The sequence below is a fragment of the Bacillus sp. UNC69MF genome (assembly GCF_000746035.1).
Lineage (GTDB): Bacteria > Bacillota > Bacilli > Bacillales > Bacillaceae > Bacillus > Bacillus velezensis.
In genome coordinates this window covers 59,492-117,162 of sequence record NZ_KN050800.1, presented here as the reverse complement: position 1 = coordinate 117,162, position 57,671 = coordinate 59,492, and the positions used below count along the sequence as shown (strand labels likewise).

Sequence of the window (57,671 nt, the reverse complement as noted above, 5' to 3'; positions counted from 1 at the left end):
ACCAGATTTCCGTTGTGCCGAGCTTCGGCGCTTCTGTCACAGGATCATGCCATCGCTTGTTATTCAGCGTCAAAACGGGCCGGCCGTATTTGTCTTGCGTATTTGTAAGTTTAAGCGTCCTGATATTGTGTATTCTCTTTGATGTCACATTAGGCATTGTTGAAAGATATTTAGGCTTCCGGCTTGTGTCTGCTCCCTTCAGCGGTTTTGTGACGCGGAATTGCATCACATTGGCGTCTGTATCCGGATCGGCGTCGCCCCCGCAGCCGGTGCCGTTCGTTAAAATGATATGTTCTCCGTCAAAGGCGGAGAAATCGATGAGCACATCATACCGCTCTGCCGGGGCTAAGCTGATAGATTGTGTTTTGACAGAGCGGGGAAGCAACCCGCCGTCAGAACCGATTTGGATAAACTTCCCGCCGTTATTGAGCGAGAGAGAAAATGTTCTCGTATTGGAGGCATTAAGGATGCGGAAACGATATGTCCGCGGTTCAACTTCCATATACGGCCACGCTTTACCATTGACGAGAATGGTATTTCCGCAAAAAAACGGGACGATGGAAGGGTCGGGCAGCGTTTCGGAAGGGGTAGCAGGCCCGCTCGGATAAGACAAGGAACCGTCGTCATTTAACGTGCGGTCCAAAATCATAAGCGGTACGTCGTACTCTCCGGAGGGAAGCTTCAGCTGCTTTTCTTTTCGCTCGCGGATGATATACATCCCGGCAAGCCCGGCGTACACATTGAGCCTCGTAATCGCCATGGCGTGATCGTGATACCATAACAGAGCCCCGCGCTGTTTGTTTGGATAATGGTATACCTCTCTCTCAAAATAAGGACCCGTTTCCTTAAAATCCTTTGTGAACCATGCTTCCGGGTAGCCGTCGCTGTCCGGCGGCGTTGCTCCTCCGTGTAAATGGACGACGGTTTTGACATCGGGTTCCTGATGGCCGCTTTCTGAATGGTGAATGGTATGATCCACTGGCAGAAAATGCTTATCCGGAAGGTCATTCATCCATTTAATATAGACGTTTTCATCTTGGTTCACGTCGATCGTCGGGCCGGGAAATAAACCGTTATACCCCCACAGCCGGGTCGGCGGGAGATCGCGGTGCAGCTTGTGAAAGCATTCCTTCATGGTGACTTCATAATACGTGCTGCCGTCTGATTTCTTCTGCGGCTGGAGTGTTTCGATAATCGGCAGTTCATCTGCAAATTTTTCTAGAGCCATTTTTCATCCTGTCCTTATCATTTATTGAAATCCTGTACTACAGTTAATGCTTCCTGGAACAGGTTGGTTAAAAAAACACCCGCCCTTTTTTGAGGGGGGTGTTTGCGGTTATTGCGCAATCCGGCTTTCGGAAGCGCTCTCTTTCGGTTTTTGTTTTTTGCGGAATACATATGAGGTAAGTACCAGCAGAGTAATAAATCCTGTCAGCAGAAATTCAGACCGCATTGAACTGATAAACAGCATAGATAACAAGATGGCGCAAATGGCGATGATCGTCAGGTAGGTTAAGTACGGATAAAACCACATTTTGATTTTAAGAGATTCAGGGTTTGTCCGTTCGATTTTCTTTCTCATTCTCAGATGTGAGACGGCGATGACGAGATAGACGAGCAGTGCGATCGCCCCTGATGAATTGACCAGGAACAAAAATACGGAGTCGGGAGAAAAGTAGTTCATAACAACGGCAATATAGGAGAAAAAGGTGCCGGCGATAATGGCTTGAACCGGTACGCCTCTTTTACTCAGTTTCATAAAACGCCGCGGCGCTTCATTTCGCTCTGCCAGTGAATACAGCATCCGTGACGTCGTATAAAGCCCGGAGTTCAGGCAGGACAGAACGGCTGTCAGGACGATGAAATTCATGATTTGAGCGGCAGCGGGAACCCCGATATGGCTCAAAACGGCAACGAAGGGGCTTTCCAAAATATTGGCTGAATCCCACGGCAGCAGTGTGACCACAACCGCAATGGAACCGACGTAAAAAATAATGATCCGCCAAACGACTGAGCGGGTCGCCTTTGTGACGGATTCGACCGGATTTGACGTTTCTCCCGCTGCGATTGCGACGATTTCAGATCCCATGAAAGAAAAAATGACAACGACGATGCCGAGCAGAACGGAACTTGGACCTTTAGGGAAAAATCCGCCGCTGCCCGCCAGATTTTCCAGCCCGACCGGTTTGCTGCCGGGGACGATTCCGAAAATGAACGCAAATCCCGCGATTAAGAAGACAACGATCGTCGCTACCTTCACTAAGGAAAGCCAGTATTCAAATTCGCCGAACGATTTAACTGAATAAATATTCGTCAGTGTTAACAGCACGGTCAGAAGCAGACTCGTCAGCCATAACGGAATGCCCGGGAACCAGTACTGTATGATTCCGGCGCCTGCAATGGCTTCAATGGCAATGACGATGACCCAGAAAAACCAATACAGCCATCCGATCGTAAAACCGGCCCAAGGACCGATGGCGTCATGCGCGTACTGTGAAAACGAACCGCTTGTCGGGTTGACGGAGGACATTTCCCCCAGCATTCTCATAATAAAAATCACTAATAATCCTGCTAAAGCGTAGGAGACAATCGCTCCGGGTCCGGTGGAATGAATGACGGATCCGCTTCCGACAAATAATCCGGCGCCGATCACGCCGGCAATTGAAATCATAGTCATATGCCGGGTTTTTAATCCCTTTGATAAAGAGTTAGGCTGATTCATTCTTTGCCTCCTTTTGGTTTGTTTATGCTGAATATTCCGACAAGTATTATTCTATCATAAATGCCACAGGCAGTTGAAAATGATGTAAGAAAATATGACATTTTTTCTCGTCCGTACAGCAGAAAGTGCCGGAAGGAAAAGAAGTAATTTCCTGTTATTTCTGTATTTTAATGGTTTTGAAAATAATTCCATGAACGTGGGTTGGCGAGAATCCTTGATACGATTGGGATGAGAGGGGTTTTGTGAATGAAAATAAGTTTCCTGAGTGCATAAATGTTCTATGCTTACTATTTTTCTGTGGAAAGTGAATCATGTTTCTATAGACCCACTGTGTCCTCGCTTTGTATGATAATGAAGGAAAAATTGAACGGGAAGGAGGATTTTCAGTGGAGAGATATCATGAATTGAAAAAAGGCGAAACCGGAGCGATTGTCAGTATTGGCGCATATGCGGCATTGTCGGCTGTGAAGCTTGTGATCGGTTATTTGTTTCACTCAGAAGCGCTTCAGGCCGACGGTTTAAATAATACGACTGATATCGCGGCATCTGCGGCTGTTTTCATCGGTTTGCGCATCTCTCAGAAACCTCCTGACGAAGATCATCCTTACGGCCATTTTCGGGCGGAGACCGTCGCGTCCCTCATCGCTTCCATTATTATGATGCTTGTCGGAATGCAAGTGCTGTTCAGCGCCGCGCAATCTATTTTTTCCGTTAAAGAGCAAACACCGGATATGATAGCCGCCTGGACGGCCGTGGGGAGCGCGGTCGTGATGCTGATGGTCTACCGCTATACGAAAGGGCTTGCGAAAAAGGTAAACAGCCAGGCGCTTTCAGCTGCGGCCGCTGATAATAAATCAGATGCGCTCGTCAGTATCGGCACGTTTATCGGAATTTTTGCTTCACAGTTCCATTTGGCTTGGGTGGATACGGTTACCGCGTTTATCATCGGGCTGATCATCTGCAAAACCGCGTGGGATATTTTTAAGGAATCCTCTCATTCGCTGACTGACGGTTTTGATGTCAAACATATTTCTGATTATAAAAAGACGATTGAACAGATTGCGGGCGTCAGCCGTTTAAAAGATATTAAAGCGAGATATCTGGGCAGCTCCGTTCATATTGATGTCGTCATTGAAGTGCCGTCAGATCTGAACATTAAAGAGAGTCATGAGATCGCAAATGAGGTAGAACGCAAGATGAAAGATGAACATGCCATTGACCATTCACACGTTCATATGGAGCCTCTCCAGCTGAAATAAAGCTTCCTTTCTAAAGGGAGCTTTTTCCTTTTTCAGACTGGAAACAATTCGCTGGAAACGTTTTTTTATACTGTTTATATTTTGTGGTAAAGTTAGGTTACGATAATTGAAATTTGAGAGATGACTAGGAGGAGAAGAATGGCTTATAAAGAAGAGCTGCATCCGCTGCTGGAGAAAGCCGTTGAGCATATTGAAAACATCATCATAGGAAAACGGGATATCGCCATACTCAGTCTGGCCGCCATTCTCGCAAAAGGGCATGTGCTGCTGGAAGACGTGCCGGGAGTCGGAAAAACGATGATGGTCCGCGCTTTGGCCAAGCTGATCGGAGCTGACTTTAAGAGGATTCAGTTCACGCCGGATCTTCTGCCGTCAGATGTGACGGGTGTCTCTATTTATAATACGAAAACGATGGAATTTGAATACCGCCCTGGACCGATCATGGGGAATATCGTGCTGGCTGATGAAATTAACAGAACCTCTCCGAAAACGCAGTCTTCCCTGCTTGAGGCAATGGAGGAAGGGAATGTCACGATTGACGGGAAGACAATGCGGCTGGCTGAGCCGTTTTTCGTCATGGCCACACAAAACCCGGTTGAATATGAAGGAACGTATCCGCTTCCCGAAGCCCAGCTTGACCGGTTTTTATTTAAGCTGCGCATGGGCTATCCGACTGCCGAGGAAGAGCTTCAAGTTCTGTCTTTGCAGGAAGGGCGCAATCCGCTTGAAACAATCGAGCCCGTCATTTCTAAAGAACAGTTTATCAGCCTTCAGCAAAAATTGGAGCAGGTGCGGGTGGATGATGGAATTAAAGCGTATATCGTCGGCATTACTCAGCATACCCGCCGGCATCCGTCCGTACATCTGGGCGTAAGTCCGCGCGGTTCAATCTCATTAATGAAAGCCGCGCAGGCGTACGCGCTGCTTCATGACCGCGATTACGTCATTCCTGATGACGTCCAGTATTTGGCTCCATATACGCTGCCGCACAGAATGATCTTGACCGCCGAGGCGAAATTTAACGATGTGACCCCGGAAGCGGTTATAGAAGACATCATGCAAACGGAAAAAGTCCCCGTTCAAAGGATGTCGGTCCGCTAATGAGAAAGAAGATGCATTGGCTTCTATATGGCTGGAAGCTGCTTATGTTGGCCGTACTGACGGCGGCTGTCTTTTCTTATGCCATGTTTCAGGGCGGATTTGTGAGCTGGTTTTTATTTTATGCGTTTTTGCCGTTTACCGTTTACGCCGGGCTGGTCGCTGTGTACCCGCTGCGGGCGTTTCAGGTGACGCGTGACGTGTCCTCTGCCCAGTTAACCTCAGGCGACAGGCTGTCTGTCACCATCAGGCTGACGAGGCGCCTGCCGTTTCCGCTGACATATATGGTCATTGAAGATGTGATGCCGGAAACGCTTGGCGAGAGGCGCAGTGCGAAACAGCTCGTGTTTCCGTGGTTTCAAAGGAAGCTGACGTTACAATATGAGCTGCCGCAGGTGCCGCGCGGAGAGCATCATTTACATACGATAAGAGTGCGGACGGGAGATGTTCTCGGGCTTTTGGACAAGACGGCGTCGTTTTCCGTTACGGATACGGTTCTGGTTTTCCCGGCGTACGGGTCTGTTCACTATAAGCCACAGGCCGCATCCGGAGAAGAGGGTGCGGCTGCCGGCGCTCTGTTTCAGGTACACCGCTCCGCAATGGCTGCGAGCGTCAGAAATTATCAGCCGGGCGACCGGTTTTCCGCACTTGACTGGAAAACATCGGCGCGGCGAAATGAGCTGATGACGAAGGAATTTGACCCGCTGCAGAGTGTGAATATGATTCTCCTTTTGGACTGCAGGCCGTCCCCATCGTTTGAAGCCGCGGTATCAGCTTCGGCATCCCTGCTTTACACGGCGCTTGTGAAGGGCTCTCCCGCAGGGTTTATTTCATTGGGGAGCGACCGGACCGTTTTTCCCGTTCGGGAGGGAGACCGGCATTTCAGAAAGATGCTGCGTTACCTGGCATCAGCTTCAGAATCGGAAGAAGCCGATGCAGGCGGGCGTTTAGGAAAAGAGCTGGCGGATCCGCGTGTCCGCAAAGCTTCCATTGCCGTCGTGACGGGCAGTCTTACAGAAGACCTTCTCAAACAGGCTGAGCCCGGCCGTGCTGACATGACGGTGTTTTTGGCGAAAGAAACGAATACCGCGCTTTCTGAGAAAGAACGGAAACTCGCTCTCATCTTCGCTCAAAAAAATATTAAGGTGCAAATGATCAGGGACAAACGGGTGTCCCATGTTGTTTAGAAAGAGAGGTGGCGCGCCATGCCGCATGACGAGAACCAGGGAAGCAGGCTGAGTCTGCTGCTGTTTTATTTTCTCGCTTTTTTATTGTTATGGGAATGGCTCAGGCCGCTGCACAATTTTACAGATACAAAACATACCGGTTTTTTCATCGTTTTTATCGGTTTGGCATTTCTGCTGTCATTCTTCCGGATGAGGTGGTACGTCACCGTGCCGTCCTGCATTCTGTTTACGTTGATCAGTATTCACATCCTGTTTTATAAAGGTTCGGTTTTTCAGCCGGAATGGCTCGTTTCTTTTTTGCGGGACGTGATGCAAAATGCCCGCCACATCGGGACCGGAAGATGGAATGATATGAATCCGTCATTCCGCACATTGCTGTTTTTTGTGCTTTTATGGCTGCTCGTGTATTTGCTGCATTACTGGGTGATCTATCAGCGGAAAATATTATTCTTTTTTATCATGACGGTGGCGTATATCACCGTGCTTGATACGTTTACTCCTTATGATGCCGCGTACGCCGTCATCCGGATCGTCTTTATCGGCTTTTTGATGATGGGGCTTTTGTATATGGAGCGCATCCGGCTTACGGAACACATAGCGTTTAAAAAAAGATTGATACTCAAATGGTTTCTGCCGCTGATGCTGTTTATCTGCGCTTCCGTCGTGTTCGGTCTGGCGGCTCCGAAATCAGACCCGAACTGGCCGGACCCCGTGCCGTTTCTTAAAAAAATAACAAACCACAAAGAAGTGCCCGCCGCCGAAAGCAAAATCGGCTACGGCAATCATGATGAAACATTGGGCGGCCCTTTTCAGCAGGATGATACGCCGGTTTTCACATGGAAGGGAAAAGAACGGGCGTACTTCCGGGTGGAAACGAAGGATACATACACGGGGAAAGGCTGGGTGGAGACCGATCAGGGCATGTCCTATAAACTGAACGGCGGCAACGTGGAAGATATATGGTTTGACCGGAGTGTGCAGACGAGACGGTATACGGCACAGGTGTCCATTGATGAGAATTATCTCTATAATCACGTCATGTATCCGATCGGCGTCTCCAATATTAAACCGAAGCACTCGATTCAGCTTGAAATGAACGGAAACACCGAGCAAATTACGCCGGTCAGTGAACAAGTGGGCAACATCCGCAATATGGGACGGTACACGGTGACTTTTCAGGCGCCCGTCTTTAAGCTGAATGATCTCAGAAAAGTGAAAGTGAAACGATACCGTGAGCAGAATCAATTCAATGACCGGTATTTACAGGTCCCCGACAGCCTTCCGAAAAGAGTGAGACAGCTTGCGGACAGACTGACGCGGGATCATCATAATATGTTCGATAAAGCGAAGGCGATCGAGGATTATCTCGGATCTTCCGCATTTTCGTATAATACACAGGATGTCGCGGTTCCGGAGCACAATCAGGATTATGTCGATCAATTTCTGTTTGAAACGAAAACAGGATATTGTGATAACTTTTCATCGGCAATGGCCGTGCTGCTCCGCTCTGCGGGAATTCCCGCCCGTTGGGTGAAGGGCTATACATCCGGCGAATATAAAGGGGCAGGCGACCATAACGGCCACATTTATGAAGTCACAAACAACAACGCCCATTCGTGGGTAGAAGTGTATTTTCCCGATCAGGGCTGGGTGACGTTTGAGCCGACGAAAGGCTTCACCAATCCGACGGAGTTTACGTCAGAGCAAAATCATACCGCGGCAAAAGACAGCGGAGGCTCAGCGGGAAATTCGGATGAACCGTCTGATAAGCAGCGTCAGGAAACAAAGCCGGAAAAAGAGGAAAAGCCGAAAAAGCGGGATCACAGCGCGGCACCGCAGCCTGTGATCCGCAACAAAACCGCGGCACAGCTATGGCCGTATGCAGCCATCGTCATCGTGATTTCAGCCGCGGCGGCACTCGCCTGGCTGCTCCGGGCGCGCTGGATTCCGCACGTTACAGCAGCCAGATTGAAGCGGCGAACGGATGAAGACGTCTTTTTCGACGCATATGCCGCGCTGCTCCGCCAGCTGAAACGAAAAGGATTCAGCAGGGGAGACGGAGAAACACTGCGCGATTTTGCTGCGAGGATTGACGAGGCGCACCATACAAACGACATGTCCGAGCTGACGCTACGCTATGAGCGGGCCTTATACCGCAGGGATAATGCCGCAAAGCTTTGGGATGAATCGGGACAGTTGTGGGAAAATATAATTAAAACAAGATAGTCTTGACCGCATATCGTCCTGTTGTTAGAATAAATGAATGTTAAATGGGAGCCCGGGAGCGTTAAAAAGCCGGGCTTCCGTACAAGTCTTGCGCGACAGAGGGCTGAACGTTTGTCCTCCGTTTTTTCTGTGTCAAAAACTTAGAGGAGATTAGGTGACAACCATGACGAAGTTAGTGAATGAAATGATTCTTGTTCTTGATTTCGGCAGTCAGTATAACCAGCTGATTACCCGCCGGATCCGTGAATTTGGCGTATATAGCGAGCTGCACCCCCATACGTTGACAGCTGAGGAAATCAAAGAAATGAATCCAAAAGGAATTATCCTTTCAGGCGGACCGAACAGTGTATATGATGAAGGATCTTTCCGCTGTGATGAAAAAATCTTTGAACTCGATATTCCTGTATTGGGCATCTGCTACGGCATGCAGCTGATGACTCATTACCTCGGAGGGAAAGTCGAGGCGGCAAGCCAGCGCGAATACGGAAAAGCGAACATTCAGATTCAAGGAACTCCTGACTTGTTCAAAGATCTTCCGGAAGAACAGGTTGTGTGGATGAGCCACGGCGATTTGGTTGTAGAAGTTCCTGAAGGCTTCACTGTTGACGCAACAAGCCATCACTGCCCGAATTCAGCGATGAGCAAAGCGGACAAGAATTGGTACGGCGTTCAGTTCCACCCGGAAGTGCGCCACTCTGAATACGGCAATGATCTTCTGAAAAACTTTGTATTCGGCGTTTGCGATTGTGAAGGCAAATGGTCAATGGAAAACTTTATCGAAATCGAAATGCAAAAAATCCGTGAAACAGTCGGAGACAAGCAGGTTCTATGCGCGCTAAGCGGCGGTGTTGATTCCTCTGTTGTGGCTGCTTTAATTCATAAAGCGATCGGCGACCAGCTGACTTGTATTTTCGTCGATCACGGCCTGCTTCGTAAAGGCGAAGCGGAAGGCGTCATGAAAACGTTCAGCGAAGGCTTTAATATGAATGTCATTAAAGTTGATGCGAAAGACAGATTCTTAAACAAGCTGAAAGGTGTTTCTGATCCTGAGCAAAAACGCAAAATCATCGGTAACGAATTCATTTACGTGTTTGATGATGAAGCGGACAAGCTGAAAGGCATCGATTACCTTGCGCAAGGAACGCTTTACACGGATATTATCGAGAGCGGTACTGCAACGGCGCAAACGATCAAATCGCATCACAATGTCGGCGGACTTCCTGAAGATATGCAGTTTGAACTGATCGAGCCGCTGAACACCCTTTTCAAAGACGAAGTGCGCGCGCTCGGCACAGAGCTCGGCCTTCCGGATGATATCGTATGGCGTCAGCCGTTCCCGGGCCCTGGACTTGGCATCCGCGTACTCGGCGAAGTAACGGAAGAAAAACTTGAGATCGTTCGTGAATCAGACGCGATTCTGCGTGAAGAAGTGGCGAACCACGGCCTTGAGCGCGACATCTGGCAGTACTTCACGGTTCTTCCTGACATCCGCAGCGTCGGCGTCATGGGAGATGCGAGAACGTATGATTACACAATCGGTATCCGTGCCGTAACATCAATTGACGGCATGACATCTGACTGGGCGCGTATCCCTTGGGATGTGCTCGAAGTGATTTCGACACGGATCGTCAATGAAGTAAAACACATCAACCGCGTCGTGTATGACATTACGAGCAAGCCGCCTGCAACGATTGAGTGGGAATAAATGAAGATAAAAAAACGTCTCTTTTAAAAAAGAGGCGTTTTTTTTTCATCTTTTTGAAACCGTTTTGCCCTGATTCATATCTAACAGCATAGGAGGTGGATAAGGTGAAGGAAGAACGATTGATCAAAAAGGCGAAAAAAGGTGATGCCGCAGCCTTTGAAAAACTGATCACAGCTCATCAGGAGACTTTATATAAAACAGCTTATCTCTATTTGCATCACAAGGAAGATACACTGGACGCTGTTCAGGAAACGGCTTACAAGGCTTTTCTTCATATCGCGCAGCTGAAGGAGCCGAAATATTTTAAAACGTGGCTGATCCGGATTTTGCTTCATACGATTTTTGCGATGAGGAAAAAGCACGGAGACGCCATCCCGTTTGAGCCGCAACATGATACACGCGCGGAGAATAAGAACATTGAAGAATACATAGATCTTCGGAATGCCCTGGAAACGCTTGACGAACATATACAGCTGACCATTCAGCTTTATTATTTTCAAGATTTCTCGATTGCTATGATCGCTGAACAGACCGGTATGGCGGAAGGCACTGTAAAAACGCATCTCCACAGGGCGAGAAAAGCATTGAAGCAGGAGCTGGAAAAGGAGGATAAACATATATGGAAAAGCATCAAATGAAGCAATTGTATCAGGACATTGACGTGCCGAAAGCTGAATTGAAAAACGTGATACACAGCGCCGCTGTCCGTGCCGGAAAAGAAGGCGCCGTCAGACGGAGATGGGGAAGAAAAGTGATAAACGGACTCGCGGTTGCTGCTGCTTTGTTTATTCTGTATCTGTCCTCAGGTTTATTCATGCCCTCCGTTAATACGGCTATGGGAAACATTCCTGTTGCCGGACAAATTTACAGTCTGTTTCAGGATAAGGCAGGTTCTGCGCTGTTTAAAAGCAATTTGGTGACAAAACTGAATGAGAAAGCGGAATCACGCGGAATCACGGTGACAGTGAAAAGTGTGTATTACGACAGCGGACAGCTCGTTTACAATTTTACCGTTGACAATTTGAAATCTGATGAGGAGGATATTCCTTTTGAAGTAGATTATAAAGACAGCCGGAATATATTATCTTTGGATTATGACAGTCAGGGCATGAAAAAAGTGAAAGACGGGCAGTACGGGGGGCAGCTTCGCTTTTTTGCGGACGGCCCAAAGATGAAAGACGGTGATAAGCTTCCGCTTGTCATTACACAAATCAAGGATATTCCCGGAAACTGGCGCTTTACACTCCCGATTAAAAAACAAAAGTCCGTTTCTCTTGAAGGAACGAAAGCTGTGAATGTAAACGGGTTATACCGCTTTTTCGATATCCGGGCGGAAAACGGAACGACGGGATCGGCTCTCCTGTATTCAGTCGACTTTCAAGATGCAGCTAAAAATGATGTCATCTCGATTGACGAAGCAACGGATGATGCCGGAAACCATTATGAAATGACGATGTCGAATATTGAACTTGGCAGCAGAAAGAACCTTCCCGGCGGCGGGAAAAGAATACGCGGCCAAACTCAATTCAGCAAACCGATAGACCCGAAAGCGAAAACACTTTTCATAACGGGCGATATAAAATCAGAATCAGAGCCGGGAGAAATCGTGCCTCTGAAAACAAAACTGCCCGTCAGTTATGAAACGAAACATCATGTCGGCATCACCATCAAAAAGATCAAACAGCAAGGCAGACGGGTAATTGTCGATTATCAATTCAGCGGAATTGATGTAAGCAAAACGGATAAAGATCAGCTGATGAATGTCGGTGAATCAATCGGTCTCGGCAATACGAAAAAAATGAAAACCTGGCCATCGCTTAATGAGTATGAAAAAGGCTATTATCTGAAAGGGAATAAGGCGAAAGTCACGAACCTTAAAACGGGTGAAATGGAATCTGTTTTTGAATTAGATGATTCATCAGATAAAGACTATTCATTGCGCGATTTTTCATTCGATTCATATGCTTTGTACGTCAATCAAACGGTTATGAACTTGCTGGCGGATGACAGCGGAATCACATTCGCGGTGCCGGTCCGGCCTGCGGACGGAAAATGATGTCTGGAAGGCGGGTTTTGCCGTCTTCCATTTTTGGTCAATTAACGAATAAACCAAATTTTTTTAACGGGATTGTTCGTTTTTTTTATTGAGTTTTCAAAATTGAATTGATACAATAGACTCAGAAATCAAATATGCAGATATCGTATAATGGCGGGGATATGGCCCGCAAGTTTCTACCAAGCTACCGTAAATGGCTTGACTACGGATCAATCTCAATCGTTTGATATAAATAATCCATTCTTATTTATTCAGACTGAACGTATGTAGTCAAGCGTCCCAAATGTATTTGGGGCGTTTTTTATTTGGCGGATAACGGGCAGAATAAATGGGAGAGAATGAAGGAGGCAATTGGCTTGAAGCAATTTTTTCAGTTTGATGAGCTGGGGACAAGCTATCGTAATGAAATCATCGGCGGTTTAACGACCTTTTTGTCAATGGCGTACATTCTGTTCGTCAATCCGCTGACATTGTCTTTAAACGGTGTGAAAGGATTTCCCGAAGCATTAAAAATTGATCAGGGCGCGGTGTTCACCGCTACAGCGCTGGCGTCTGCGGCCGGCTGTATTTTAATGGGGCTCATTGCAAAGTATCCGATCGCGATTGCGCCGGGTATGGGATTAAATGCGTTTTTTGCGTTCTCTGTCGTCCTCGGCATGGGGATTTCATGGCAGGCTGCGCTTTCCGGCGTCTTGATTTCCGGAATTATTTTCGTGGCGCTTTCGCTGACGGGACTGCGGGAAAAAATCATTAATGCGATTCCGCCTGAGCTGAAATTGGCGGTCGGCGCGGGTATCGGTTTGTTTATCACATTTGTCGGTTTGCAGGGTTCGGGCATTATTGAAGCGAACTCATCGACTTTGGTGTCTATCGGCAATATTCACAGCGGCCCTGTGCTGCTGACGGTTTTCGGTGTTATTGTGACGGTCATTCTGATGGTGCTTCGCGTAAACGGCGGCGTATTTATCGGAATGCTTCTGACGGCGGTTGCCGGCATGGTCTGCGGACTGATTCCGGTTCCGACGCACATTGTCGGCAGCGTGCCGAGTCTTGCGCCGACTTTCGGACAGGCGTGGATGCATCTTCCGGATATCTTCTCCGTCCAAATGCTGATTGTCATTTTAACGTTCCTGTTCGTCGGGTTTTTCGATACGGCCGGAACGCTGGTGGCTGTAGCGACACAGGCCGGGCTGATGAAGGAAAACAAACTTCCGCGTGCGGGAAGAGCGCTTCTGGCGGATTCAACATCAATCGTTATCGGAGCCGTACTCGGTACGTCTACAACGACTTCTTATGTTGAATCCAGCTCAGGCGTTGCGGCGGGGGCGCGTTCCGGCTTCGCGGCTGTTGTGACGGGCATTCTCTTTTTGCTGGCGATGTTTTTCTCGCCGCTTCTGTCAGTCGTCACCACGAATGTGACGGCTCCGGCTTTAATTATTGTCGGCGCGCTGATGGTGGCGCCGCTCGGTAAGATCGCCTGGGATAAATTCGAGGTGGCTGTGCCGGCATTCTTAACGATGATTATGATGCCGCTGACGTACAGCATTGCGACGGGGATTGCGATCGGTTTTATATTCTACCCGATTACAATGATCTGCAAAGGAAAAGGAAAAAGCGTTCACCCGATTATGTACGGGCTGTTCGTCATCTTTATCCTGTATTTCATCTTCTTGAAATAACGGAAAAACCGGCTGAGTTAAGCCGGTTTTTTGTTTTTGTCCTATTCCGTAAAACCAATACATACTATAAAACGTCATGTGGGTGTCCGGGTGAAGAAAACCGCTTGACTGTTTAAGGACGCTTCGGTACCTTATATAAGTGTTTTATTTTCTTGTTTAACAAATTCCGCCGTATTTTTTTGATAGGAGTTGCTGACATGACGGAAGAAAGAAAAGAAACGTTGGAAGAAGAAAAACAGCATCAGGGGACTGATGAAGAACCGCTGTCGAGAATGTCCAGAAATGCGGGACGTTATCAAAAGCAAAAGAAAAAAGATAAGGAACGGCGCCCGGCTCCGGCTTTTACGGAAAAACTCGCTTCTGCATGGGCCGCGGTCAAACGTTATTGCCGTTTCGCGCTGCGCATTTTGACATCACCGGTGAAGGTCGTTGGGGAAGACGGCTTTTCCCGCTTTAAATATGCTCTTATTTCAATGCTTGTATTCAGTATCTTTTTCTCAATCGGAAATTGGTTTCAGCTGAGGGCAAGCCAGCAAAGGCCTCTCGGATACGGGGAGCGGCATCATACGTTTTTTGACGGCTTTACCGTCGTTCTCGTGTATACGCTCGTCTTTTTTGCCGCTGCGGCCGGCGCGGTCTGGCTTGTATCACGCTATATGATGAAACAGAAAATCACGATGCGGGATGCGGCCGCGGGGGTCGGATCGCTTTTGGTTCCGGCTGTCGCCAGCTCTATCGTGTGGATGATTTTCGCGATATTGAATCTGCCGGTCATCACCGTGGTGTTTACGGCGCTGACCTTGTTTCTGGCCGCCTCGGCGATGGTGCAGTTTGTGCAGATTCTATACAAATCGGCTGAAAAGCCTGCGGCTGACGTGATGTACTGTATTTCCGCGGCGGTTATCATCATGCTCGTTTTTACGGCTGTGACATGGCCGCTTATTTCAGAGTACTTTACTGCTTCGCTGATCCCTTTATAAGTCGAAATTTGTCTTTCACAATGTTTACAAATTTTTCTAATGAAGCGTATTGTTTTGAGGACCCGGCCGAGATATGATGAGAGCAACAGCAATTCGAAAGCGGCACTACTCTTTATGATTCGGAAAGGGATGATGAAGATGGCCCCGTTGTTGCGAGAAGCCATTAATCGGAAAAAACAGCACCTGAGGACAAAACTGATCCGCTCAGGGTTTTATCAAGACCATGTTCAGGAACTGTCCGGGTACACGCTGAGTGAACTTGAGAAGGAATATGAAGCCGTCAAACGATTGAAAAAAGCCGAGCTTCACTGATAAGAGCTTGAAAGTCTGCCTTGCGGGGCGGGCTTTTTTTTCTTTTGAAAATGATGAAAAGAGGGTAAACTATCCTTAATTGAAGGATTGATGCTTTTCAAAGTATCAGAGGAGGGGAATCAGTGATGCAGACGATTTTATCCAACAGTATAGGTATGGTTCTCATTATTCTCATCATTAACATTATATATGTCTCTTTCTTTACGATCAGGATGATTCTGACATTAAAGGGACAGCGCTATTTCGCCGCAGGCATCAGTACGATTGAAATCCTTGTGTATGTGACCGGCCTGAGTCTCGTGCTCGGCAATCTGAATCAAATTCAAAACGTCATTGCCTATGCGCTCGGCTACGGCATCGGTGTTATAGTGGGAATGAAAATTGAGGAAAAACTGGCGCTCGGCTATATTACAGTCAACGTCATTACGAAGGAGCTTGATCTGGACCTGCCGAAACAGCTCCGGGAAAAAGGATACGGGGTTACAAGCTGGGTTGCGGGCGGACTTGAAGGAGACCGGACCGCCATGCAGATTCTGACGCCGCGCAAATATGAGCTTCAGCTTTATGATACGATTAAAACGCTTGATGAAAAAGCGTTTATCATCGCCTTTGAGCCGAAAACGATCCACGGCGGATTCTGGGTGAAAGCAGTGAAGAAGAGGAGAATTAAGGAATGACAAAGCCAAAAAAGAAACGGTTTGAAGTAACGGAAGATGAAACGATTGACACCATTCTCACTTTAATGAAGGAAGAGGGTTATATGCCCGTCCGGCGGATGGAAGAGCCGATCTTTACAGAAAAGAAAGAAAATGGATCAATTCAAGTCGTTCCTTGCGGGAAAAAAATCGTATTTGAAGGGAAATTGATCTAAACACGAACATTAAAAGAAAGAATTTTTATATCGTTCGATAATGTCGTTGACATTATCCAAGTCCGTTGTTAAGATAAACATGAAATCAAAACACGACCTCATATAATCTTGGGAATATGGCCCATAAGTTTCTACCCGGCTGCCGTAAACGGCCGGACTATGCAGGAAAGTGATAAACAGCTGACATGGATATCGCAGAAGCGAACGACTGACGATACGCGCGCCATGCCCGGTTTGTATTGCTTCCTCATAGTTGCAATATAAGCCGGGCTTTTTTTTCTGAAAAACAAAGCATGAGAAGGTGGGAACAGAATGCAGCCGCTAGCAGGAATCATCATGGGAAGCACCTCCGATTGGGAGACAATGAAACATGCATGCGACATACTTGACGAACTTCACATTCCTTATGAAAAACAGGTGGTATCCGCGCACCGGACGCCTGATTTGATGTTTGAATATGCAGAAAGCGCCAGAGACAGGGGCTTAAAAGTCATTATTGCCGGAGCCGGAGGAGCGGCGCATCTGCCGGGAATGACGGCGGCCAAAACGACGCTGCCGGTGATCGGCGTACCGGTTCAGACAAAATCGCTTAACGGGCTTGATTCTCTTCTGTCTATCGTACAGATGCCCGGCGGCGTGCCGGTCGCGACGACTGCGATCGGGAAAGCGGGCGCAGTGAACGCGGGTCTGTTAGCCGCGCAAATTTTGTCGGCATTTGACGATGACATTGCGGATAAACTAGAGGCGAGAAGAAATGCGACAAAACAAACGGTGCTGGAAAGCAGTGATCAGCTTGTCTGATAAAAAAACGATTTACCCCGGCGCCGTCATCGGCATTATCGGAGGCGGACAGCTCGGAAAAATGATGGCTGTCGCCGCAAAACAAATGGGCTATAAAGTCGCTGTCGTCGATCCCGTGAAAGACTCACCATGCGGACAGATCGCCGATATTGAGATTACCGCCCAGTACAATGACCGTGAAGCGATTCAAAAATTGGCCGGAGTCAGTGACATCATTACCTACGAATTTGAAAATATCGATTACGAGGCGCTCAACTGGCTCAAAGAACATGCATATCTTCCCCAGGGAAGCGAGCTGCTGCTCATCACCCAAAACAGGGAAACGGAAAAAAAGGCGATCCAGTCAGCAGGCTGTCAAGTCGCGCCTTATCGGATCGTAAACAGCGGACGGGAGCTTGAGGAAGCCGTTCAGGCACTGGGGCTCCCGGCGGTGCTGAAAACATGCCGCGGCGGATATGACGGCAAAGGCCAATTTGTCATTAAGGAAGAAGGACAGACAGATGAAGCGGCTGCGCTGTTAGAAAACGGCACGTGCATACTTGAAAGCTGGGTATCGTTCCGGATGGAGCTTTCCGTTATCGTGACGAGATCGGTGCACGGTGAGATTTCAACCTTTCCGGCTGCTGAAAATATTCACAAAAATAATATTCTGTTCCAAAGCATCGTACCCGCGAGAGCGGAGGAAACGGTTCAAAAGCGGGCAGAGGCGCTTGCCGTTCAGCTCGCGGAGAAATTGGAGCTTGTCGGGCCGCTTGCGGTGGAAATGTTCGTCACGGAAGACGGAGACCTTTTGATCAATGAACTGGCGCCGCGTCCTCACAACTCCGGGCATTATACGCTCGACCTTTGTGAAACGAGCCAATTCGAACAGCACATCAGAGCGGTCTGCGGACTTCCTCTCGGCAGAACCGATCTTCTCAAACCGGGAATGATGGTGAATCTGCTCGGTGATGAAGTGAAGCTTGCAGAGGAGCATACGGAGCTTTTAAAGGAAGCCAAACTGTACCTGTACGGAAAACATGAGATTAAAAAAGGCCGCAAAATGGGGCATATGACATTTTTGCGGAAGCCTGATGAAACATGGATTCAGGACATCACGAACATATGGATGAAAAGAGACGGAGGACGAGCATAATGATCGAACGTTATTCAAGACCTGAAATGTCCGCGATCTGGACGGACGAAAACAGATACCAGGCATGGCTGGAAGTCGAGATTTTAGCCTGTGAAGCCTGGGCTGAGCTTGGCGTCATTCCGAAAGAAGACGTCAAGGTCATGCGCGAAAACGCGTCTTTCGACATCAACCGCATTTTGGAAATCGAGCAGGATACGCGCCATGACGTCGTTGCATTCACCCGCGCGGTTTCAGAATCATTAGGCGAAGAAAGAAAATGGGTTCACTACGGCCTGACGTCAACAGATGTCGTGGATACCGCTCTTTCCTATCTATTAAAACAGGCGAATGAGATCTTGCTCAAGGACATTGAGAGATTTGTTGACATTATAAAAGAAAAAGCGAAAGAACATAAATACACGGTCATGATGGGCCGCACGCACGGCGTACACGCGGAACCGACGACATTCGGCCTGAAACTCGCGCTTTGGCATGAAGAAATGAAACGCAACCTTGAACGTTTCAAGCAGGCAAAAGAAGGGATCGAAGTCGGGAAGCTTTCCGGCGCGGTCGGCACATATGCAAATATTGATCCGTTCGTAGAACAGTATGTCTGTGAAAAACTCGGCCTGAAAGCGGCGCCGATTTCCACTCAGACATTACAGCGCGACCGTCATGCGGATTACATGGCGGCACTGGCTTTGATCGCGACGAGCATTGAAAAATTCGCAGTGGAAATCCGCGGTCTGCAAAAGAGTGAAACACGTGAAGTGGAAGAGTTTTTTGCAAAAGGACAAAAAGGTTCATCGGCTATGCCTCATAAACGGAATCCGATCGGGTCGGAAAATATGACGGGCATGGCGCGCGTGATCCGCGGGTACATGCTGACGGCATACGAAAATGTACCGTTATGGCATGAGCGTGATATTTCTCATTCATCAGCTGAGCGCATCATTCTTCCTGACGCGACAATCGCGCTGAATTACATGCTGAACCGATTCAGCAATATCGTCAAAAACTTAACGGTATTCCCGGAAAATATGAAACGCAACATGGACCGCACACTCGGTTTAATCTACTCTCAGCGCGTGCTGCTTGCTTTAATCGACACGGGTCTGCCTCGTGAAGAAGCATATGACACGGTTCAGCCGAAAGCGATGGAAGCATGGGAAAAACAAGTGCCGTTCCGCCAGCTTGTCGAAGCGGAGGAAAAAATCACGTCCCGTCTCACACCGGAACAGATTGCCGATTGCTTTGACTACAATTATCATTTGAAAAACGTCGACTTGATCTTTGAGCGTTTAGGTTTATAGAAGAAGCCAGCCGGAGGCGGCTTCTTCAGCCGCCATAGATTGAATATTCCCAACATTCGGGTTAGGAGGCCTTCCGTGAATATTGTGAACAATAATCTTCTTTATGAAGGAAAAGCGAAACGGATTTATCAAACTGAAGACGAACAGATTCTCCGCGTGGTCTACAAGGATTCCGCAACAGCCTTTAACGGTGAGAAAAAAGCGGAGATCAGCGGAAAGGGCCGTCTGAACAATGAAATTTCAAGCCTGATTTTCAAACATCTGCACGCCAAAGGAATTGACAACCACTTTGTGGAGCGTGTTTCAGAATCAGAGCAGCTTATCAAAAAAGTGAGCATCATTCCGCTTGAAGTCGTGGTCAGAAACATTGCCGCCGGAAGCATGTCGAAACGTCTCGGCATCCCGGAAGGAACTAAGCTTCCGCAGCCGATTATCGAATTTTACTATAAAGATGACGCACTGGGCGATCCGCTCATCACAGAAGATCATATCTGGCTTTTAAAAGCGGCGGCTCCTGAGCAGGTGGAAACGATCAAATCGATTACAAAACAGGTGAATCAAGAGCTGCAGCATATTTTTGAAGACTGCGGCGTCAGATTAATAGATTTTAAGCTGGAATTCGGCTTAGACGCAGAGGGACGGGTTCTTTTAGCGGATGAAATTTCTCCTGACACGTGCCGTCTGTGGGACAAAGACACAAACGAAAAGCTCGATAAAGATTTGTTCAGACGGAACCTGGGAAGCTTAACCGACGCATATGAAGAGATTTTCAAAAGACTGGGAGGCATTTCATAATGTATAAAGTGAAAGTTTATGTCAGCTTAAAAGAAAGTGTGCTCGATCCTCAAGGAAGCGCGGTGCAGCATGCATTGCACAGCATGACCTACAATGAAGTGCAGGATGTGCGCATCGGAAAATACATGGAGCTGACGATTGAAAAATCTGACCGCGATCTTGACGCGCTCGTGAAAGAAATGTGTGAAAAGCTCCTTGCCAATACAGTCATTGAAGACTACCGATATGAAGTTGAGGAGGTTGTCGCACAGTGAAATTTGCGGTGATTGTGTTACCCGGCTCCAACTGTGATATTGATATGTTCCACGCCGTAAAGGACGAACTCGGCGAAGAAGTCGAGTATGTCTGGCACGAGGAAACAAGCCTTGACGGATTTGACGGCGTGCTCATCCCCGGCGGGTTTTCATACGGCGACTACTTGAGATGCGGCGCCATCGCCAGATTCGCAAACATCATGCCGGCCGTGAAAAAAGCGGCTGCCGAAGGAAAACCGGTTCTCGGCGTCTGCAACGGATTCCAGATTCTGCAGGAGCTCGGACTTCTGCCCGGCGCGATGAGACGCAACAAAGATTTAAAGTTCATCTGCCGACCGGTTGAATTAATCGTGCAGAACGGCGGCACGTTCTTCACATCTTCCTATGAAAAAGGACAATCGATTACGATTCCGGTTGCCCACGGCGAAGGCAATTTCTACTGTGATGACGAAACGCTTGAAAGATTAAAAGAAAACAATCAAATCGCCTTCACATACGGCGGCGATATTAACGGAAGCGTCAGCGGCATTGCCGGCGTCGTGAATGAGAAAGGCAACGTATTAGGCATGATGCCTCACCCTGAGCGCGCAGTCGATGAACTGCTCGGCAGCGCAGACGGTCTTACATTGTTCCGGTCTATCGTGAAAAATTGGAGGGAAACTCATGTCGCTACTGCTTGAACCAAGTAAAGAACAAATAAAAGAAGAGAAACTCTATCAGCAAATGGGTGTCAGTGATGACGAGTTCGCACTCATTGAATCTATTATCGGAAGATTGCCGAACTACACGGAAATCGGGATTTTTTCCGTCATGTGGTCAGAGCACTGCAGCTATAAAAACTCAAAACCGGTTTTACGCAAATTCCCGACTAGCGGCGAACGCGTGCTGCAGGGTCCCGGAGAAGGCGCGGGAATCGTTGACATCGGTGACAATCAGGCGGTCGTGTTCAAAATTGAATCTCATAACCATCCGTCAGCGATTGAGCCATACCAAGGTGCTGCGACGGGAGTGGGCGGCATCATCCGTGACGTTTTCTCAATGGGCGCCCGTCCGATAGCTGTATTAAACTCTCTTCGATTTGGTGAGCTCACTTCACCTCGTGTGAAGTACTTGTTTGAAGAAGTAGTGGCGGGAATCGCGGGATACGGAAACTGTATCGGAATTCCGACGGTCGGCGGAGAAGTGCAGTTTGACGCAAGCTATGAGGGCAATCCGCTTGTCAATGCAATGTGCGTCGGCTTAATTGATCATAAAGATATTAAAAAAGGCCAGGCGAAAGGTGTCGGCAACACGGTCATGTACGTCGGCGCTAAAACGGGCCGCGACGGCATACACGGCGCTACTTTCGCATCAGAAGAAATGTCAGATTCATCTGAAGAAAAACGTTCCGCGGTGCAGGTCGGCGATCCTTTCATGGAAAAACTTCTCTTGGAAGCATGCCTTGAAGTCATCCAATGCGACGCCTTAGTCGGCATTCAGGATATGGGGGCGGCCGGTCTGACAAGTTCGAGTGCTGAAATGGCAAGCAAAGCCGGCTCAGGCATTGAAATGAACCTTGATCTCATTCCGCAGCGGGAAACAGGTATGACCGCTTACGAAATGATGCTTTCCGAGTCTCAGGAACGCATGCTTCTCGTCATTGAACGCGGACGTGAACAGGAAATTGTCGATATTTTTGATAAATATGATCTTGAAGCGGTTTCCGTAGGTCATGTTACGGATGATAAAATGCTCCGCCTCCGCCATAACGGAGAGGTTGTTTGCGAGCTTCCGGTCGACGCGCTGGCGGAAGAAGCGCCTGTATACCACAAGCCGTCAGCAGAACCCGCGTACTACCGCGAGTTTCAGGAAACGGAAGTTCCCGCGCCTGAAGTAAAAGATGCGACAGAGACGCTTTTTGCCCTGCTGCAGCAGCCGACAATCGCCAGCAAAGAGTGGGTGTACGATCAATATGACTACATGGTGCGCACAAATACGGTGGTCGCTCCGGGCTCTGACGCGGGAGTGCTCAGAATCCGCGGCACGAAAAAAGCGCTGGCGATGACGACGGATTGCAACGCCCGTTATTTATATCTTGATCCAGAAGAAGGCGGGAAAATCGCAGTTGCCGAAGCAGCGCGCAACATCGTATGCTCCGGCGCCGAACCGCTTGCGGTCACGGATAATCTGAATTTCGGAAACCCGGAAAAACCTGAAATTTTCTGGCAGATCGAAAAAGCGGCCGACGGCATCAGCGAGGCGTGCAATGTTCTCAGCACTCCCGTCATCGGCGGTAACGTATCACTTTATAATGAATCGAACGGAACGGCGATCTACCCGACGCCTGTTATCGGCATGGTCGGCTTAATTGAAGATACCGCTCATATTACGACACAGCATTTCAAACAAGCGGGGGATCTTGTATACGTGATCGGCGAAACAAAACCTGAGTTTGCCGGAAGCGAACTGCAAAAAATGACAGAAGGCCGCATTTACGGCAAAGCGCCGCAAATCGACCTTGATATAGAGCTGTCACGTCAAAAAGCATTGCTTGACGCGATTAAAAAAGGCCTCGTTCAATCCGCTCATGATGTGTCTGAAGGCGGCTTAGGCGTAGCGGTTGCAGAAAGTGTCATGACGACGGAAAACCTTGGCGCCAACGTGACTGTAGAAGGAGAAGCGGCGTTATTATTCTCTGAATCTCAATCCCGCTTCGTCGTTTCGGTGAAAAAAGAACACCAAGCGGCGTTTGAAGCGGCTGTGGCTGATGCGGTTCATATCGGCGAGGTAACGGCTGACGGACTTCTGGCGATTCAAAACCAGGACGGACAACAATTGGTTCACGCGCAAACGAAAGAACTTGAGCGCGCGTGGAAAGGAGCTATTCCATGCTTGCTGAAATCAAAGGCCTGAATGAAGAATGCGGTGTGTTTGGCATCTGGGGACATGAAGAAGCTCCGCAGATCACGTATTACGGCCTGCACAGCCTCCAGCACAGAGGACAGGAAGGCGCCGGCATCGTGGCGACTGACGGTGAAAAACTGACGGCGCATAAAGGACAGGGGCTTATTACCGAGGTTTTTCAAAACGGCGAACTGAGCAAAGTGAAGGGAAAAGGCGCGATCGGGCACGTCCGTTATGCGACGGCAGGCGGAGGCGGATATGAAAATGTCCAGCCGCTCCTGTTCCGTTCGCAAAACAACGGCAGCCTCGCGCTCGCCCATAACGGCAACTTGGTCAACGCCACACAGTTGAAGCAGCAGCTTGAAAACCAAGGGAGCATCTTTCAGACTTCCTCCGATACGGAAGTGCTGGCTCACCTGATTAAACGCAGCGGCCACTTTTCGCTGAAGGATCAAATCAAAAATTCGCTATCTATGCTGAAAGGCGCTTATGCCTTTTTAATCATGACTGAAACAGAAATGATCGTAGCGCTTGACCCGAACGGACTCAGACCGCTGTCAATCGGCATGATGGGCGATGCTTACGTCGTCGCATCAGAAACATGCGCATTCGATGTGGTCGGCGCGACATACCTTCGCGAGGTAGAGCCGGGCGAAATGCTGATCATCAATGATGAAGGCATGAAATCAGAGCGTTTCTCCATGAATATCAACCGTTCCATCTGCAGCATGGAGTACATTTATTTCTCAAGACCTGACAGCAATATCGACGGCATTAACGTGCACAGCGCCCGGAAAAACCTCGGAAAAATGCTTGCCCAGGAGTCCGCGGTTGAAGCGGATGTCGTCACAGGCGTGCCTGATTCCAGTATTTCTGCGGCCATCGGCTATGCCGAGGCAACGGGCATCCCGTACGAACTCGGTCTCATTAAAAACCGTTATGTCGGCAGAACGTTTATCCAGCCGTCACAGGCTCTCCGTGAGCAAGGCGTGAGAATGAAGCTGTCCGCCGTCCGCGGTGTTGTCGAAGGAAAACGGGTCGTCATGGTTGATGATTCCATCGTGCGCGGGACGACAAGCCGCCGGATTGTCACAATGCTCAGAGAAGCGGGAGCGACAGAGGTGCACGTCAAGATCAGTTCACCGCCGATCGCTCATCCGTGCTTCTACGGCATCGACACATCAACCCATGAGGAGCTGATCGCTTCCTCTCATTCTGTGGAAGAAATCCGCCAGATCATCGGTGCTGACACGCTTTCTTTCTTAAGTGTAGACGGATTGTTAAAAGGAGTCGGCCGAAAATTTGAAGACACCAATTGCGGACAATGCCTCGCTTGTTTTACGGGCAAATATCCGACGGAAATTTATCAGGATACAGTGCTTCCTCACGTAAAAGAAGCGGTGCTGACAAAATAAAATGTGAAAATGACATAAAGGCAGCGGGAATTCAGGCTGCCTTTCTCTTTCTGCCTTTTAAGGAGAAACGAATTGACAAGGAGTGATAGGGATGTCTGATGCTTATAAAAATGCCGGAGTTGACATCGAAGCCGGGTATGAAGCCGTCAAACGAATGAAAAAACACGTGGAGCGCACGAAAAGGCTCGGCGTTATGGGAAGCCTGGGCGGTTTTGGCGGAATGTTTGATCTGTCAGAGCTTCCGTATCAAAAGCCTGTTTTAATTTCCGGAACAGACGGTGTCGGCACCAAGCTGAAACTCGCATTTTCAATGGATAAGCATGACACGATCGGCGTCGATGCGGTCGCGATGTGTGTAAACGATGTGCTTGCCCAAGGAGCGGAGCCGCTGTTTTTCCTTGATTATTTAGCGGTCGGCAAGGCCGATCCGGTAAAAATTGAGCAGATCGTTCAGGGCGTGGCGGACGGATGCGAGCAGTCAGGATCAGCGCTTATCGGCGGTGAGACGGCGGAAATGCCGGGGCTGTATACGGCTGATGAATACGATATTGCGGGCTTTTCAGTCGGCGTCGCGGAAAAAGACGAAATCGTCACCGGTGAACATATTGAAGAGGGGCATCTCTTAATCGGACTTACTTCAAGCGGCCTTCACAGCAACGGGTTTTCCCTTGTGAGAAAAGTGCTTCTTGATGACGGCGGACTTGATTTGGATACTGTCTATGAACCGTTTGCGCGTCCTCTCGGAGAAGAATTGCTGGACCCGACGAGAATATATGTGAAGCCGGTGCTCAAGGCGGTGAAAAGCGGTAAGGTGGACGGCATGGCGCATGTGACAGGCGGAGGATTCATCGAGAACATCCCGCGGATGCTGCCGGACGGATTGAGTGCGGAAATTGATCACGGATCATGGCCGATCCCGCCGATTTTTCCGTTTCTGCAGGAGCACGGCAAGCTGAAAGAAGAAGAAATGTTCAATGTCTTTAATATGGGCATCGGTTTTGTCCTTGCCGTTAAAGAAGAAAACCTGACAGACGTCATCGACACGCTTGAAGCTCAGGGCGAGAAGGCTTATTTGATCGGCCGGGTCAAGCGGGGCGAAGGCATTTCTTTCGGCGGTGCGGCTCTTTCATGAAAAAGTTTGCGGTATTTGCTTCAGGAAACGGATCGAACTTCGAGGCCATTGCCAAACGCATGAGAGAAGAGAAGTGGGATGCGGAGCTCTCGCTTCTCGTGACGGATAAGCCTCAGGCAAAGGCGGTGGAAAGGGCGGAGGCTTTACACATTCCGTCATTCGCCTTTGAACCGTCATCTTTTGAAAACAAAGCGGCCTTTGAACGGGCCGTTATTGAACAGCTGCGCCTGCACGGGGCGGAATTAATCGTTCTCGCCGGCTATATGAGACTGATTGGAGATACGCTGCTTGAAGCATACGGGGGCCGCATTATTAATATACATCCCTCGCTTCTTCCGGCATTCCCCGGGATTGACGCTGTCGGACAGGCGTATCGGGCCGGTGTGAAAGTGGCGGGCATTACCGTTCATTACGTCGACGAAGGCATGGACACCGGACCGATTATCGCGCAAAAAGCATTCGAAATACAGGAAAACGATACGCTTGAAAACATAGAGCATACAATACACGAGCTTGAGCACAAATGGTATCCGGGCGTTGTGAAACAGCTGCTGGGACTAAATAACAGAGGTGAAAAGGCATGACAATCAAACGCGCACTAATCAGTGTTTCTGATAAAACAAATCTCGTACCTTTCGTAAAGGAACTGACAGAGCTCGGCGTCGAAGTCATTTCGACCGGAGGAACAAAAAAACTTCTTCAGGAAAACGGTGTGGATGTCATCGGCATTTCAGAAGTGACCGGATTTCCTGAAATTATGGACGGACGGTTAAAAACGCTCCATCCTAATATTCATGGCGGACTGCTTGCCGTAAGAGACAATGAAGAGCATATGGCGCAGATCAATGAGCATGGCATTGCCCCCATTGACCTTGTGGTCGTCAACCTTTACCCGTTTAAAGAAACGATTTCGAAAGAAGACGTAACATACGATGAAGCGATAGAAAACATTGATATCGGCGGTCCCGGCATGCTGCGCGCCGCATCGAAAAACCATCAGGATGTGACGGTCATCACAGATCCGGCCGATTACAGCTCCGTGCTCAATGAGATTAAAGAACACGGCGGCGTTTCGCTTAAAAGAAAACGCGAGCTTGCGGCCAAAGTATTCCGCCATACCGCGGCATACGACGCATTAATCGCTGATTACTTAACACGCGAGGCCGGTGAGAAAGACCCTGAGCAATTCACCGTTACATTTGAGAAAAAACAATCGCTCCGCTACGGTGAAAACCCTCACCAAGAGGCTGTTTTCTATCAAAGCGCACTTCCTGTCTCCGGTTCCATCGCGGCGGCAAAACAGCTTCACGGCAAAGAGCTTTCTTACAACAATATTAAGGACGCGGATGCGGCCGTTCAAATCGTCCGGGAATTTACAGAACCAGCGGCTGTCGCCGTTAAACATATGAACCCGTGCGGAGTCGGTACGGGAGCTTCAATTGAGGAAGCATTCAATAAAGCATATGAAGCTGATAAAACCTCCATTTTCGGCGGCATCATCGCGCTGAACCGTGAAGTTGATCAGGCAACGGCTGAAGCCCTTCACGGCATCTTTTTAGAAATCATTATCGCCCCTTCTTTCAGTGAAGAAGCGCTGAACGTACTGACGGCGAAGAAAAACCTTCGTCTGCTCACGCTTGACGTGTCCGCATCAGGGAAGAAAGAAAAACAGCTGACATCCGTACAGGGCGGTCTTTTGATTCAAGATTTAGACGTCCATGGATTTGATGACGCCGACATCAGCATCCCGACAAAAAGAGAGCCGAGCGAGCAGGAATGGGAAGATTTGAAGTTGGCCTGGAAAGTCGTCAAACATGTGAAATCCAACGCGATCGTTCTTGCAAAAGACCATATGACGGTCGGTGTTGGAGCGGGACAGATGAATCGCGTCGGTTCAGCTAAAATCGCCATTGAGCAGGCCGGAGAAAAAGCAAAAGGCAGCGCGCTCGGATCAGACGCGTTTTTCCCGATGCCGGATACAGTCGAAGAAGCCGCAAAAGCCGGTGTCACGGCGATTATCCAGCCAGGCGGATCGGTCCGCGATGAAGATTCGATTAAAAAAGCGGATGAATACGGGATCGCCATGGTATTCACCGGCATCAGACATTTCAAACATTAAGAGGGGGAACGAAGCGTGAATGTATTGATTATCGGAAAAGGCGGCAGAGAGCATACATTGGCTTGGAAAGCGGCGCAAAGCCCGCTTGTTGACACGGTGTACGCCGCGCCCGGAAATGACGGTATGGCAGACTGCGCGACGCTGGTCAACATTGAAGAAAGCGATCATGCCGCACTCATTGCGTTTGCGAAAGAACATCATGTCGGGCTGACGATTATCGGCCCCGAAGTTCCTCTGATTGAAGGGATAGCGGACGAGTTTGAAAAAGCCGGACTGCTTGTTTTCGGACCGTCTGAAAAAGCGGCTATCATTGAAGGAAGCAAACAGTTTGCCAAGGATTTAATGAAAAAATACGGCATTCCGACGGCGGAGTATGAGACGTTTACTTCATTTGAAGAGGCGAAAGCATATGTGCAGCAAAAAGGTGCGCCGATTGTCATTAAAGCGGACGGGCTTGCCGCCGGAAAAGGTGTCACGGTCGCGATGACGGAAGAAGAAGCGATTGAATGCCTGCACGATTTTCTTGAGGATGAGAAATTCGGGGAGGCGAGCGCATCTGTGGTCATTGAAGAGTTCCTCGCCGGCGAAGAATTTTCTTTAATGGCGTTTGTAAAAGGGGAGACCGTCTATCCGATGGTAATCGCTCAAGATCATAAACGCGCCTTCGATGGGGATAAAGGGCCGAATACGGGCGGAATGGGAGCCTACTCACCAGTGCCGCACATTTCCGATGATATCGTCAGAAGCGCAGTCGAAACGATTGTGAAGCCGGCGGCAAAAGCAATGGTCAAAGAGGGGCGTTCCTTCACGGGCGTGCTGTACGCGGGGCTGATTCTGACGGAAAACGGATCAAAAGTCATTGAATTCAACGCGCGCTTCGGAGATCCGGAAACACAGGTCGTCGTGCCGAGAATGGAATCTGACCTCATTCAGGTGCTCTTAGATCTTCTGCATGAGAAGGATGTTGACCTAAGGTGGAAGGATACGGCCGCCGTCAGCGTTGTGCTGGCTTCTGAAGGCTATCCGGAAGGCTATGCGAAAGGGACGCCGATCGGCAGTTTGACGTCCGCTGAAGACGGGATCGCCGTTTTTCATGCCGGAACGAAAAAAGACGGCGGACAATTTGTTACAAACGGCGGCCGGGTCGCCAATGTCACGGCATTTGCGGAGACATTTGAAGCGGCGAGAGATAAAGTGTACAGCGCCGTTTCAGGGCTGACAAAACCCGGACTGTTTTACAGAAGCGACATCGGCGCCCGTGCGCTGAAAGCATCGCAGCGATAAAGAGGAAAACCCCGCGTTATATAAGATGCGGGTTTTCTTCTGAAAAGACGACTAAGACTGTCGGCTTGCCGTGTGACACGCAGTCATCGATGAAGTCTTCCGGCGTATAGACGGATTCTTCTCAGACTCGCGGGACAGGAGAAATTAAATAACAAGCCGAAACGGCTTGTTATTTTTCTTGCTGATGGCTGTCATCCTGATTCATTCCAGCTTGGAACATATATGTCACCGGACAGAAGCGGAGGATGCCGGACGCCGCTTTCATCGCGCCCATCATCATACAGAAGAGATGCATCTTGCACCAAGGTTTTCTCGTGTATTTCGCTGAAGCAGAAGACAAAATGGTGAGGCCGCAAGTGATGCGCAGAACGGCATTTAATAAACTGATATTCGGTTTCATCATTTCAGCTCCCTTAGAAAAAGTTTTTCATTCATCTTCAATAATTTGTAACGTTTTAGCCGTGCGATAATTGTGCGGATGTGATACGATGGGTCTAATATAAGCGAAGGAGAGTATGTGAATGTCCGAACGTACCTTTAACTGGAAAAATAAAGACATCAGATCACAGGCGGATGTTGTAGACTCAAAGCTGCTTCCAACGCTACTTTTACGGGATGCTCTCGTATTAAATCCTTTTTTAAAACAATGGCTGAAAAAGAATGTCTGGATTTACGGAGACCGAATTGTATATGTTGGTGATGAGCTTCCTGATGCAGCAGAGCACATTCATACCATAAATTGTGAAGGAAAATACATTGTGCCAGGTTACATTGAACCGCATACACATCCTTTTCAAATATATAATCCCCAAACGCTCGCCGAATATGTGTCTCAATTCGGAACAACGACGTTTGTTAATGATAACTTGTTTTTTCTTTTGCACAGCGGTAAAAAGAAAGCGCTTACTATATTGGAGGAACTGAAAAAACAGCCGGTGCAATATTTCTGGTGGTCCAGATATGATCTGCAGACTGAAGTGCTGAATGAGGATCAGCTTCTTTCTTTTGATGTCCGAAAGCAATGGATTGAGCACCCGGATGTCATTCAAGGCGGAGAATTGACCGGATGGCCGCGCCTCATGGACGGCGATGACTTGATGCTTCATTGCATGCAGGCGACAAAAAAACTGCGCAAGCGGATAGAAGGGCATTTTCCCGGAGCCTCTGAAAAAACACTGACGAAGATGAAACTGTTCGGGGCTGATTCCGACCACGAGGCGATGAATGGCGGCGAGGTGATGAGACGGCTTGAATTGGGCTACTATGTTTCGCTCAGACATTCATCCATCCGCCCTGATTTGAGAACGATTTTGCAGGATCTCCATCAAAAAGGCTTCCGGCATTATGATCATTTCTTTTACACGACGGATGGAGCAACGCCGCATTTTTATAAAGGCGGCATGACGAATGAATTAATCAAAATCGCTTTGGAGGAAGGAGTTCCGGCGATCGATGCCTATAATATGGCCTCCTTTAATATCGCGAAGTATTATCAGATGGACGACTTTCTCGGTGTGGTCGGTCCGGGCCGGCTTGCTTCATTGAATATTCTTGATGACCCGATGAATCCGGACCCGGTCACGGTGATCTCCAAAGGCATCCTGCTGAGGGAAGACGGCCGAAATATGAATGCGTTTACAGAAACGGATTGGAAAAAGGGCGGTCTTGTCCCTCTTGAGCTTTCATATGATATGACGATGGATGATTTACAGTTTTCAATGCCGATGGGTGTGATAATGCGCAACGCGGTCATTATGGAGCCGTATATGATTGCGATTGATAATTCTGTTGACCAGCTTTCTTTTGATCATGATGAATGCTATCTCACGCTTCTCGATAAGCATGGAAAATGGCGGGTCAATACAATGCTGAAAGGTTTTGCCGATCGGGTGCAGGGTTTTGTCAGTTCCTACACGACAACCGGAGATATTATCGCTGCCGGAAAAAATAAGGAAGATATCCTGCTCGCTTTCTCACGGATGAAAGAAATCGGCGGCGGAATCGTGCTTGCCGAAAACGGGAAGATTCTGCATGAGATTCCCCTCGCCTTAAACGGTTCTGCATCTGCGGAGAAGTATGAAGAAGTGCTTGAGAAAGAGCAAAAACTGAGGATGCTGCTGGAGGAGCGGGGCTACCGATTCTGCGATCCGATCTATACGCTGCTCTTTTTGCAGAGCACACACCTGCCTTATATCCGCATTACGCCGAGAGGAATATTCGACGTGATGAAAAAAACTGTACTCTTTCCATCGATAATGCGTTAAAATATAAAAGCAGGGAGCCGACATATGAAAAGATGGAAAACCGTTTGTATGCTTTGTTTTGCGTTTTTGCTGCTTGCCGCCTGCCGGCAGAATAATGCCGATCAGGTGCAGCCGAAAGAAGCGGAAGCTCCTTTAACGGGGCTGAAAACTGAGCAGAAGCTTGCAGAACGCCGTCCGATTGCAGTCGCAGTGAACAATCATCCGAAGGCGAGGCCCCAATCCGGGCTGTCAAAGGCGGATGTTGTCATCGAAGCGCTCGCGGAGGGCCGGATTACGCGGTTTCTCGCGATTTTTCAAAGTGAGATGCCGGAAACGGTCGGGCCTGTGCGGAGCGCGAGGGAATATTTTGTCACGCTCAGCAGCGGGTTTAACAGCATATTTGTCCATCATGGCTGGAGTCCCGGCGCAAAAAAGCAGCTGGAGTCCGGAGCTTACGATTATATAAACGGTTTGGATTTTGACGGAAGCCTGTTTTGGAGAGCCGATTTCAGCAAGCCGCCCCACAATTCCTACACGTCGTATGACAATATCAGGAAGGCGGCGGAACAAAAAGGATACAAGCTGAACGGAAAAACAGAACCGCTCCCATTTCAGACATCAGATGCAAAACCAGGAAATGAAACCTACAATATTCGGATAGATTATGGAACACAAAACATTACAAATCTTGTCGAATACGATTATGATAAAAAAGCTGATGCTTATACAAGAAGCTCTGATGGTGTGAAAGCGACAGACCGGGAGACCGGAAAGCCTTTAGCCATGCACAACATTTTTATTGTTGAAGCCGGCCATCGCATGACAGACAAAGATGGAAGGCGGGCCATCGATATTCAGTCAGGGGGGAAGGGCCTCCTGCTTCAGCACGGCGATGTTATGGAGTCAGACTGGGAATATAAAGACGGCCGTATTCTGCCCGTAAAAGGCGGTGAGATTCTTCCGTTTGTGCCAGGAAAGACATGGATTAATATCGTGCCTGATCTCGATGCAGCTTCCATTAGTAAAGGAGAAGGTGTTTGACGATGCAAATCGATAAATTACGCGGAAAAGAACTGGACCAGTTATTTTTATCTATTTTATCGCTGAAAGATCTGGAGGAATGCTATCGTTTCTTTGACGATCTTTGTACGATTAATGAAATCCAATCGCTGGCGCAGCGTTTGGAAGTGGCGAGAATGCTCCGCGAAGGAAATACGTATCACAAAATAGAAAGCGAAACGGGTGCTTCCACAGCGACGATTTCCCGGGTGAAGAGATGCTTAAATTACGGTAACGACGCCTATGAAATGGCGCTTGACCGTGTAAACAAAGGAGAATCCTCCTCAGCTACGTAAAAAACCGCTCTGCCGATGACGGCAGGCGGTTTTTTTTATGCGTGCTGATTCAAAAGGCCGGGAAGTTCCCTCAGGCTTCCGTCTTCCTCCCGGTATACGATGTGTTCAGCTGAGAAATGAATCGGCGAGCTGATGCCCGCCGCCGCGGCGAGGTGAAACAGCCCTTCACGCAACGAGAGCACGTAGTTGCAGACGCGGTGCTGTTTATCCTCGATACTGAGCGCGCGCTGAAGTTTTGGGTCGGTTGTCGCCACTCCGACAGGACAATGATTGGTGTGGCATACTTGAGCGCGGATACAGCCGACTGAAAACATCATTCCCCGGGCAATATTGACAAAATCCGCGCCTAACGCGAGGGCAACGGCAATCTTATCCGGAGTGAGCAGCTTTCCGGATGCGAAAATTTTCAGCTTATCTCTTATCCCGTATGTCTTCAAAAGGCCGTCAACAAGGGGAAGGCCGGTCAGAATCGGCAGGCCGACGGAATCCGCCAGCTCATGGAAAGAAGCTCCCGTTCCCCCTTCACTGCCGTCAATCGTAATAAAGTCGGGAAGTTTGCCTGATGAACTCATACAGGAAATAAGGTCTTCAAGGTCTTTGCGGCTGCCCGGGACAATTTTGATACCGACCGGTTTTTCGCCGACAGTCCTTAATTTCTCAATGAAATCAAGCATGTCCGGAACATTTGAGAACTCGTTGAAGCGGTTTGGGCTGTCAATGGATTGTCCGGGCTGCACATTTCTGATGGCGGCAATTTCTTCGGTCACCTTTGAACCGTCAATATGCCCGCCTCTTGCTTTTGCCCCTTGCGCAAGCTTTAATTCAAAGGCTTTAATCTGCTCGAGGCGGCTTTTTTTCTTAAATTCTTCCCATGAAAATTCTCCATCTTCAGTGCGCACGCCGAACAGCCCGGGGCCGATTTGGCAGATAATATCCGCGCCGCCTTTCAGGTGATACTCAGACAGGCCGCCTTCGCCTGTATTCATCCATGTGCCGCCGGCCTGGTGCAGCCCTTTTGACAGGGCGGTGATTGCCCGGTCGCCAAGTGAGCCGTAGCTCATCGCTGATTGTCCGATTAACCCTTTCACATAAAACGGCTTCTTGCATGTGTCGCGGCCGATCACTTGCACATCGTCCGGATGCAGGTAATAAGGGTCCGCTTTTGCTTTTTCGCGGTGTTCGCTGCGTTTCAGCAGGTTGTCTTTGTCAATCTTGTATACCATCGTGTCGATCTTCGGCGTCTGATCTGCGCGCAGCTCCTCCCTTTGTTTCGGGAAGAGGGCGTTACGGATATAATAGCCCGGCTGATTGAAATCCCGTTCTGAGCCGAAGCCCATCATTCTGCTCTTATACTTTCCCGACATGACCGTCTGTTCATATTCTCTCCGGGAAAACGGCTGTTCTTCGTTATCATTGCTGAATAAATACTGCCGCAGCTCAGGTCCGATTTTTTCAAATATATAGCGCAGTTTTCCCGCTACGGGATAATTGCGCAGCACTGAATGTTCTTCCTGCTTTTCGTCTCTTATGTATATCCAGAGAAACAATGCGGCGGGAACTAAAATAATAAAAATCAATATACAAATCAGTACGATAATGGCTTGTTCCATTGAGATCAGACTCCTTGTCTTTTTTCTCTTTGACATTCCACATATTGTCTGTTTTCAAACATAGCCGTTTCCCGTCCGGCGGAGCGCAATCTTTTTTTGTGAATCAGGTGAATGACGTCTTTTTCCGTTTTTCCGGGCCAAACGAATTTGTTATAATGTTTAAATGGCAAGAAACGAATGGAGGAACGAAAACGCATGTACGATGTTAACGAGTGGAAGCATGTTTTTAAACTCGATCCGAATAAAGATTTACCGGATGAACAGCTGGAACGGCTTTGTGAATCAGGGACTGACGCCATTGTGATCGGAGGAAGCGACAATATCACCGAGGACAATGTGCTGAGACTGATGTCAAAGGTGCGGCGGTTTTTAGTGCCGTGCGTACTTGAGGTGTCGACGATTGATTCCATTGTGCCCGGGTTTGATCTTTATTTCATTCCGAGTGTGCTCAACAGCAAAAAGGCGGACTGGATTGTCGGCATGCATCATCAGGCGATGAAAGAATACGGAGAGCTCATGTCAATGGAGGAAATCGTGACGGAGGGCTACTGCATCGTCAACCCTGATTGTAAGGCGGCCGCTTTGACGGAGGCGGATACACATATAGAAACAGAAGATATTCTCGCCTATGCGCGGGTCGCGGAACATTTGCTTCATCTCCCGATTTTTTATCTGGAATACAGCGGGATGCTGGCGGACATAGAAACGGTGGAGAAAACGAAGGCTGTGCTGGACAAGTCCGTCCTGTTTTACGGAGGCGGCATTAAAGACGCGGAAACGGCGGAACGGTTCGGCCGTCATGCCGATGTCATCGTTGTCGGAAATGCCGTATATGAAGATTTTGATCAGGCGCTTAAAACGGTGGCGGCTGTAAAGACAAAGTAGCCAAGCGGACGAAATTGATTTATGATAGAACATATGTTTGATAGGCGGTGAACGGATATGAATTACATTAGCAATCAATTATTAAGCGGACTAAATCCCGTTCAGCAGGAAGCGGTCAAGACGACGGACGGTCCGCTGCTTCTGATGGCGGGCGCGGGAAGCGGAAAAACACGTGTGCTGACGCACAGAATCGCATACTTAATGGCGGAAAAACACGTGGCGCCATGGAACATTCTGGCGATTACATTTACAAATAAAGCCGCCAGAGAAATGAAGGAGCGGGTAGAGAGCATTCTCGGACCCGGGGCGGATGAAATCTGGATATCCACCTTCCACAGCATGTGCGTGCGGATTCTGCGCAGGGACATTGACAGAATCGGCATCAACCGAAATTTCTCCATTCTTGATACGGCTGATCAGCTTTCCGTTATTAAAGGGATTCTGAAAGAGCGGAATATCGATCCGAAAAAGTTTGATCCGAGAAGTATTTTAGGCTCCATCAGCAGCGCAAAAAACGAGCTGATCGAACCTGAGGAATTCGCAAAATCGGCCGGCGGCTACTACGATCAGGTCACGAGTGACGTGTATACCGATTATCAGAAAAAACTGCTGAAAAACCAATCGCTTGATTTTGATGATTTAATCATGACGACGATTAAGCTTTTCGAGCGTGTGCCGGAAGTGCTTGAGTTTTATCAGCGCAAATTCCAGTACATTCACGTAGACGAGTATCAGGATACGAACAGGGCGCAATACCTGCTTGTGAAGCAGCTTGCGGCCCGTCTTGAAAATATCTGCGTCGTCGGTGACTCCGACCAGTCCATTTACAGATGGCGCGGGGCGGATATCGCGAATATCCTTTCCTTTGAAAAAGATTATCCGAGCGCAAACGTGATTCTGCTCGAGCAAAACTACCGCTCAACAAAGCGGATTCTGCAGGCGGCTAACGAAGTGATCAAAAACAACTCAAACCGCAAGCCGAAAAACCTGTGGACGGAAAATGACGAAGGCATCAAGCTTTCTTATTACAGCGGCGACAATGAATTCGGCGAAGGCCAATTCGTCGCGGGCAAAATTTACGAGCTGCACAGCTCGGGCCGGCGGAAGCTTTCCGATATCGCGATTTTATACCGGACAAACGCCCAGTCGCGCGTCATTGAGGAAACCCTTTTAAAATCCGGACTGAACTACAATATCGTCGGCGGAACCAAGTTCTACGACAGGAAAGAAATTAAAGACATTCTCGCATACCTGCGCCTTGTGTCAAACCCGGACGACGACATCAGTTTTACGCGGATCGTCAATGTGCCGAAGCGGGGCGTCGGCGCAACTTCGCTAGAAAAAATCGCTTCATATGCGGCGATGAACGGAATGTCAATGTTCCAGGCGATCAAACAGGTTGATTTCATCGGCGTCAGCGCGAAAGCGGCAAACGCGCTTGACGGCTTTGGCGCGATGATTGAAAATCTGACGAACATGCAGGATTACCTGTCCATTACGGAACTCACGGAAGAAATTCTCGAGAAAACGGAATACAGAGAAATGCTGAAGGCCGAAAAATCAATCGAAGCCCAAAGCCGCCTTGAAAATATCGACGAGTTTCTTTCCGTGACGAAAAACTTCGAACAAAAAAGCGAAGACAAGTCTCTCGTCGCGTTTCTGACTGATTTGGCGCTGATTGCGGATATTGACCAGCTCGACCAGAAGGAAGAGGAATCAGGCGGAAAGGATGCCGTCACTTTAATGACACTGCACGCCGCTAAGGGGCTTGAATTTCCTGTCGTGTTCTTAATGGGCATGGAAGAAGGCGTGTTCCCGCACAGCCGCTCCCTGATGGAAGAAGCCGAGATGGAAGAAGAACGCAGGCTCGCATATGTAGGCATTACGAGGGCGGAAGAAGAACTGTATTTAACGAATGCCAAAATGCGCACCTTATTCGGCCGCACCAATATGAATCCGGAATCCCGCTTTATCAGGGAAATACCTGGCGATTTATTGGAGAACCTAAATGAGAAGAAAACACCCCGCATGCAGCCGGGAAGAAAAGTGCAGCAAAAACGCGGGCCCGTATCCCGTCCCGTTTCCTATGCGAACAAAACAGGCGGCGACTCGCTCAGCTGGGCGGTCGGCGATAAAGCGGGCCATAAAAAATGGGGCACCGGAACGGTTGTCAGCGTAAAAGGAGAAGGCGAAAGCACCGAGCTTGATATCGCATTCCCGAGCCCAGTCGGCGTGAAGCGTCTGCTTGCCGCTTTTGCGCCGATTGAAAAGCAGTAACCTGAAGAGGAAAGGAAGAACATGATGGACAAAGAAACAGCGAAACACCGGGCAGAAGAATTGCGCCGCACCATCGATCAGTACAGTTATGAATATTACACCTTAGATGAACCGAGCGTGCCGGATTCCGAGTACGACAGACTGATTCAGGAGCTGATTGCCATAGAGGAAGAGCACCCGGAACTCAGAACGCCTGATTCGCCCACACAGCGGGTCGGGGGAGCGGTGCTTGAATCGTTTCAAAAGGTGCAGCACGGCACGCCGATGCTCAGTCTCGGCAACGCATTTAACGATGATGATCTCCGCGATTTTGACCGCCGGGTCCGTCAGGCTGTCGGTGACGGCGTCGCTTATAATGTGGAGCTGAAAATAGACGGTCTTGCTGTTTCTCTCCGTTATGAAGACGGCTATTTCGTCAGAGGCGCGACAAGAGGAGACGGAACGACGGGCGAAGATATCACGGAAAACTTAAAAACGATCCGCAACATTCCGCTGAAAATGAAACGGAATCTTTCCATAGAAGTGCGCGGAGAGGCGTACATGCCGAAACAGTCATTTGAAGCGCTCAATGAAGAAAGGCTGAAACATGAAGAGGAGCCGTTCGCCAATCCCCGGAACGCGGCTGCGGGCTCACTCAGACAGCTCGATCCGAAAATTGCAGCGAAACGAAATCTTGACATCTTCGTCTACAGTATAGCGGAGCTTGACGAGATGGGTGTGGAAACACAGAGTCAGGGCCTGGATTTTCTGGATGAGCTCGGTTTTAAAACAAACCAGGAACGGAAAAAATGCGCCACGATAGATGAAGTCATTGAAATGATCGAAGAGCTGCAGGCGAAGCGGGCCGATCTCCCGTATGAAATTGACGGGATCGTCATCAAAGTCGACTCGCTCGACCAGCAGGAAGAGCTCGGGTATACGGCAAAAAGCCCGCGCTGGGCGATTGCTTATAAATTCCCGGCGGAAGAGGTCGTGACAAAACTGCTCGATATCGAACTGAATGTCGGAAGAACGGGCGTTATTACGCCGACCGCCGTTCTGGAACCGGTAAAAGTAGCGGGAACGACGGTCTCAAGAGCATCCCTTCATAACGAAGATTTAATTAAAGAGAAGGATATCCGCATTCTCGATAAAGTGGTCGTCAAAAAAGCGGGCGACATCATCCCTGAGGTCGTCAATGTCTTAATCGAACAGCGGACCGGGGAAGAAAAAGAATTCAATATGCCGACCAGCTGCCCTGAGTGCGAAAGCGAACTTGTCCGCATTGAAGGAGAAGTCGCGCTGCGCTGCATCAATCCGGAATGTCCGGCGCAGATCAGAGAAGGCCTGATTCACTTTGTCTCACGCAACGCGATGAATATTGACGGACTCGGAGAACGTGTCATCACACAGCTTTTCCGTGAACATCTCGTCCGTAATGTCGCTGATTTGTATAAGCTGACGAAAGAGCAGGTCATCCGGCTCGAGCGGATGGGGGAAAAATCAACTGACAATCTGATCAGCTCCATCCAAAAGTCGAAAGAAAATTCGCTGGAACGCCTGCTGTTCGGTCTCGGCATCCGTTTTATCGGCTCAAAAGCGGCCAAAACACTCGCCATGCATTTTGAAAGCCTGGAAAATCTGAAACAAGCCACGGAAGAAGAGCTGCTTGCGGTGGATGAAATCGGCGAAAAGATGGCCGATGCCGTTATCACCTATTTCCGCAAAGAAGAAATGCTTGAGCTATTGAATGAACTTGAGGAACTCGGTGTGAACACACTCTACAAAGGCCCGAAAAAAGTAAAAGCGGAGGACAGCGACTCTTATTTTGCCGGCAAAACCATCGTGTTGACCGGAAAGCTTGAAGAGCTGTCCAGAAATGAAGCCAAGGCGCAGATTGAAGCGCTCGGCGGAAAGCTGACGGGATCTGTCAGCAAAAAAACAGACTTGCTGATTGCCGGAGAAGCGGCCGGAAGCAAGCTGACAAAAGCGCAGGAATTAAACATTGAAGTATGGAATGAAGCACAGCTATTGGGAGAGCTAAAGAAATAAGAGGAGTGTTTTCTATTGAAAAAGATGTTGGCATTGGCGGCGACGGCAACGGCGGCAGTACTCATGCTGTCGGCCTGTTCGCCGAGTTTCGGGGGGAACAAAGAGGAAGAGATCACGCAGAAAACGGCAAAGTCTTCTGAAAAAGCGATCATACCGAAATATAATATCTCTGATTCCTACTATAAAATGGTGCTTCCGTTTAAGGCCGGAAAAGCGCGCGGCCTGACCGCGGACCGGCTGAACACGAGGCTGGACATTGATGAATTCGAGACGGGTCTGATGCGGCTCGCTCAAGACACGTTCCCGACGGATGACTATTTGTATCAGGAAGGCCAGTATTTAGATGAGGACACGGTACTCAGCTGGCTTGACCGCAAAAAAGAAGGCAGTGATCTGAAAAAGGCGAAAAAGGCAGATTCCAATTTTCAGAATCTCGGCTTAAATCCCGTGCTGCCAAGCTTGGGATCGGCAAAAGAGAAAAATGAAAACAGCCCGATTTACTTAGCGTCCATGCTTGAGCAGGATTACTTAGTAAGAAAAGATAAAAATTCCATCCAGCTTGGCGGTATCATGATCGGTCTCGCTCTCAACTCTGTATACTATTACCGTGAAAACACAGGTGATCCGCAGCAGGAAGTGGAGCTCAGTGACAAAACGATCCGCAGCCACGGTGAAGAAATCGCTCAGGAAGTCGTTAACCGCCTTCGGAAAATGGATAACCTGAAAAATGTGCCGATTACCGTCGCCCTTTATAAACAAGCGCCGAAAACATCAATCGTACCGGGGAATTACATTGCAAAAACAGAAGTCAAAGCCGGCTCATCCACCATTTCAAACTGGGATGATGTCAAAGAAAAGTACGTCTTCTATCCGGCGGATACAGACACGGCAAAGAAATACCCTGATGATTCCGAAGTATTTAAACGCTTCAAAAACGCCATCGACAGCTACTTCCCGAATTACACCGGAGTCGTCGGAACGGCAATGTACGAAAACGATGAAATGAGAAAAATGAAGATTGAAATCCCGATGCAATTTTACGGGAAAAGCGAAGTCATCGCCTTCACCCAATACTTAACAGGTGAGCTGATGGATTATTATTCAAAAGGCTCAGTTGATGTCGAAATTAACATTACCTCGTCTGACGGGCAGGAAGCGCTGATCGTCCGCAATGCGGGTGACAAAGAACCGACCGTCCATATTTACGATTAACCAAGATGCCCTTGTTCATTTCTGTATGAGCAAGGGTTTTTTTATTGTGATATCGTTGGAGCGAGGAATGAGGTATGTTAAGATATTTGTATAATCAGGAATTAACAGGAAAACACATTTCATTTCTAAGCGGATGTTACTAATCTGCTGTGAAAAAAGAAGGGCAGGAATGTTGATGAATGACATTTGCTGAGTACACACACCGCCTACAAACGTTATGAAAAGGGTGAATCAGCATGCATAAAGATATTAAAGCGATTTTTGAGGAAGATAAGGTGCTGGCTGAAGCAGGTGAAATATACGGCTTTACCAAGTTTCAATTTATTGCGGACGCAGAGAACTACGTATATGAAATTGTGAAAGATAACGAACCTTATATTTTAAAAATTACGCATACGATCAGAAGAACACCGGAATATATTTTCGGAGAAATGGAATGGCTTCATCATCTGGCAAAGGGAGGGCTTTCAGCAGCAAAGCCGATTCCTTCATTAAATGGCAAAGATGTCGAAGAAGTGCCGGATGGAAAAGGCGGAGCGTTTTTAGTAAGAGTCTATGAAAAAGCGCCCGGACGCAAAGTGGAGGAATCAGACTGGAACGGAACTCTGTTTTACGAGCTTGGAAAGTACACGGGGAACATGCACCGGCTGACGAAAAGCTACCGTCTGAGCGATCCGACATATAAAAGGCAGGAATGGGATGAAGAGGAGCAGCTGAAGCTGAGAAAATACGTGCCCGCAGATCAGCATCTCGTATTTGAGCGGGCGGATGCTCTAATGGAAAAACTGCGCCGTTTGCCGAAGAACCCTGAAAACTACGGCCTTGTGCACGCCGATCTGCACCACGGCAATTTCAATTGGGACAACGGAAAAATCACTGCATTTGATTTTGATGATATCGGCTACAATTGGTTTGTGAATGATATCAGTATTCTGCTGTACAACATGTTGTGGTATCCGGTCATCCCGTATGAAGACAAGGCCGCGTTTACGGGTGAATTCATGACTCACTTTATGAAAGGCTACAGGGAAGAAAATGACCTTGATCCCGCCTGGCTTGAACACATCCCGGATTTCCTCCGGCTGCGTCATATGCTGATCTACGGATTATTGCATCAGGCGTTTGACCTCAATTCACTCGGGGACGAGGAACTTGAGATGCTGAAAACCTTCAGGCGCGATATCGAAAATGAAACCCCGATTACGGAGTATAACTTTTCTGCATTCGTATAAATAGAAAAACGCCGGCTGAATCCAGCCCGGCGTTTTTTTATAGCGTATCACACTTCACTCCGACGACACCTTGAATTTCTTTAATATCATAATAGACGTCAGTGGTGTAGCGGTTTTTATGAACACTGACTTTCACTTCCATAATCGGAAATTCTTTTTCGCCCAGATCATCAATCCGGACGGAGTGAATGCGGAGCTGTTTGCTTTTCATTTCCTTTAAAATCTCGGTCATTTTGTCTTTATCGGAAAGAGACATTCTCACGCGGATATCTTTTTCCTTCAAGCGGTTGGGACCGATTTTTCTGATCAGCCACGGAAGAAATTCGACGCTGATCAGGATAAACAAGAGGCTTGCGAACGCCTCTTTATAAAAGCCGGCGCCTGTAGCCAGACCGAGCCCGGCTGCGCCCCAGATGATGGCCGATGTCGTCAGGCCGGATATGACGTCATTGCTTTTACGCAGGATCACGCCCGCGCCAATAAAACCGACGCCGGAAATGATTTGGGCGGGAAGGCGGAGCGGATCCATCATGATTCGGTAATATTTTGGGAAATGATATGCCGCATTAATGCTGACGATCGTCAGCATACAGGAGCTGACGGCGATGACGATACAGGTTTTCAGTCCGAGCGGTTTGTTTTTCAGCTCGCGTTCAAGACCGATGATCATGCCGATCAGCGTGGCAATGCCCAGCTTTAATAAAATGTCTGGTTCGATAGGCCAGCTCAATTTGCACAGCACCTCCGCAATTTTTCTTATAATAAATTGATATGATTTTCTCACAGTATTTATAGCAGGACAAGTGCGGAAGAAAAAAGCCGTCAGGGATAAAATCTGACGGCTTTTTGTCTATTTCTTGTTTTTCAAAAGAGCTTCCATCCGGCTGAACAGCTGATAAGAAGCATCGGCCGGTTTTTTGGTCAGCAGGCTGACGGCAATACCGGCAATCAGACTGAGGAAGAACCCCGGAATGATTTCGTATACGCCGGTTGAAGCGGCAAGCCCTGTCGTGATCCAGATTAAAACGGCCGCGGCCCCGGTAATCATCGCCGCAAGCGCTCCCCATTCATTCATCCGTTTCCAGTACAGACTGAGCAAGAGCGCCGGGCCGATAGCCGAACCGAAGCCTGCCCACGCATATCCGACCAGATCAAGAATGGTGCTGTTCGGATTCATGGAAAGCAAAATGGCGATAACGGCCACGATCAATACCGACAGGCGTCCGGTCATGACCAATTCTTTATCGCTCGCTTCCCGTCTGAAAAAGGCGCGGTATAAATCTTCCGTAATGGCGCTTGCCGTTACGAGAAGCTGTGAGGAAATGGAACTCATGATCGCCGCTAAAATCGCGGACAGCAAGAAGCCCGTAATCAGCGGATGGAACAAGATTTTAGAAAAAATAATGAAAATCGTTTCCGGATCTTTTACGGAGACCCCGAAGTGATGAGAATACGCAACCCCGATAATCCCGGTAAGCAATGAACCGACAACTGAAATAACCATCCAGCTCATCCCGATTCTGCGGGCGGGTTTTAAATCTTTCACTTCTTTAATCGCCATAAATCGTACGATGATATGAGGCTGGCCGTAATAGCCGAGTCCCCATGCCAAATAAGAAATAATGCTAATGACGCTCGCGCCTTTAAAGATATCCAATAGTTTCGGGTTAACGGCGTTGATCGAATCAATCGTCGTTGAAACGCTCCCGAGCTGGGTAAAAGCAACGATCGGCACAAGCACTAATGCCGCAAACATGATCGCTCCCTGTACAAAGTCAGTCAGACTGACAGCGAGGAAACCGCCAAACAGCGTATAAAGCACAACAACACCGGCCGTTAAAAACAAACCGAATTTGTAGTCGGCGCCGAATGCCGATTCAAATAACCTGCCTCCGGATACCATCCCGGACGATGTGTACAGTGTGAAAAAGATCATAATAATCACGGCGGAAACAATTTTCAGCAATGATGACGAGTGGCGGAACCGTTTATCGAAAAAATCGGGAATCGTAATCGCATCATCCGCAACTTCCGTGTAAGCGCGCAGCCTCGGAGCAAGCAGCAGATAATTTGAATACGCGCCGATCGTCAAACCGAGCGCCAGCCATAAGGTCGATAACCCCGTTGCGAACATTGCGCCGGGAACTCCCATCAGCATCCATGCGCTCATATCGGCCGCACCTGCGGACAGCGCCGTTACGAACGGGCCGAGTCCTCTTCCGCCCAGCATGTAATCATTAATATTCGTTGTCTTCCTGAATGCGTACCAGCCGATTAACAGCATGGCAGCAAAGTAAATGCCAAGAGATATAATTAATTCAATACTCACGTTTTTGGACCCTCTCTTCTTTCATGTAAATGTTGCATCACCTCTGCAGATTAGTAGTGCCGGAATATGCGCCGGCGATCCAGCCTTTAGTCATCATTCCTTGCGGATCGCATGATTTAGTGCTGGCTATGGTTACTAAACCTAACAAAGTATCCCCGATCAATCAACTCTCGAAACCTGGCCCGCTCAAGGAAAAAATCCCCGCCAACATAGAACAGCTTAGAGATGAAAACGCTACCAATAAATTATAAAAGTAAAAATTTTCTGACATATAATTCGTTTCTCTTTCTCCCCGATTTAGGATAAAATAGAGAGGGTTTCATCATGCCTCAGAAGGCGGCGTTTTGTTGCTTTAGAGGGCTCGTTTTTGATATGATCAGTATTATATGACGAAACGGAGAATTATGCGGAGGTGGATCTTATGTCACGAATTTCTATAGAAGAAGTAAAGCATGTCGCTCATTTGGCGAGACTCGCCATTACGGATGAAGAAGCTGAAATGTTTACAGAACAGCTTGACAGTATCATCTCGTTTGCCGAGGAGCTTAATGAAGTGGACACGGATAACGTGGAACCGACAACACACGTGCTGAAAATGAAAAACGTAATGAGAGAAGATGAAGCGGGTAAAGGCCTTCCGGTCGAGGATGTCATGAAAAATGCTCCCGATCATAAAGACGGCTATGTCCGTGTGCCATCTATTCTGGATTAAAGGAGGGAGACAGTATGTCATTATTTGATCACAAAATCACAGAACTGAAACAAATGATACATAAAAAAGAAATCAAGATTTCCGATCTTGTTGATGAATCTTACAAACGGATCGCATCCGTGGATGATAAGGTGCAGGCGTTTTTACAGCTTGATGAAGAAAGAGCCCGCGCTTACGCGAAAGAACTTGACGAAGCGGTTGACGGACGGTCTGAACACGGTCTTCTCTTCGGAATGCCGATCGGCGTCAAGGACAACATCGTGACCAAAGGGCTTCGCACAACATGCTCAAGCAAAATCCTCGAAAACTTCGATCCGATTTACGATGCGACGGTTGTGGAGCGCCTTCAAGCCGCTGAAGCCGTCACGATCGGAAAGCTGAATATGGATGAGTTCGCGATGGGTTCTTCTACTGAAAACTCCGCGTACAAAGCGACGAAAAACCCTTGGAATCTCGATACAGTTCCCGGCGGATCAAGCGGCGGTTCCGCAGCGGCGGTTGCCGCGGGCGAAGTGCCGTTTTCACTCGGATCTGATACGGGCGGCTCCATCCGCCAGCCGGCTTCTTTCTGCGGCGTCGTCGGATTAAAGCCTACATACGGACGCGTGTCGCGTTACGGTTTGGTCGCTTTTGCGTCTTCACTGGACCAGATCGGACCGATCACAAGAACCGTAGAAGATAACGCATTCCTGCTTCAGGCGATTTCAGGCCCGGACAAAATGGACTCTACGAGCGCCAATGTCGAAGTGCCGGACTTTCTTTCTTCATTAACTGGCGATATTAAAGGCTTAAAAATCGCCGTACCGAAAGAATATCTCGGAGAAGGCGTCGGCAAAGAAGCGAAAGAATCGGTTTTAGCCGCTTTAAAAGTGCTTGAAGACCTCGGAGCGACATGGGAAGAAGTATCTCTGCCGCACAGCAAATACGCGCTTGCGACGTATTATCTGCTGTCTTCTTCCGAAGCGTCTGCAAACCTTGCGCGCTTTGACGGCATCCGCTACGGCTACCGCTCAGACAATGCGGACAACCTGATCGACCTTTATAAACAGACACGCTCTGAAGGCTTCGGCAATGAAGTGAAGCGCCGCATCATGCTCGGCACCTTCGCGCTCAGCTCCGGCTACTATGACGCGTATTACAAAAAAGCGCAAAAAGTGCGCACGCTTATTAAGAAAGATTTTGAAGACGTATTTGAGAAATACGATGTCATCGTCGGACCGACAACGCCGACACCGGCATTCAAAATCGGCGAAAAAACCAGCGATCCGCTCACAATGTACGCCAACGATATTTTAACGATCCCTGTCAACCTCGCGGGTGTGCCGGGAATCAGCGTGCCGTGCGGATTTGCGGACGGACTGCCGCTCGGACTGCAAATCATCGGAAAACACTTCGATGAAGGCACTGTATACCGCGTCGCTCATGCTTTTGAGCAGGCAACAGATCATCATAAAGCGAAACCTGAACTGTAAGGGGTGAAATGAAGTGAACTTTGAAACGGTAATCGGACTTGAAGTCCATGTGGAATTAAAAACAAAATCTAAAATTTTCTCAAGCTCACCGACGCCATTCGGCGCGGAAGCGAATACCCAAACGAGCGTCATCGACCTCGGCTATCCCGGCGTGCTGCCCGTTTTGAACAAAGAAGCGGTCGAATTCGCGATGAAAGCCGCAATGGCTTTGAACTGCGAAATCGCAACGGATACGAAGTTTGACCGGAAAAACTATTTCTATCCCGACAACCCGAAGGCATATCAAATTTCTCAATTTGACAAGCCGATCGGCGAAAACGGCTGGATCGAAATCGAAGTCGGCGGAAAAACGAAAAAAATCGGCATTACCCGTCTTCACCTTGAAGAAGATGCGGGAAAACTGACGCATACGGGCGACGGCTATTCCCTCGTTGACTTCAACCGCCAGGGCACGCCGCTTGTCGAGATTGTATCTGAGCCGGATATCCGCACACCGGAGGAAGCTTACGCATATCTCGAAAAGCTGAAATCAATTATCCAATACACAGGTGTTTCCGACTGTAAAATGGAAGAAGGTTCACTGCGCTGTGACGCCAACATTTCCCTCCGTCCGATCGGCCAGGAGAAATTCGGCACAAAAACGGAGCTGAAAAACCTCAACTCTTTCGCATTCGTGCAAAAAGGCCTTGAGCATGAAGAAAAACGCCAAGAGCAGGTGCTTCTGTCAGGCGGAGTCATTCAGCAGGAGACGCGCCGCTACGATGAAGCGACGAAAAAAACCATTTTGATGCGTGTCAAAGAAGGTTCGGACGACTATCGTTATTTCCCTGAGCCTGACCTTGTCGAGCTCTACATTGATGACGAATGGAAAGAACGCGTAAGAGCAACCATTCCTGAGCTTCCGGATGAGCGCCGCAAGCGTTATATCGAAGAGCTCGGCCTGCCGGCTTATGACGCAATGGTTCTGACGCTGACGAAAGAAATGGCTGACTTCTTCGAAGAAACGGTCAATAAAGGCGCAGAAGCCAAGCAGGCATCAAACTGGCTGATGGGTGAAGTCTCAGCTTACCTGAACGCCGAACAAAAAGAGCTTGAGGATGTCGCACTGACTCCTGAAGGCCTTGCCGGCATGATTAAGCTGATTGAAAAAGGAACCATCTCGTCCAAAATCGCGAAGAAAGTCTTTAAAGAATTAATTGAAAAAGGCGGCGACGCAGAAAAAATCGTCAAAGAAAAAGGCCTTGTGCAGATTTCTGACGAAAGCGTGCTTCTGAAGCTGGTAACAGATGCGCTTGACAGCAACCCGCAGTCAATTGAAGACTTCAAAAACGGAAAAGACCGCGCGATCGGCTTCCTTGTCGGGCAGATTATGAAAGCCTCAAAAGGACAGGCCAACCCGCCGATGGTCAACAAGATCTTACTTGAAGAAATCAAAAAACGATAAAAAAAAGCAGCCGCCTGTAAGGGCGCTGCTGACATGGAGACCGGTAAGCGCCGGTCTCTTTTTTTTATAAGCTGAAATAGGTTTCAATGGAAGCCCGCAGCATTTCAATCTGCTCATTTCCGCTGCCTGCCAAGTTGGACAGCATTCCTTTAATAATCGGTTTTCGCGGCTCTTCTTTTGCACATTCCTCTTCAATGACTTCAAGCGATACGAGGACGTCCTCAGGCAGCTCCTGCTGTGTTTTAATCTTTTGAATATCCGCAAGCAGTCTTTCTCTGTCCGCCGCGGGCTGAGTGAAGATATCCTCAGGCAGCAGCGGATCGGGATTGTCTCTTATCAGCCCCGTAATCAGATCATCGATTCTGGCAATCAGAAAGGCCGCCACGTTTTCCGTCCGGAATGCCGTATGTTCATTAAAAATCAAGAAATGAATATAGGAGCTCACAATTCCTTGCGCCATAACGGACGCATCCGCTAAAAACGGTGTGACGGCATCTCCGTAAACGGAGAGCAACGCATCCCGATACAGCATGTTAAATTGAATATTGGCCTCATGAAAATACTGTTTGACCTTTTGATTTTCAGGAATGACCTTTTCGCTCAGCAAGAGGATGATAAAGTCCTTGTGTTCCATAAATTCCTGGAATTGATATGCGATTTGTTTTCGAAATACGTCCTTAGGCGGTTTATGCTGATGTTCTGTTTTGATTTTCTTTATTTCTTCCATAGACATGCCGATGTAATACTCACATGCTGAGAGCAAAAGGTCTTCTTTTGATTTGAAATGGAGATAGAAGGCCCCTTTTGAAATTCCGCATTCACCGGCGATTTCCTGAATGGTTGTTGAAGAAAACCCTTTTTTGGCAAATAAATGGATGCCTGTTTTTATGATTTTCTCTTTTTTTTCGTTCATGACGTGCTTCCCCTTAATCCTGAAAAATTTAGAAAAATTTACTGCCTTATTAGTTGACGATGTTGAGTTATACCGTTTAGTATTATATAGAATGACCAGTCAGTCAATAAAAATTAACGGAGGACATGATGAACCACATTATTAACTTTGTACTGAAGAACAAATTCGCAGTTTGGCTGATGACGATTATCGTTACTGTAGCAGGGCTGTATGCCGGTCTGAATATGAAGCAGGAATCCATACCGGACGTCAACATGCCTTACCTTTCAGTAAATACGACTTATCCCGGAGCTGCTCCGAGTCAAGTTGCGGATGACGTGACAAAACCGATCGAGCAGGCGGTCCAGAATTTAGAAGGAGTGAGCGTCGTAACGTCCACATCCTCTGAAAACGTCTCATCGGTTATGATTGAATATGATTACAACAAGGATATGGACAAGGCGAAAACCGAAGTCGCTGAAGCGCTGGACAGTGTCAGCCTTCCTGACGACGCGAAAAAACCTGACATTTCCCGTTACAGCCTCAACTCTTTCCCGATTTTGACGCTCAGTGTGACAAGCGGCAAAAGCTCGCTTGAAGACCTGACCAAAAATGTGGAAAACACTCTCGTTCCTAAGCTTGAAGGCATTCAGGGCGTTGCGTCCGTGCAAGTTTCCGGACAGCAGGAAGAGCAGGTGGAATTCTCTTTCAAAGACAAAAAAATGAAAGAGTACGGACTTGATGAAGATACCGTCAAGAAAGTGATCCAAGGCTCTGACGTCAATACGCCGCTTGGATTGTACACGTTCGGCAACAAAGAAAAATCAGTTGTCGTTAACGGAGATATTACGTCAATTAAAGATCTGAAAGATATGAGAATTCCGGTCACATCTTCTTCTGCCGCTCAAGGTCAAGCGGGCGGAGCCGGTGCGGCATCTGCGGCGGACGCTCAGGCTATGCAGCAGGCACAGCAAAGCGCGTCAGCAGGGGTGCCGACAGTCAAGCTTTCTGACATTGCCGACATTAAAGATGTGAAAAAAGCTGAATCCATTTCCCGCACGAACGGAAAGGACAGCATCGGAATTAATATCGTAAAAGCCAATGACGCCAACACGGTAGAAGTGGCCGATGCGATTAAAGATGAACTGAATCAATACAAAAAAGACCATAAAGGGTTCAAGTACAGCTCGACTCTTGATATGGCAGAGCCGATTACAGAGTCGGTGGATACGATGTTAAGCAAAGCGATTTTCGGCGCGATTTTTGCGGTCGTGATCATTCTCTTATTCTTAAGAGATATTAAATCAACGATGATTTCTATCGTTTCCATCCCGCTGTCACTGCTGATTGCGCTTCTTGTGCTGAATCAGCTTGATGTCACATTGAACATAATGACGCTCGGTGCGATGACGGTCGCCATCGGACGGGTAGTCGACGACTCGATTGTCGTGATCGAAAACATTTACCGCCGCATGAGGCTGAAAGATGAACCTTTACGCGGGAAGCAATTGGTGCGTGAAGCGACGAAAGAAATGTTTAAACCGATCATGTCATCAACGATCGTAACCATTGCCGTATTCCTGCCGCTTGCCATGGTCGGCGGACAGATCGGCGAGCTGTTTATGCCGTTTGCATTAACAATCGTCTTCGCGCTTGCCGCATCACTGTTGATTTCGATCACACTGGTGCCGATGCTTGCGCACAGCTTATTCAAAAAATCGCTCACAGGCGCGCCTGTTAAAGCGAAAGAGCATAAGCCGGGCAGATTGGCCAATTTCTATAAAAAAGTGCTGAATTGGTCATTAAGACATAAATGGATTACATCTATCATCGCGGTTCTGATGCTTGTCGGCAGTTTGTTCCTCGTACCTCTGATCGGCGCGAGCTACCTGCCTGCGCAAGCGGACAAAACGATGCAGCTCACATACACGCCTGAACCGGGCGAAACGAAAAGCGAAGCTGAAAAAGCTGCGCAAAAAGCGGAAGACATGCTGCTTAAACGCAAACATGTCGATACCGTTCAGTATTCATTAGGCTCGCAAAGTCCGCTCGGCGGAAGCTCAAACGGCGCATTGTTCTACGTGAAATACGAGGATGACACGCCTGATTTTGACAAAGAAAAAGACAATGTCTTAAAAGAAATCAAAAAAACATCCAGCCGCGGCGAATGGAAATCACAAAATTTCAGTTCGTCAGGCAACAACAACGAATTAACGTACTATGTGTACGGAGATTCAGAGTCTGATATTAAAGGCACGGTCAAAGACATCGAAGGCATCATGAAAAAGCAGAAAGATCTGAAAGACGTCAACTCAGGCCTTTCCAGCACATATGATGAGTACACGTTCGTCGCTGACCAGGAGAAACTCAGCAAGCAGGGCCTGACGGCTTCGCAAATCTCCCAAGCCCTGATGTCCCAAACGTCACAGTCTCCTTTGACAACGGTGAAAAAGGACGGCAAAGAGCTTGATGTGAACATCAAAACAGAAAAAGACCAGTATAAGAGTGTAAAAGAATTAGAGGATAAAACCATCACATCGCCTGCAGGCCAAGAAGTAAAAATCGGCGATGTGGCGAAAGTGAAAAACGGCACGACATCCGATACCATTTCCAAACGCGACGGCAAAGTGTACGCTGACGTAACGGCAACCGTCACTTCTGACAACGTCACGAAGGTGTCATCGGCCGTTCAAAAGAAAGTTGACAAACTGGATCACCCGGACAATGTATCGATTGATACCGGCGGTGTATCAGCGGATATTGCTGATTCCTTTACGAAACTCGGCTTAGCGATGCTTGCCGCAATCGCCATCGTGTACCTCGTTCTTGTGATCACGTTCGGCGGAGCATTAGCGCCGTTTGCGATTCTGTTCTCGCTTCCGTTTACAGTCATCGGCGCATTAGCCGGACTGTATGTATCCGGAGAGACGATCAGTCTGAATGCCATGATCGGTATGCTGATGCTGATCGGAATCGTCGTCACAAACGCGATTGTCTTAATTGACCGCGTCATCCATAAAGAAGCGGAAGGCTTATCGACGAGAGAAGCGCTCCTGGAAGCCGGCTCTACGAGATTGCGTCCGATTCTGATGACGGCGATCGCGACAATCGGCGCCCTGCTTCCATTGGCATTGGGCTTCGAAGGCGGAAGCCAGGTCATTTCTAAAGGACTCGGTGTCACTGTTATCGGCGGTTTAATCAGTTCGACTCTGCTTACCCTTCTGATTGTGCCGATCGTATATGAAGTATTAGCGAAATTCCGTAAGAAAAAACCTGGAACGGAAGAAGAGTAAGACAGCGGGCCTTGGCTCCTTAAACGGAGCCGGGGCCTTTTTTCTTCTGGCAATTCCTGTACATATTGTTGCGATTTTCTCAAGTCATAGTATAATTAAAGGTTGTTAGTGTTAATAATGGATCGGATACTCTTAAGTAGGATGATGAGATAATGAAACGTGCACGCATAATATACAATCCGACTTCAGGACGGGAGCTTTTTAAGAAAAATCTTGCCCAGGTCCTGCAAAAATTTGAACAAGCCGGTTATGAAACCTCCACCCATGCCACCACATGCGCGGGGGATGCCACCAACGCCGCAAAAGAAGCCGCTTTGCGGGAGTTTGACCTGATTATCGCAGCCGGCGGAGACGGAACGATTAATGAAGTCGTCAACGGCCTTGCACCGTTAGACAAACGCCCGACACTCGGTATCATTCCGGTCGGCACGACAAATGACTTCGCCAGAGCGCTGGGCATTCCGAGAGAGAATGTACTGAATGCCGCTGATACCGTCATTAACGGCGTAGCCCGCCCGATCGACATCGGACAGGTGAACGGTCAGTATTTTATCAACATCGCCGGCGGAGGCCGTCTGACGGAGCTGACGTATGATGTGCCAAGCAAACTGAAAACGATGCTCGGACAGCTTGCTTATTATTTAAAGGGAATGGAAATGCTGCCTTCACTTCGACCGACAGAAGTCGAGATTGAATATGACGGCAAGCTGTTTCAAGGCGAAATTATGCTGTTTTTAGTGACGCTGACCAACTCGGTCGGCGGATTCGAGAAACTGGCCCCTGATTCCAGCCTGAATGACGGCATGTTTGATTTGATTATTTTGAAAAAAGCCAATCTCGCGGAGTTTATCAGAGTCGCGAGCATGGCGCTCAGAGGCGATCATATTAACGATCAGCACATTATTTACACAAAAGCGAACCGTGTGAAAGTCAATGTATCAGAAAAGATGCAGCTGAACCTGGACGGCGAATACGGCGGCATGCTGCCGGGCGAATTCGTGAACCTGTACCGGCATATTCACGTCATCATGCCGAAGGAGAAAGCGGAACAGCTGGATGATTAATACGCGGACAAAATCCTAAAACAGTATTCGTTTTAGGATTTTGTCATCTTTTCAGCGTGATCGGAAACCTTTGAAGGCTGACATTGAATTTGAAGGTTTGCCAGCACGCTGAAACAAGGCTATTGGTAAAACTAGAGGTGATTATAGATGAAAATGAAACCCCCGATAGAAAAAAATGAATACTATGATGTGACATTTGAGGATTTGACGCACGAAGGAGCGGGCGTCGCAAAGGTTCAGGGATTCCCGATCTTCGTGCCGAACGCCCTGCCTGAGGAAAAAGCGCAAATCAAAGTGACACGCGTCAAAAAAGGCTTCGCTTTCGGCCGCTTGATTGAGCTGAAGGAAGAAAGCCCGCACAGAACGGATGCCCCGTGCCCGATCTACAAACAATGCGGCGGCTGCCAGCTTCAGCACATGACCTATGAAGGCCAGCTCTTGTTTAAACAGAAACAAGTCAAAGACGTCTTAGAACGGATCGGCAAGCTGGACCTGTCCAACGTCACCGTGCACCCGACACTCGGCATGGAAGACCCTTGGAACTACAGAAACAAAGCGCAGGTGCCGGTAGGAGAACGGGAAGGCGGACTCGTCGCCGGATTCTATCAGCAAAGAAGCCATGACATCATCGACATGAGCGCCTGCCTGATCCAGCAATCCAAAAACGACGAAGCCGTTCAAGCTGTCAAAGACATTTGCACCTCATACGGCGTCAAAGCCTACAACGAAGAACGCCACAAAGGCTGGCTCCGTCACATCATGGTGAGATACGGCGTCGTCACGGGCGAAATGATGATCGTCTTCATCACAAGAACAAGCGATTTTCCGCACAAAGCGAAAATCATCGAAGACATCACGGCGCAATTCCCGCACGTCAAATCCATCGTGCAGAACATCAACCCAAATAAAACAAACGTCATCTTTGGGAACGAAACAAACGTCATCTGGGGCGAAGAATACATCTACGACCTCATCGGAGACGTCAAATTCGCCATCTCCGCCAGATCGTTCTATCAGGTTAACCCGGAGCAAACAAAAGTGCTCTACGACAAAGCGCTTGAGTACGCGGAGCTGCAAGGAGAAGAAACCGTCATCGACGCCTACTGCGGCATCGGAACGATTTCTCTCTTCTTAGCGAAGCAGGCGAAGAAAGTATACGGCGTCGAAATCGTGCCGGAAGCCATTGAGGATGCAAAACGCAACGCTGAGCTGAACGGCATCACGAACGCAGAATTCGCAGTCGGAGAAGCGGAAACCGTCATTCCGAAATGGTATGAAGAAGGCATCACGGCCGACACCCTCGTCGTTGACCCGCCAAGAAAAGGCTGCGACGAAGCCCTCCTGCGGACAATCATCGACATGAAACCGAAGCGGGTGGTGTATGTGTCCTGCAATCCAGGCACCCTTGCAAGAGACCTGCGGGTGCTTGAGGATGGCGGGTATCAGACGCTCGAAGTGCAGCCTGTGGATATGTTTCCGCATACGAATCATGTGGAGTGCTGTGTGTTGATAGAATTAAAATAGAAAATCAGTTGGTACTTTTAAAATCGATAATGAATTTTAGCTAAACCATCTATATTTATTTATAGCCTATCAATTAAAGTAATTGACTGTTTCAGATTCTGTAAAAAGATAAATTCTTTTTCGTATTGAGTTTACTGTTTTTGTCTCTTAAGTCGTATACTTAATATTGATAGGTATCATTTAAAATAATTCCATTTGAGAGTCAATAACTAATTTTGTTTTGTCTTTAGTTTTTATTTCTGGTTCATCTTTTATTTTTTGGATGGTTCGCTATTCATTTCTGTATTTAAGGTTATTTGTTTTACTAAATATGGTTATAATTATTCTAATTTACTTTTAATCTTACTAAGGTCCATTAACACAATAAGTAAGCTCGTTTTTCATAAATATAATGCTCGTTATAGTTTTGATTCCATGCCTGATTTAGTTTCACATATATATCTATATGTTCTTTTTAAAGTATCCTTTTACCGCAGTCATTACAAATAGTTTGTGTATAGATACTTTTCATTTGAGGCCTTGACTCTTCTTTATTGTATTTTAATCTGAAATAAGGACTCTTTTAATTATTAAGTCATTATTATTTTCTATTACACTTTATCCGATAGAATAAGATTGCTTTGTCGCCAGGTACAGTTAACCGCAGCAACAGTTAATCTTCCAAAATTGAATTCGATAATGTAAATATATTTTTGATGGTTTGAATAAACTAAGTCGATTTTATAAAAGTGTATTGACAAATTTTTCGAAATCATTTATGTCAAACTGACTTTATGCCATAATTAAATACGTATAATATGACTATTCAGACTATTCATTTATAGGAGTGTTTATTGTTGAAAAAGATTTATGAATTGATTATAAACAATCTAAAAGAAAGCGATATACAGGATCTACGTGTTTCAAAAAAAAATTTAGCAAAAGTCATTTATTATCGCTTGTTAATAGCAAGATTAGGTGAGGAAGACAATAATTTTTGGTGGGAATCACGTATTTTAAGTTCGGTGGGGCGAATAAACATGATGCCTTTTTTACCGAGAACATTTCATCATCAAAGGTTTGAAATGGCTCAAAAATGTGTCCGTCAAAAGGAATTAAGTTCTATCAATGTAAATAAGGTGATCACTTTATATCATTTTGGTTATGAATTTGAAAATAAAGTATTTGAACCTGCTTTAAAAATGCTTGCAGCCAGATCAGTTTGGAAAGAAATTCTCGATGAATTAGAAAACATTGAGAATATTTTCTTTGATAAGCACTGGGCAAGGGATTATTTTAATGAACCGCGTATGGAAACGTATGAAAATGTATCAGGAGATACATTTGAATTAGGTTCAAAAAGAAGATATTTTTACATTCATCCAGAGGAATTAGAGGAAGTATTACTGAACTTAATTTCTGTATTTGATTATGCCAAACGTGGCCACATAACGATACCATATTATAAGAGGGTTGCTGTAGATTAATGACTGAAAAATATACTGCTGAATTAAAAACTGTAGGTGCTGAATTTGAAGCGTCCCTTGTTTTATTAAGAAAACTTTTTGAATTAAAAAGCCTAAATTTATTAGAGGTAGATTTATATGAAAATAATTTAATGTTGAAAAGGTCAAGACATCGAATAAAAAGGTTTTACGAGGTAATAAAGAGGCGTTACTTATCAGAATTCAATAAACATGATTATGTGCAGCTACCTCTGTTGGATGCGCTTCAACATTTGTCTAAAGAGGAAAGTGTTAGTCTCCTTTACTTTCATTTATGTTTATCAGATAAAATTCTATATGATTTTGTGAAAGAAGTAGCATATCCTCGATATGTTAAAGGGTTTTTAGGAGTATCAAATGAAGATTCAGAAGCATTTCTCATAAGTTCTTCGGAAATACATGAAGAAATGAAAGATTGGACAGATCGTACATATAAAGATTTAAAATCAGCCCTTATTACAGTCTTATGTGAAGTGGGCTTCTTAAAAAACAGAAAGAACCCTCAGTTTAATGAGGAACTATTCATATCACATAGAGTTTTCGGGTATCTACTTTATTTTAATATGGACTATATTCAATCACTTAATGATGTTTACGATCATGATGATTTTAAGCTTTTTTTTCTAGACAAACAACAACGTAAATTGATGATTAAAGAACTAAAAAACAGTGGAGTCATACACCTAGAAGAACAAAAAGAGACAATTATAGATTATAAGTTTCCATCTTTAAAGGAGTTTGTTGTCCAATATGTTATCGGAAAAGATTAATCGGTTAAAAAGTATGATCTTTAATAATCAATTAGCATGGAGCCGTCAATCAGGTGTTCCATTTATTTTATTTGCTATAAATGAAAGCGAACAATTATATCTACAGCCTAAGCTTGAAGAAATACAACAAGATGGTAAAACACAAGGTTATCAAGTATTAATTGTAAATATAGAAGAATTACTTTATCAGCTTTTATTAAAAGATGAGAATGATGACTTGACTGAGATGTATAAATTTGAAAAGGACGATTACAAAGAATTTATGGAAGAAATGCAAAATACAATGCTGAAGTTACTATATGAATGGATTTTAAAGAAAGCTGAGCAAATAGGAACAAACGGACGAATTATATTTACAAGAGTAGGAAGTACAGCACCGCATTTTAGATTCATTCAATTACTTTCTAAATTAGAAAATAAAGTATTAATTCCGCTATGTTTTTTTGTACCCGGTACTGTAAGTTCAACTAGGTTTATTATGCTCGATGATGTTGATATAAGTGGTTCAAGAGCATTTTATTTATGATGGGGTGAGTTAAGTGACAAAAATACATGATATATTTCGGGACGATATAAAACGGGAAATCAATCCTGTTGTAAAGGTTCAAGATGATAATTTAAGACATATTCGTCAAGA

At 47.5% G+C, this 57,671-nt stretch carries 49 protein-coding genes and 2 riboswitches (2 of these 51 running past the window's edge); of the genes, 42 read left to right on the top strand and 7 right to left on the bottom strand.

The genetic code is table 11. The features are described from left to right. Both cotA and gabP read right to left on the bottom strand, forming a co-directional pair. Window positions 1-1,228, bottom strand: the 5' portion of a protein-coding gene (cotA, locus tag BR62_RS0118680) for an outer spore coat copper-dependent laccase CotA (RefSeq protein WP_032871767.1). Its footprint begins 311 nt before the window's first position; 1,228 of the gene's 1,539 nt are visible here — the first part of the coding sequence; its start codon is at window positions 1,226-1,228; its stop codon lies off the left edge, out of view. A gap of 108 nt (window positions 1,229-1,336) precedes the next feature. After that, entirely contained in the window at window positions 1,337-2,722 is a 1,386-nt protein-coding gene (gene gabP, locus BR62_RS0118675; RefSeq protein ID WP_032871766.1) for a GABA permease, read from the bottom strand. A gap of 386 nt (window positions 2,723-3,108) precedes the next feature. Between gabP and BR62_RS0118670 the strand changes: the two genes are divergently transcribed. The 24 genes from BR62_RS0118670 to purD all read left to right on the top strand — a co-directional run bounded on the left by BR62_RS0118670 (window position 3,109) and on the right by purD (window position 29,205). Next, the gene (locus tag BR62_RS0118670) at window positions 3,109-3,981 is read left to right on the top strand and encodes a cation diffusion facilitator family transporter (protein ID WP_032871765.1); all 873 of its coding nucleotides are present in this window, start codon (window positions 3,109-3,111) and stop codon (window positions 3,979-3,981) included. Window positions 3,982-4,119: 138 nt separating this feature from the next. Then, window positions 4,120-5,082, top strand: coding sequence for an AAA family ATPase (locus BR62_RS0118665; protein ID WP_007408884.1), 963 nt, complete (start codon window positions 4,120-4,122; stop codon window positions 5,080-5,082). Continuing rightward, the gene (locus tag BR62_RS0118660) at window positions 5,082-6,266 is read left to right on the top strand and encodes a DUF58 domain-containing protein (protein ID WP_032871764.1); all 1,185 of its coding nucleotides are present in this window, start codon (window positions 5,082-5,084) and stop codon (window positions 6,264-6,266) included. Before BR62_RS0118665 ends, BR62_RS0118660 begins: the two co-directional genes overlap by 1 nt. 18 nt (window positions 6,267-6,284) lie before the next feature. Further along, entirely contained in the window at window positions 6,285-8,492 is a 2,208-nt protein-coding gene (locus tag BR62_RS0118655; protein WP_032871763.1) for a DUF4129 domain-containing transglutaminase family protein, read from the top strand. 163 nt (window positions 8,493-8,655) lie between these two features. Then, window positions 8,656-10,197: a glutamine-hydrolyzing GMP synthase gene (gene guaA / locus BR62_RS0118650; RefSeq protein ID WP_007408887.1), complete on the top strand. Its 1,542-nt coding sequence runs from the start codon at window positions 8,656-8,658 to the stop codon at window positions 10,195-10,197. A gap of 104 nt (window positions 10,198-10,301) precedes the next feature. After that, window positions 10,302-10,835, top strand: a complete 534-nt coding sequence (locus BR62_RS0118645) for a sigma-70 family RNA polymerase sigma factor (protein ID WP_032871762.1) — start codon at window positions 10,302-10,304, stop codon at window positions 10,833-10,835. Next, entirely contained in the window at window positions 10,817-12,253 is a 1,437-nt protein-coding gene (locus tag BR62_RS0118640; protein ID WP_032871761.1) for a DUF4179 domain-containing protein, read from the top strand. The genes BR62_RS0118645 and BR62_RS0118640 overlap by 19 nt, the downstream gene beginning before the upstream one ends. A gap of 123 nt (window positions 12,254-12,376) precedes the next feature. Continuing rightward, window positions 12,377-12,478, top strand: a riboswitch (purine riboswitch). 131 nt (window positions 12,479-12,609) lie between these two features. Next, window positions 12,610-13,932, top strand: coding sequence for an NCS2 family permease (locus BR62_RS0118635; RefSeq protein WP_007408891.1), 1,323 nt, complete (start codon window positions 12,610-12,612; stop codon window positions 13,930-13,932). Window positions 13,933-14,129: 197 nt separating this feature from the next. Next, a complete protein-coding gene (locus BR62_RS0118630; protein ID WP_025284368.1) occupies window positions 14,130-14,912 on the top strand; it encodes a hypothetical protein in 783 nt (260 codons plus the stop codon). Window positions 14,913-15,050: 138 nt separating this feature from the next. Then, window positions 15,051-15,224, top strand: a complete 174-nt coding sequence (locus BR62_RS19430; RefSeq protein WP_003155777.1) for a Fur-regulated basic protein FbpA — start codon at window positions 15,051-15,053, stop codon at window positions 15,222-15,224. A gap of 122 nt (window positions 15,225-15,346) precedes the next feature. Continuing rightward, window positions 15,347-15,901, top strand: coding sequence for a DUF2179 domain-containing protein (locus tag BR62_RS0118625; RefSeq protein ID WP_025284369.1), 555 nt, complete (start codon window positions 15,347-15,349; stop codon window positions 15,899-15,901). Beyond that, the gene (locus BR62_RS0118620; RefSeq protein WP_007609843.1) at window positions 15,898-16,095 is read left to right on the top strand and encodes an NETI motif-containing protein; all 198 of its coding nucleotides are present in this window, start codon (window positions 15,898-15,900) and stop codon (window positions 16,093-16,095) included. Before BR62_RS0118625 ends, BR62_RS0118620 begins: the two co-directional genes overlap by 4 nt. Before the next feature lie 78 nt (window positions 16,096-16,173). Then, a riboswitch (purine riboswitch) is annotated at window positions 16,174-16,275 on the top strand. 132 nt (window positions 16,276-16,407) lie between these two features. Continuing rightward, window positions 16,408-16,896: a 5-(carboxyamino)imidazole ribonucleotide mutase gene (gene purE / locus BR62_RS0118615; RefSeq protein WP_007609846.1), complete on the top strand. Its 489-nt coding sequence runs from the start codon at window positions 16,408-16,410 to the stop codon at window positions 16,894-16,896. After that, entirely contained in the window at window positions 16,850-18,031 is a 1,182-nt protein-coding gene (gene purK, locus BR62_RS0118610) for a 5-(carboxyamino)imidazole ribonucleotide synthase (RefSeq protein ID WP_042634928.1), read from the top strand. Before purE ends, purK begins: the two co-directional genes overlap by 47 nt. Continuing rightward, window positions 18,031-19,323, top strand: coding sequence for an adenylosuccinate lyase (gene purB / locus BR62_RS0118605; protein ID WP_007408896.1), 1,293 nt, complete (start codon window positions 18,031-18,033; stop codon window positions 19,321-19,323). The genes purK and purB overlap by 1 nt, the downstream gene beginning before the upstream one ends. A gap of 75 nt (window positions 19,324-19,398) precedes the next feature. Continuing rightward, entirely contained in the window at window positions 19,399-20,118 is a 720-nt protein-coding gene (gene purC, locus BR62_RS0118600) for a phosphoribosylaminoimidazolesuccinocarboxamide synthase (RefSeq protein WP_012116996.1), read from the top strand. Continuing rightward, window positions 20,118-20,372, top strand: coding sequence for a phosphoribosylformylglycinamidine synthase subunit PurS (gene purS, locus BR62_RS0118595; RefSeq protein WP_003155758.1), 255 nt, complete (start codon window positions 20,118-20,120; stop codon window positions 20,370-20,372). The genes purC and purS overlap by 1 nt, the downstream gene beginning before the upstream one ends. Further along, window positions 20,369-21,052, top strand: a complete 684-nt coding sequence (gene purQ / locus BR62_RS0118590) for a phosphoribosylformylglycinamidine synthase subunit PurQ (RefSeq protein ID WP_032871760.1) — start codon at window positions 20,369-20,371, stop codon at window positions 21,050-21,052. The genes purS and purQ overlap by 4 nt, the downstream gene beginning before the upstream one ends. Further along, the gene (gene purL / locus BR62_RS0118585; protein WP_032871759.1) at window positions 21,036-23,264 is read left to right on the top strand and encodes a phosphoribosylformylglycinamidine synthase subunit PurL; all 2,229 of its coding nucleotides are present in this window, start codon (window positions 21,036-21,038) and stop codon (window positions 23,262-23,264) included. The genes purQ and purL overlap by 17 nt, the downstream gene beginning before the upstream one ends. After that, the gene (gene purF / locus BR62_RS0118580; RefSeq protein WP_007609856.1) at window positions 23,240-24,670 is read left to right on the top strand and encodes an amidophosphoribosyltransferase; all 1,431 of its coding nucleotides are present in this window, start codon (window positions 23,240-23,242) and stop codon (window positions 24,668-24,670) included. Before purL ends, purF begins: the two co-directional genes overlap by 25 nt. 91 nt (window positions 24,671-24,761) lie before the next feature. After that, window positions 24,762-25,802: a phosphoribosylformylglycinamidine cyclo-ligase gene (gene purM / locus BR62_RS0118575; protein ID WP_020955448.1), complete on the top strand. Its 1,041-nt coding sequence runs from the start codon at window positions 24,762-24,764 to the stop codon at window positions 25,800-25,802. Beyond that, complete coding sequence (purN, locus tag BR62_RS0118570; protein ID WP_032871758.1) at window positions 25,799-26,386, top strand: phosphoribosylglycinamide formyltransferase; 588 nt, start codon at window positions 25,799-25,801, stop codon at window positions 26,384-26,386. Before purM ends, purN begins: the two co-directional genes overlap by 4 nt. After that, on the top strand, window positions 26,383-27,921 hold the full coding sequence (gene purH, locus BR62_RS0118565; protein WP_032871757.1) for a bifunctional phosphoribosylaminoimidazolecarboxamide formyltransferase/IMP cyclohydrolase: 1,539 nt from the start codon (window positions 26,383-26,385) through the stop codon (window positions 27,919-27,921). The genes purN and purH overlap by 4 nt, the downstream gene beginning before the upstream one ends. Window positions 27,922-27,936: 15 nt before the next feature. Continuing rightward, window positions 27,937-29,205 carry a phosphoribosylamine--glycine ligase gene (purD, locus tag BR62_RS0118560; RefSeq protein WP_032871756.1) on the top strand — a complete coding sequence of 423 codons (1,269 nt, stop codon included), beginning with the start codon at window positions 27,937-27,939 and terminating at the stop codon, window positions 29,203-29,205. Window positions 29,206-29,374: 169 nt separating this feature from the next. Here purD and BR62_RS0118555 read toward each other — a convergent pair whose 3' ends face one another. Next, a complete protein-coding gene (locus BR62_RS0118555) occupies window positions 29,375-29,605 on the bottom strand; it encodes a YgaP family membrane protein (RefSeq protein ID WP_032871755.1) in 231 nt (76 codons plus the stop codon). A gap of 121 nt (window positions 29,606-29,726) precedes the next feature. On the opposite strand from BR62_RS0118555, the gene BR62_RS0118550 reads away from it, so the two are divergent. From BR62_RS0118550 to BR62_RS0118540, 3 genes are read left to right on the top strand one after another with little or no spacing between them, the layout of a single operon-like run. Continuing rightward, on the top strand, window positions 29,727-31,469 hold the full coding sequence (locus tag BR62_RS0118550) for an adenine deaminase (RefSeq protein ID WP_032871754.1): 1,743 nt from the start codon (window positions 29,727-29,729) through the stop codon (window positions 31,467-31,469). Window positions 31,470-31,493: 24 nt separating this feature from the next. Further along, window positions 31,494-32,489, top strand: coding sequence for a DUF3048 domain-containing protein (locus BR62_RS0118545; protein ID WP_017419031.1), 996 nt, complete (start codon window positions 31,494-31,496; stop codon window positions 32,487-32,489). A 2-nt stretch (window positions 32,490-32,491) separates the two neighbouring features. After that, window positions 32,492-32,803: a YerC/YecD family TrpR-related protein gene (locus BR62_RS0118540; RefSeq protein ID WP_003155745.1), complete on the top strand. Its 312-nt coding sequence runs from the start codon at window positions 32,492-32,494 to the stop codon at window positions 32,801-32,803. A gap of 35 nt (window positions 32,804-32,838) precedes the next feature. Here BR62_RS0118540 and BR62_RS0118535 read toward each other — a convergent pair whose 3' ends face one another. Further along, window positions 32,839-34,413, bottom strand: a complete 1,575-nt coding sequence (locus BR62_RS0118535; RefSeq protein ID WP_012117004.1) for an FMN-binding glutamate synthase family protein — start codon at window positions 34,411-34,413, stop codon at window positions 32,839-32,841. A gap of 195 nt (window positions 34,414-34,608) precedes the next feature. On the opposite strand from BR62_RS0118535, the gene BR62_RS0118525 reads away from it, so the two are divergent. The 5 genes from BR62_RS0118525 to BR62_RS0118505 all read left to right on the top strand — a co-directional run bounded on the left by BR62_RS0118525 (window position 34,609) and on the right by BR62_RS0118505 (window position 42,050). Beyond that, window positions 34,609-35,298, top strand: coding sequence for a heptaprenylglyceryl phosphate synthase (locus tag BR62_RS0118525; RefSeq protein ID WP_003155740.1), 690 nt, complete (start codon window positions 34,609-34,611; stop codon window positions 35,296-35,298). Window positions 35,299-35,355: 57 nt separating this feature from the next. Further along, window positions 35,356-37,575, top strand: coding sequence for a DNA helicase PcrA (gene pcrA, locus BR62_RS0118520; RefSeq protein ID WP_032867578.1), 2,220 nt, complete (start codon window positions 35,356-35,358; stop codon window positions 37,573-37,575). 24 nt (window positions 37,576-37,599) lie between these two features. Then, window positions 37,600-39,606, top strand: a complete 2,007-nt coding sequence (gene ligA, locus BR62_RS0118515; protein ID WP_015239322.1) for an NAD-dependent DNA ligase LigA — start codon at window positions 37,600-37,602, stop codon at window positions 39,604-39,606. 15 nt (window positions 39,607-39,621) lie between these two features. Beyond that, on the top strand, window positions 39,622-40,818 hold the full coding sequence (locus BR62_RS0118510) for a CamS family sex pheromone protein (RefSeq protein WP_032871753.1): 1,197 nt from the start codon (window positions 39,622-39,624) through the stop codon (window positions 40,816-40,818). A 236-nt stretch (window positions 40,819-41,054) separates the two neighbouring features. Next, on the top strand, window positions 41,055-42,050 hold the full coding sequence (locus tag BR62_RS0118505; protein WP_032867574.1) for a phosphotransferase enzyme family protein: 996 nt from the start codon (window positions 41,055-41,057) through the stop codon (window positions 42,048-42,050). A gap of 37 nt (window positions 42,051-42,087) precedes the next feature. Here BR62_RS0118505 and BR62_RS0118500 read toward each other — a convergent pair whose 3' ends face one another. After that, on the bottom strand, window positions 42,088-42,780 hold the full coding sequence (locus BR62_RS0118500; RefSeq protein ID WP_003155735.1) for an MgtC/SapB family protein: 693 nt from the start codon (window positions 42,778-42,780) through the stop codon (window positions 42,088-42,090). Window positions 42,781-42,900: 120 nt separating this feature from the next. Further along, the gene (gene putP / locus BR62_RS0118495) at window positions 42,901-44,379 is read right to left on the bottom strand and encodes a sodium/proline symporter PutP (RefSeq protein ID WP_007408914.1); all 1,479 of its coding nucleotides are present in this window, start codon (window positions 44,377-44,379) and stop codon (window positions 42,901-42,903) included. 421 nt (window positions 44,380-44,800) lie between these two features. On the opposite strand from putP, the gene gatC reads away from it, so the two are divergent. The 3 genes from gatC to gatB are packed head-to-tail and all read left to right on the top strand — an operon-like array spanning window position 44,801 to window position 48,007. Then, window positions 44,801-45,091 carry an Asp-tRNA(Asn)/Glu-tRNA(Gln) amidotransferase subunit GatC gene (gene gatC, locus BR62_RS0118490; protein ID WP_003155732.1) on the top strand — a complete coding sequence of 97 codons (291 nt, stop codon included), beginning with the start codon at window positions 44,801-44,803 and terminating at the stop codon, window positions 45,089-45,091. Window positions 45,092-45,105: 14 nt separating this feature from the next. Then, window positions 45,106-46,563 (top strand): Asp-tRNA(Asn)/Glu-tRNA(Gln) amidotransferase subunit GatA, encoded by a 1,458-nt coding sequence (gatA, locus tag BR62_RS0118485; RefSeq protein WP_007408915.1) that lies wholly within the window; start codon window positions 45,106-45,108, stop codon window positions 46,561-46,563. 13 nt (window positions 46,564-46,576) lie between these two features. After that, window positions 46,577-48,007: an Asp-tRNA(Asn)/Glu-tRNA(Gln) amidotransferase subunit GatB gene (gene gatB / locus BR62_RS0118480; RefSeq protein WP_003155730.1), complete on the top strand. Its 1,431-nt coding sequence runs from the start codon at window positions 46,577-46,579 to the stop codon at window positions 48,005-48,007. A gap of 64 nt (window positions 48,008-48,071) precedes the next feature. Here gatB and BR62_RS0118475 read toward each other — a convergent pair whose 3' ends face one another. Beyond that, entirely contained in the window at window positions 48,072-48,920 is an 849-nt protein-coding gene (locus tag BR62_RS0118475; protein ID WP_032871752.1) for a TetR/AcrR family transcriptional regulator, read from the bottom strand. 128 nt (window positions 48,921-49,048) lie between these two features. Between BR62_RS0118475 and BR62_RS0118470 the strand changes: the two genes are divergently transcribed. The 7 genes from BR62_RS0118470 to brxC all read left to right on the top strand — a co-directional run. Further along, window positions 49,049-52,192: an efflux RND transporter permease subunit gene (locus BR62_RS0118470; RefSeq protein WP_032871751.1), complete on the top strand. Its 3,144-nt coding sequence runs from the start codon at window positions 49,049-49,051 to the stop codon at window positions 52,190-52,192. A 152-nt stretch (window positions 52,193-52,344) separates the two neighbouring features. Continuing rightward, window positions 52,345-53,256 carry a diacylglycerol kinase gene (locus BR62_RS0118465; RefSeq protein ID WP_007408918.1) on the top strand — a complete coding sequence of 304 codons (912 nt, stop codon included), beginning with the start codon at window positions 52,345-52,347 and terminating at the stop codon, window positions 53,254-53,256. Between the two features lie 147 nt (window positions 53,257-53,403). Further along, window positions 53,404-54,780 (top strand): 23S rRNA (uracil(1939)-C(5))-methyltransferase RlmD, encoded by a 1,377-nt coding sequence (rlmD, locus tag BR62_RS0118460; protein ID WP_032871750.1) that lies wholly within the window; start codon window positions 53,404-53,406, stop codon window positions 54,778-54,780. 836 nt (window positions 54,781-55,616) lie between these two features. Beyond that, window positions 55,617-56,246: a BREX-6 system BrxE protein gene (brxE, locus tag BR62_RS0118455; protein WP_032871749.1), complete on the top strand. Its 630-nt coding sequence runs from the start codon at window positions 55,617-55,619 to the stop codon at window positions 56,244-56,246. After that, window positions 56,246-57,034 carry a BrxA family protein gene (locus tag BR62_RS0118450; RefSeq protein ID WP_032871748.1) on the top strand — a complete coding sequence of 263 codons (789 nt, stop codon included), beginning with the start codon at window positions 56,246-56,248 and terminating at the stop codon, window positions 57,032-57,034. Before brxE ends, BR62_RS0118450 begins: the two co-directional genes overlap by 1 nt. Further along, entirely contained in the window at window positions 57,015-57,560 is a 546-nt protein-coding gene (locus BR62_RS0118445) for a BREX protein BrxB domain-containing protein (RefSeq protein ID WP_032871747.1), read from the top strand. The genes BR62_RS0118450 and BR62_RS0118445 overlap by 20 nt, the downstream gene beginning before the upstream one ends. Before the next feature lie 13 nt (window positions 57,561-57,573). Then, window positions 57,574-57,671 carry the 5' end (the start) of a BREX system P-loop protein BrxC gene (gene brxC / locus BR62_RS0118440; RefSeq protein ID WP_032871746.1) on the top strand. Its footprint extends 3,529 nt past the window's final position, so the window shows 98 of its 3,627 coding nt (coding positions 1-98); its start codon is at window positions 57,574-57,576; the stop codon falls past the right edge of the window.

Coding starts and splice junctions, on each gene's coding strand:
- BR62_RS0118545 (WP_017419031.1), top strand. CDS start 31,494: ATGAAAAGATGGAAAACCGTTTGTATGCTTTGTTTTGCGTTTTTGCTG.
- purM (WP_020955448.1), top strand. CDS start 24,762: ATGTCTGATGCTTATAAAAATGCCGGAGTTGACATCGAAGCCGGGTAT.
- BR62_RS0118630 (WP_025284368.1), top strand. CDS start 14,130: ATGACGGAAGAAAGAAAAGAAACGTTGGAAGAAGAAAAACAGCATCAG.
- BR62_RS0118540 (WP_003155745.1), top strand. CDS start 32,492: ATGCAAATCGATAAATTACGCGGAAAAGAACTGGACCAGTTATTTTTA.
- BR62_RS0118475 (WP_032871752.1), bottom strand. CDS start 48,920: ATGAACGAAAAAAAAGAGAAAATCATAAAAACAGGCATCCATTTATTT.
- pcrA (WP_032867578.1), top strand. CDS start 35,356: ATGAATTACATTAGCAATCAATTATTAAGCGGACTAAATCCCGTTCAG.
- BR62_RS0118555 (WP_032871755.1), bottom strand. CDS start 29,605: ATGAAACCGAATATCAGTTTATTAAATGCCGTTCTGCGCATCACTTGC.
- BR62_RS0118665 (WP_007408884.1), top strand. CDS start 4,120: ATGGCTTATAAAGAAGAGCTGCATCCGCTGCTGGAGAAAGCCGTTGAG.
- guaA (WP_007408887.1), top strand. CDS start 8,656: ATGACGAAGTTAGTGAATGAAATGATTCTTGTTCTTGATTTCGGCAGT.
- purN (WP_032871758.1), top strand. CDS start 25,799: ATGAAAAAGTTTGCGGTATTTGCTTCAGGAAACGGATCGAACTTCGAG.
- purS (WP_003155758.1), top strand. CDS start 20,118: ATGTATAAAGTGAAAGTTTATGTCAGCTTAAAAGAAAGTGTGCTCGAT.
- BR62_RS0118525 (WP_003155740.1), top strand. CDS start 34,609: ATGTACGATGTTAACGAGTGGAAGCATGTTTTTAAACTCGATCCGAAT.
- BR62_RS0118620 (WP_007609843.1), top strand. CDS start 15,898: ATGACAAAGCCAAAAAAGAAACGGTTTGAAGTAACGGAAGATGAAACG.
- BR62_RS0118655 (WP_032871763.1), top strand. CDS start 6,285: ATGCCGCATGACGAGAACCAGGGAAGCAGGCTGAGTCTGCTGCTGTTT.
- purH (WP_032871757.1), top strand. CDS start 26,383: ATGACAATCAAACGCGCACTAATCAGTGTTTCTGATAAAACAAATCTC.
- BR62_RS0118450 (WP_032871748.1), top strand. CDS start 56,246: ATGACTGAAAAATATACTGCTGAATTAAAAACTGTAGGTGCTGAATTT.
- purL (WP_032871759.1), top strand. CDS start 21,036: ATGTCGCTACTGCTTGAACCAAGTAAAGAACAAATAAAAGAAGAGAAA.
- BR62_RS0118640 (WP_032871761.1), top strand. CDS start 10,817: ATGGAAAAGCATCAAATGAAGCAATTGTATCAGGACATTGACGTGCCG.
- gatA (WP_007408915.1), top strand. CDS start 45,106: ATGTCATTATTTGATCACAAAATCACAGAACTGAAACAAATGATACAT.
- BR62_RS0118535 (WP_012117004.1), bottom strand. CDS start 34,413: ATGGAACAAGCCATTATCGTACTGATTTGTATATTGATTTTTATTATT.
- rlmD (WP_032871750.1), top strand. CDS start 53,404: ATGAAAATGAAACCCCCGATAGAAAAAAATGAATACTATGATGTGACA.
- BR62_RS19430 (WP_003155777.1), top strand. CDS start 15,051: ATGGCCCCGTTGTTGCGAGAAGCCATTAATCGGAAAAAACAGCACCTG.
- purE (WP_007609846.1), top strand. CDS start 16,408: ATGCAGCCGCTAGCAGGAATCATCATGGGAAGCACCTCCGATTGGGAG.
- purB (WP_007408896.1), top strand. CDS start 18,031: ATGATCGAACGTTATTCAAGACCTGAAATGTCCGCGATCTGGACGGAC.
- purF (WP_007609856.1), top strand. CDS start 23,240: ATGCTTGCTGAAATCAAAGGCCTGAATGAAGAATGCGGTGTGTTTGGC.
- gatC (WP_003155732.1), top strand. CDS start 44,801: ATGTCACGAATTTCTATAGAAGAAGTAAAGCATGTCGCTCATTTGGCG.
- BR62_RS0118465 (WP_007408918.1), top strand. CDS start 52,345: ATGAAACGTGCACGCATAATATACAATCCGACTTCAGGACGGGAGCTT.
- BR62_RS0118445 (WP_032871747.1), top strand. CDS start 57,015: ATGTTATCGGAAAAGATTAATCGGTTAAAAAGTATGATCTTTAATAAT.
- BR62_RS0118470 (WP_032871751.1), top strand. CDS start 49,049: ATGAACCACATTATTAACTTTGTACTGAAGAACAAATTCGCAGTTTGG.
- BR62_RS0118660 (WP_032871764.1), top strand. CDS start 5,082: ATGAGAAAGAAGATGCATTGGCTTCTATATGGCTGGAAGCTGCTTATG.
- ligA (WP_015239322.1), top strand. CDS start 37,600: ATGGACAAAGAAACAGCGAAACACCGGGCAGAAGAATTGCGCCGCACC.
- gabP (WP_032871766.1), bottom strand. CDS start 2,722: ATGAATCAGCCTAACTCTTTATCAAAGGGATTAAAAACCCGGCATATG.
- BR62_RS0118505 (WP_032867574.1), top strand. CDS start 41,055: ATGCATAAAGATATTAAAGCGATTTTTGAGGAAGATAAGGTGCTGGCT.
- BR62_RS0118550 (WP_032871754.1), top strand. CDS start 29,727: ATGTCCGAACGTACCTTTAACTGGAAAAATAAAGACATCAGATCACAG.
- purK (WP_042634928.1), top strand. CDS start 16,850: ATGCGACAAAACAAACGGTGCTGGAAAGCAGTGATCAGCTTGTCTGAT.